The sequence below is a fragment of the Paenibacillus sp. EKM10P genome (assembly GCF_011800655.1).
GTDB classification, from domain to species: domain Bacteria; phylum Bacillota; class Bacilli; order Paenibacillales; family Paenibacillaceae; genus Paenibacillus; species Paenibacillus polymyxa.
On the sequence record NZ_JAALET010000012.1, the window covers coordinates 115,344 to 167,633 of the forward strand.

The window sequence follows — 52,290 nt, forward strand, 5'->3', positions numbered from 1 at the left end:
ACGGCGGAGGGTCAATGGACGCGGCTTCGTTGCCGAAAAGGCTGCATCCGGACAACAACAGGGGCAGGGATAGCAGCCCGGCTACAGAGGTCATACGCCATGGGTGTTTTATGTTCATAAATGAAGTTCCTCCCTAACAATTTTGTACAGATTGTACTAATATGTATACGAGCCCCGCGTAAAAAATAACTACTTTTTTAGCAGACTGGACACACTGGTCATAATTGCAGTAGAAAATTAGGATCTACACGAGGAGGGTAACTTCAACTTTATGGACAAGAAAAAAGTACCTTACAGCCTGAATAGTAAAAAGGTAGCCGATGCCACCCGTGAGTGGCTGCACAAGCGTGGTGTAAGTATGACTGAAATCGCAGAACTGGTTATGCTTCTACAGAAAAAATATTACCCGAACCTAACGATGGAAGAATGTATGGACAATGTGGACAAGGTGTTAATGAAGCGCGAGGTTCAAAATGCCGTGCTTACGGGCATCCAGCTAGATATTCTCGCGGAACAGGGGGCTCTTCTTCCCCCATTGCAGGATATGATTGAGAATGATGAGGGATTATACGGAGTGGATGAAATTCTAGCCTTTTCCATCGTCAATGTGTACGGCAGTATTGGATTTACCAATTACGGTTATGTCGATAAGCTCAAACCGGGTGTGCTGGAACGCCTGAACGATAAAAGCCTTGGGCCGATTCATACGTTTCTGGACGACATTGTGGGTGCGATTGCAGCCTCGGCCAGCAGTCGTATCGCCCATCGCAAGCAGGCAGAGCGCGAGCAGGAGCTTGGAGAAGAAAGCGCACCGAATACAACACGGTAACAATGACATGCCAGTTGCAAACAATGCGTTGGATTACAATAGATATATACAGGGTAAGGGAGAACTAGACATGGCAGACGTAATTGCAGGATATACATTCCGTACGATGCAGGCTGATGATTACGATCAGGCCATTGAGCTGTGGAATGGCTTAGACGGATTGGGATTAAGTGAGGCCGATTCACCGGAGCGGATTGCACGCTTTTTGCAGCGGAATGAAGGACTTAGCTTTGTCTGTGAGTACGCTGGAAACATCATAGGCACGATTTTAGCAGGCCATGATAGTCGCAGAGGGTTTCTGTATCATCTGGGTGTAGCCACAGAACATCGTGGTCATGGGATTGCGCCCAGACTGGTGGATAAAGCGTTATCTGCTTTGCTTAAAGAAGGTATTGATAAATGCCATCTGTTTGTGATGGAGCATAACATAGGAGGTCAACGCTTCTGGTCAGCTAACGGCTGGGAGAAGCGAGATGGGATTTTATTATATTCGCGAGATCTGGGATAGCATCTGAACGCTTGATCTATGTAAATTAGGAACGCCGGGGCTGCTGATTCTATTGAATTAGAAGCAATCAGACCCGGCATATAAGAAATCTCAGCTTATTGAGCGGTAATCCTGATTAAAGTATAGGCTATCTTGATTCTTAAATTGCAATCAATTTTGAGGTCGTAGTGTACGTTCCACAATGTTAAGTGTGGATTGACGAGAGAAAAATCGGGATACTTGGGCTACCCAATAGTTTTGTCGACCCGATATCATATGACTGCGCCCTTTTTCAAATGCTTTCAAGGCATTATTGACGACAGTCTGGGGTGTTTCTCTGGAACCTACAGAGGCTTCACTGGAGCCTACCACATCAAAAAATGAGGTTTCGGTTGCACCTGGACAGAGGGCGAGCACTTTGAGTCCTCGTTTTCGATTTTCGGCCCACAGCGCCTCGCTAAACGAAAGTACGAATGCTTTGGTTGCTCCATATACGGCCATATAGGGATCAGGCTGAAATGCAGCGGTGGATGAAACATTGATGAGTCCCCCATCCCGGTTACGCAACAAATCAGGCATAAATGCATGTGTGATATCGACTAAAGCAGCCACATTGAGCATCACTTCCTCATGCTGTCTTTCTCCTGAAACCTGCTCAAAGTACCCGTAGGTGGCAAAACCGGCGTTGTTAATCAGAAGATCTACCTTGAGTTGTTGATTTTGAACCTCCTGATGCAATGTTTGGGGAGCTCCCGATGAGGATAGATCGAGCGCAATCACCGTAGCTTTTACGTTATATTTAGCGGAGAGTTCTTTCGCCAGTGCTTTTAGTTTTTTTTCATTGCGCGCTACCAAAATGAGATTACATTGCTTAGCCGCGAGCGAATAGGCAAATGCCTCACCAATCCCGGATGAAGCCCCTGTGATGAGTGCTGTTTTGTTTGCATACCTAAACATGATGATGACCTCCATAGTATCGTCGTTTTATTTAAGAAACACTGTTACCACTACTCTATAATGAACTGAAGCCATCACGATGACGACCTCAGTACACTTCATATTTACGCTGGAGATGAAGAGGGTTTACATCCATCGAGCGTATTCTTCAGTGTAAATGCATACACCTCTTGGGCCATGTCCACAGTCAAAAAATGACCTGCAAATTGTAGATGTATCACCCCGTGTAAAGCTGACCACAGCATTCGGACAACCAGCAGTGGGTCCTGTTCTTTCAGTGCTCCCTGCTCCATAGCATGTATGACGGTTTGTAAGATTCGCGATAATGCCGTTGTGGTACCCTCCAAGCTCTGTTCATCCGGCTTAAAATCAGATAATGCCCCGCCAAACATCATTTTGTAATAGGCTGAATGAAGCCGCGCAAATTCCCAATATGCCCAGCATAAAGCTTCCAGATCAGCGAGTACGTTTTTCGTAACAGGTACTTGTTCAAAGGTTTCAGCCAATAGCCGGCATCCATCCAGATACATTTCATTGGCAAGACCGTCCTTACTGCCAAAAATACTGTAAATGATCTTGGTGGAACAGCTTAATTTCTGTGCAACTCGCCGTACAGTCACAGCCTCAGGCCCTTCTTCTACAAGAAGGATGCATGCGGCATCAATCACATTTTTACGGAGCAATTGCTGCTGCTGTAGCTTCACCTCAGAATAGGTTTTATAAGGTTGCGATGACTCAGACATCGTTCAATGCACTTCCTTTGCTCATCTCAGAAACACTGTTTCCTTATAGAATCATAGTATTCCATCCCTAAATGTTTGTCAAATAAAAAAGAGCGCAACATAAGTAGATACACTTACTGCGCTCTGGTTGGATGTTAAAAATGAAGCTATGTTTTGCGTTCCACGATCAATAGGCAATGCCCACCCTTGTGCGGATAAAATCGCAACTTGTCCATTGACGATAGGTAAAATCAGCTGTATCCGCAGTGGAAATTTGTGAGCCGTCTTCAGGCAGAAAATCTTTTTCCACGCGATATACACCTGTACGTCCGCCATCTGGCAAATAGGTTGGACATACGACTGTCCAATCTAGTGCCGATTCACGCAGCAATTCGTACACTCGCCGATGCTCCTCGGCCGCGCGGGTGCTGCGTCGCCGGGTATCGGAGGACTCGTACCGATACAGGCTCGGTTCGGTCCGGCTTTGCAAAATCCCTGCCGTTCCTACCGTTATGAGCCGGTGAATGGACTGCTCCTGCATCAGCCGGATCAGCAGACCTGCACTAACGGATAAGGTGGTGGTTCCATCTGTATTCAGCGCACTGATCACAACTGTTGGCCCGCCTTTCAGCGCTTGTGCTACGTCCTCCGCGTTGGTGGCATTACCTTGTACAATTTGCAGCTGTGTCCCGTATTGGGATGCGAAATTCTCCAACTTGTCCGGTGAACGAACTAGGACGGTTACGGTATGACCATCCGCTAACGCATATTCTAATATAAAACGGCCCACACGTCCGGTAGCTCCCAGCAGCACCAAATTCATAAAAGCCTCTTCCCCGGCATGCATGCCGTTCATGTTGTTCTGTCATGTTGCATTGTCATATCACTGTACTCGCTCGTTAACTCCACGCCATTATTGATAGCAAAGAGGATAAAAGCGAGTGATAGGACTCTCCTCACTCATAGAGGCTCGTTCACGGCGCACCAGCTCCACCAGGTGGGCCAGCGTCTCAGACATGGCAAACCTTAGCTGGTGAATCCCCAGCTTGTCGCCAAACACGGCAATGCACAGCTCATAAGCTGTGCTGCCTTCCGGTTGGACGAGCTGCAAGAATTTGTCCAGCCGTTCTTCATGATGCGCCAGCAATGCTTGCGTCCGTTCGCGAAAATATCCAAACGGATTGCGATGCCCGGGATATGCCCATGCCACCTCTAGCTCACCTAGGCACTGCAAGCCATCTATATAAGACTTCAGCGGCTGGGCGTCACTGCCCGGCAGCAGGCTGATATTAGGGGAAATCTGCGGCAGCACTGCGTCACCGCACAGAATAACGCCGCTATTCGGCTCATATAAGGACACGTGTCCAGGCGCATGCCCTCCAGTCTCTACGGGCATCCAGCTGCGTCCGTCTAATTCCAGACGAGCGTCTATTCCGGTAGGAATGAAGGTAATCTCAGGCTGCGGATTCACTTGCAAATAAGCCTGCCGCATATGTAATTCCAAGGCTGATACCTGTTCCAAAGGAAAGCCATGCTGGACAAAAAAGCTGGGCAGCATCTTCTCCATAGCGGTCGTCAATTCTGGAGCGTCCCACATCATCATCGCTTCCTGATGGCTGCGAGCTGACATATGTACGCGAGCCTGACCTTGCTGCTGCATCCACCCCGCCAGTCCATAATGATCGGGGTGATGATGAGTCACCACAATGTCTGAAATATCCTCAAAGGACATTCCCAGCTGTTGGAACACATATGCCCATTCCGCCTCTGTATCCAGATTGCGCGGACCTGGGTCTACAATTGTAAAACCGTGCTGTCCCTTGAGCACATAGCTATTCACCCAGCGCAACGGAAAGGACATGGATATTTTGACCTGAATGCCTCCATCTATTCGCTCACACGGCGTAAGCTCTGGCAATTTCATGGCTTCCCCTCCGGCCTTCTGTTTCAAGCCCGCACACCGACAAAAATCATTCGGGGCGAAGCATCTTCTATATATTGATCTTCATCATAACTTCCGTGCACCTGCTCTACGGATAGCCCGGCTTGTTCTAGCAATCCACGGAACTTTTCATACGGATATAGCTTTACTCGCTCATAGTACACACGCGCAGGTTGTGCGTCAGCACGAGTGGCATCCAGCTCAGAGGCTGCTTCTGTGGTCGTCACAGATGCGGCTGACCGGATGGCAATTTGCTTTTTCACAAATCCATCTTCAATGACCCGATGCTCCTCAATCCAATTTCCCTCATCCTCCCGGGACGAATGCGGTACCAAATGTGCAGCTACGTAGGAAGGGTTCAAATAATCTATAATAAAACGACCTCCCGGTTTCAACAGCCGATAAATTTCCTTTAATACCTTAAGCTGCTCCTCATCCTTCTCAAAATAACCAAAGGAGGTAAACAAATTGACCACCGCATCAAAGCTTTCATCCAGCGGCACCGCTCTCATATCCCCTTGATGCCAGCTTACCCGCCCTTCGGAATCCGCCGCATGCGCCTCTCTCAGCAGTACATTGGACAGGTCCACACCCGTCACCTTATACCCTGCATCGGCGAGCGCAAGCGAATGACGTCCCATCCCGCAGCATAAATCCAATACGCTGGAACCTTGCGGTAATTTGAGCCAGGAGATCATTTTTTGCACTTCCTGATAGGCTCCCTGAAAGTCGCGATGCTTGTATACCAATAAATAATCTTCCCCAAAGCTTTGCTCGTACCATTCTGCCATATCGTTTCTCCTCCATGAACTCATTTCGCTCTATTACATATTATATTAGCTTTTTCAAACTGGAAACTCAAAAACATTACGAATAAGCATTTTGCAAAAGCACCAAGCTTCCTGACATGAGAGCATGTTACAATAACCGTATTTGAGCTTAAATAATCATAGGAACTTCATACCCACTTCATGTGATTTATTCCATTTTATCATTAAAATGAATCATGGGAATGCCTTTAGAGAGGTTTCATGCAGGAAAGGAGCGGCAAAGTATGATTCAAATTGGACTGACGGGTTGGGGCGATCACGATGACTTGTATCCAACGGGCACTAAAGCTAACCAAAAACTAAGTGTCTATGGAAGCCATTTTCCCGTAGTAGAGATGGATAGTTCTTTTTATGCGGTACAACCTACGGATCGTATGGCACGCTGAGCGGCGGAAACTCCGGACTCCTTTTCATTTCTCGTCAAGGCCTATCAAGGCATGACCGGCCATACCCGCGGCAAACAGCCTTACTTCAAAACCATTGATGCGATGTATGAAGCGTTGCATGCATCCATACTGCCTCTTCGCGAAGCGGGCAAGCTCAAAGCTGTGCTGTTTCAGTACCCACCCTGGTTCGACTGTACACGTGAGAATGTCGCCATATTGCGAGACACGAAAAATAGGATGGGAGAGGTCCCATCCGTACTTGAATTCAGACATCAAAGCTGGTTCACACCAGAATTTCGGAAGCAAACGCTGGCATTTATGCGTGAAGAAGGCTGGATACATAGCGTATGCGACGAGCCGCAGGCAGGCCCCGGGTCAGTTCCCATTGTACCGCTGGCTACAGACAGCAACCTGACCATCGTACGTCTCCACGGACGGAACATATCAGGCTGGAATCAAAGCTCGGCACCTAATTGGCGGGAGGTTCGTTATCTGTATCGGTACAATGAACAAGAATTGACCGAATGGAAAGACAGATTGCTGGAACTGGAGCAGCAAAGCCGTGAGGTATGCGTTATATTCAACAACAACTCAGGTGGAGACGCCGCTGCCAACGCCAAGCAACTCATGACCATGCTGGGCATGGAGCCTAGACCTTTTCCACCTCGCAAGCCACCTGAAGTGGATCAAGGGCCGGAACAGCTTGAGCTATTTTGACGGCCGGGCTGTGAGTGAAAGTTTGGGCATAGCCTCTCTGAGCTTGCGTTCGTTATCCAGCAAATGCGGGTCATCTGGCAAATAACGTAAAGCGACTTGGTTGTGCTCATATGAAGCTTCCAGCTTACCTACATGGGCGTAGCAATGACTGAGTCGTACATGAGGTAACCAAGAGTAGCATGGCAGTGGGACAGGTCTCATACCAGGAAGGTGATGCTGTTGCTCCAATGCTCTTTCATACCAGTATGCGGCAGTACTCCATTCATTTCTTGTGAAAAACCAGTCCCCGATCATGCAGCACAAGTCTGCTTGCGGCACCCCGTATCGAAAAGAGCGTAACAGACGATCCAGCTGTTGCTCTGGCTTTCCGAGGTGGAGATAGCATTCAGCCGCTCGCGCACAAGCAGTAATGCGATCCTCCTGGTAGCCGCTCGGCTCCTCCAGCAGATGGTCGAAGTCCTCTGCGGCCTCGGCATATTCCTTACGGTCAAAGCATTCATTGGCGTGAAAATACAGCAGACGCCCTTCCAGCTTGCCGCTTTCGCTAATCCACCGGGCGAGAATACGCTGGTTACGGAGCGTATGGTCTTGCATTCGGCGATGTGTCACTGCCACATCCGCATGCACGATTTGCCCCTGAGGTATCACCAGATCCTCATGCAGACGCCCTTCCCAGCGGTATTGTCGCTCCCGCTTCACAAGGCGAATACGGCGTGAGCTGAACAACGGTTCACCCCGCTCACCCTCTGCCAAGTGAAGTGGCATCACCACCGCGTCGATATTTTCGGACAAACGCTGTTTTAAGGAACGAAGACGTTCACGATCGGGTTCCAGCAGCACATCATCCGCATCCAGCCACATGATATAGGAACACGTTGCCTTGTCAAACGATTCATTACGAGCGGCGGCAAAATCGTCCTTCCATTCAAACGTATATATCCGATCCGTATAGCGGGCTGCTATCGTCTTCGTCTCATCCGTTGATCCTGTGTCCACAATGATGATTTCATTCATCAGGTCTGCGACCGAATCCAGACACCGGGACAGTGTTAACGCCTCATTTTTTACGATCATGCACAAGCTGAGGGTCATTGGATGCTCATTCATGACTTCACGTCATCCCCTTTACCGTTGGCTGACTCTTCCGTTGTTTTTCCGGTAGACTTGCCATCAGTATATGCACCTCTCCTCTCAGCCTGCGTCTTGTCTATCTGTTCGACATGCGTAACCCTTTCCAACGGCAAAAGTTGTTCCTCCAGTTGTCGGATTCGCTGTACCGCCTTGTCGAGTGCAGCCTTTCGCTGATTCATTTTGCGAACATGCTGCTGCTCTACCCGTTGAAACTGCTCCTCATCCATTTTCACCCACTCATTCAGTTGCTCTGCCCCTGGCTTGGCCTCACGCAGCTCTTTCGGCTTCTTGCGACCTGCAAAGCACAAATATTTATGATGCACCTCCAGCGTTTGTTCTATAAAGTAAGGGTACAGCACACGAGAGAGGCTTCCGGCATAGTAAGTCCGTTTGTGATCGTGAAACGGATGATATCCATAAGGTACAGACAGGACGAGCATCCCCTTTTTATTCAACAGGCGGTAAGCATGAGCCAGCAGAGTGTCGGGATGCGCAAAATGTTCCAAAATCTCTCCTAAAATAATAGTGTCAAATCCGCCGGGAGGACGTTCAAATTGTGAAATGTCCTTTAACTGAAAGTGGACTCGTCCCCTGACGGGTGCAGATTCCTGTCGAAGCTCTTTTTTTGCATACGAAATGCTGCCCTCTTCCAAATCAATAGCCGTTACCTCAAAGCCTTCCCGCGCGAGCAAAATGGACGTTATCCCCTGACTGCACCCGACATCCAGCACGGTACGTCCCTGTACATGGCGGCAAATCCAATGAATTCGATTGCGGGTGGCTTCATGGGATTCCTCTGAATTGATCTGCCCGTAATAACGTTCGTTTACCTGATCACGGTTAGCCAATAGCGGCGCCCCCTCCGTCACCGGGTTGCCCCAAGATCACGACATGTCCACCAGTGCAGTGTGCAGTCGCATTACGTGTGTCGAAGACCAGCGGAGCATGGTCAACCAACTGTTGATAGTTCACCATAGAATGGTCTGTCGTGATGACTACGATATCTGCACTTTCCCACAGCTGGGCATTTGCCGTCCGCGATGGAATTTCTTCACCGTTCAGCTTAAAACCCGATACATACGGGTCGGTGAAGCTAACCGAAGCGCCCATTTTAGTTAGATGCTCGAACAAGACAAGCGCTGGGGATTCGCGAACATCATCAATGTCCTTTTTGTAGGCCACGCCTGCCAGAATAATATTGGCCTTGTTTATGGCTTTCCCTTCCTGAGCGAGCATGGATTCGATTCGCTCCGCGATATACAGCGGCATACGCCGATTCATGCGGTCTGCCAGATCTACGAATTCCAGCGGAAAACCGTGCTGTTCCGATTTCCACGACAGATATAGCGGATCAACCGGGATACAGTGTCCCCCAATGCCTGGTCCTGGATAGAAAGGCATGTAGCCGAACGGCTTGGTTGCCGCTGCATCCAGTACCTCCCATATATTGATGCCAATTTTCTCACACGCCGCTGTCAGCTCATTGACCATTCCAATGTTGACACTGCGAAACGTATTCTCAAACAGCTTGGCGGCTTCAGCCACAGTTGTCGAGCTAACCGGAACAATCTGATCCAAAAAGGATCCGTAAAAACCTGCTCCTGCTGCCAGACAATCTGGTGTGCAACCGCCGATCACCTTAGGGGTGTTGCGAATGTTAAAATGGACGCTGCCCGGATCGACACGTTCCGGTGAAAAGCACACATAAAAATCCTTACCCACTGTCCATCCCCTGCGCTGCTCTATCACGGGCCGAATCAGTTCTTCGGTCGTTCCCGGATAGGTGGTACTTTCCAGAATCAACAGCGTTTGTCTACGCAAATGAGGTATGGCCTGATCAATGGCTGTCTCAATATAGGACGTATCTGGTTGATGTTCGTCCGTTAGCGGCGTAGGCACACAAATCACGACGATATCCGCATGCTCCAGCACCTTGATATCCGTAACTGGATGCAATTGCTGCCCGATCAGACCTTTCAATGCATCATCGCCAATGTCTATGATGTACGACTTTCCTTGAAGTAGCTTGGCTACTTTGACGGGATCGGAATCCACGCCATATACATCATAACCGGCCTTTGCCATTTCCACTGCCATGGGCAGCCCTACATAACCGAGGCCGATCACTGCCACCTTTACAGTTCCTTTTGTGATTCTTTCCATAAGCTGCAAAATACCCACCTCTTTCATCGTTACTCCATACCTTGCAGTAACTCAGCAATTCCAGCGCGATCCATTAACTCATCGTCCGAGCGATATTGTTCGAAGTTCACCCGCTCCAATCCACCATATTGACTCAACAAACGCTTGTCTGCTTGCTGGGGAAGAATAACAAAATAACGATCATCATAGCGATACGTGTGCGGCACCTCATAGGGCGAAATCAGCACCTCATGTAGCTTTTCCCCACCACGTATACCAATTTCCTTCACTTTTAACTTAGGCTGCCCCGCCTGTTCTTTCATCACTTCTGCCAAATCCGCAATATTGCAACCCTTCATTTTCATGACTAGTGTCTCTCCACCAATCGCCGTAACAGAAGCCTTCAGCAGCAAGCCAATCGCCTCTCCGAGCGTGAGGAAGAAACGTGTCATGTCTGGGCTCGTCAGCGTTAAATCCTGACTTTCCGCGATCTGGCGTTTGAACAGGGGCACGACACTTCCACTCGTCCCTAGCACATTGCCGCCGCGAATACACACAAAGCGAGTACGCTCATTTAAGGCGTTGGCGCGGATCATCAATCTTTCGCCAATCGCCTTCGTCATCCCATATACATTCACCGGGTCTACCGCCTTGTCTGTAGAGACATCAATGACCTTGGCGACTCCCTGCTCTATGCTGGCCCGAATCACATTTTCCGTACCATGTACATTCGTCTTGAAAGCCTCTTCCGGCTGCTTCTCACACACAGGAACATGCTTTAGTGCCGCCAAATGGAACACATAATCTATCCCGCGACAAGCCTCCTGCAATGCCTGAAGGTCCCGAATATCTCCAATCATGAAATTCAGCCGGGGATCAGACTGGAATTGCCGCTGCATGGCAATCTGTGCAAATTCACCGCGTGAAAAAATACGAATTTCCGCTGGTCCCTCCTTCAGCAATTCAGCCGTCAGGCGTTGCCCCCAAGATCCCGTTCCTCCGGTCACCAGCAGTTTTTTTCCTTTGAACAATATAATCTCCTCCTGACCGTTACGAATTGGCAATGCCTGTGCCCAAAAATTCAGCCAGCACCGCGTTCATTTCATTTTCTGAGAGTCGATCCTTTGCCGGTACCTTTTTCACCGAAGTATTGGCGGCATGAATGACATTCACATAGTTGCGAAGCGGAATCACCTCATGCGGCAGCTCCGTTACATATCCGTGTGTGCCTTTCCCAGGAATAACGACACGGTAATCATTCAGAAATTCCTCTACTTGATAGCGGAACACATAAAAGGAAGGCGAGTGGTGAAACACAGGTGCCATCTGCCCCTCAACCGCATCCCACAAGTAACCCATTTGATTTACCAGCGCAACCGTATCCGGTTGAAACTTGTAATCATGTAATTGTTGTACAAAGGATTGGTGGTACAAATCATCGGAATCAATTCTAGCAATGAGCAGTTCGTCCGCTCCTTCGATGTACGCATTGATACGACGTTTACTTTCGATGCTCGTACCAAAACGGATGTGCTCAGGAATGGGCTCCCGTTGGGCCAGTTCCTCTTCCACAATGTCGCTGCATCCACCCGCCAGCTTGACGACAGATAAAAAATCCGTATTTGTCTGATTGAGCAGACTACGCAGCGTAAAGGTTCTGAATATATCCAGTCGCTCGCTGATCCACTCACGTGTCAGGCGGTTGGGATTCATCCCATAGTTATTAAAATTAATTTCAATCACAATCTTGCGATTCATTGATCTTCCTCCCTTTCATCCGTCTTCTCTCAAGTTATGAAGACGCTTCTGAAACGGCACGTACAGATGCAACAACTCTCGCAAAAATAGGTAGAATCGAAAAAGAATAGCCGTTCATACAAAAACCTTTTAACTTTCGACATATGATAGAATACGAAGTTTTTTGCTTTATTTGAAAAGTTGAACAAGCAGGACTGACAGGGAGGAAACGAGATATGACGGATTCAAAGTATCTGGAGATTGACGAGGTATTGAAACGTTTGAAGCTGGCACTCGATCAGCACCAGCCCTTCTCGCTCATACGTATTGGAGATGGCGAAAATTTGGTATTGGCTCAAGACACCGTCTGGCCGATGGAAAAGGTGTTACAGGAACGCTGGGCGGTCAAAGCCAATCTCGGCCAAAAGGGGCTGTTTCTGCCTAATACGGACCTACGAGACGCAGTGGCACTGGCAGTGAGCAAAGCCAGCGTCGCAGGCATTTTGCCATATGATGACGAATCTATTAAAGCACCCTCTTATATGAAGCGGGAGTTGACCGATCAGGTCTTTGCTCACTACGCTCTTTCCCCTGCGCTGACTTGCCATGCCTGCCTGAATCGATATTTAGCGGAGACACCCGCATTCTGGGACATCCTAAAAAATCGACGCATTCTGCTGGTGACCCGGACGGCCGCTGAAGTAAAGCCTGTTCTTGAAGCCAAGCCGTACGGGCTGCATATCGCGCACACGCTCGCATTTCATCAATATGAACAGATGCCGGAAACACTCGGGTGGATCACAGCACATAAAGATGACTTTGATATTGCGCTGTTCTCTTGTGGTGTCAATGCAGTAGTATTGGCGCAAAAAACGGCAGAATTAACTGGCAAAGTAGGTATAGACTTCGGCAAGGCGATTAATATCGTCATGTTCGGCAAAGCGAATTAAAGAATAAAAGTAATAGTCTGAAAAAAATCAACTTCGTTATTGGGGCTCCTCATATCAAAAAAAGCATCAGCAAAATGAAACCTGCTGGTGCTTTTTACTATCCATTGCTGCTCTAAACTTACTTAAAAATAGAATTGAGATTCTCTGTCACTTCTTTTACAATATTACAGAAACTGGCATTCATTCGAGATCATGAGGAGGATGTTGAATATGTCACATAACAAGAGATTGAAGACATATCCAATTGCAAAAACAAAGCATGTAAAGGTTCATGGTCGAACTACGCCAACACTCACCCCTCTCACTCTATTTTGGACAGGCAGCGGCATTGAATTAAATATGAAAGGCTCAGAGCTATGGATTGAAATAGAAGCCGATTATCAGGTATATGAGCCCTGGATCAGTATTGTCATCAATGGTGTCCCGATGAGTCGCCTGATGGTGACCGCTGGGCGACATTGGATCTGTCTTTTGAGAGGGTTGAACTCTGACACGGTCAAAAATGTCCGTATCGTCAAGGATGTCCAGCCTATGAGCTCGGACCCGCGCTGCTTGTTGCAAATTCATGCGCTGAAGGTTGACGGAGAATTGCTGCCGGTCCCTGATAAGCCCCTCAAAGTAGAGTTTATCGGGGACAGCATTACTTCGGGAGAAGGAACGATTGGAGCGAAGGAGGAGACAGACTGGGTTCCTATGCTATTCACAGCCCTACGCAATTATACAGCTATAACAGCCGAGGCACTGAATGCGGATTACCGAGTGTTCTCACAAAGCGGATGGGGTGTGCTAACCAGCTGGGATAACAATCCACATGGGAACATACCGGCATATTATGAGCAGGTATGCGGTGTGCTCACCGGAGAGAGAAATGAAGCATTAGGAGCATTTGCCGATCATGATTTTACCTCTTGGCAACCAGACGTGGTCGTAGTGAACTTAGGGACTAATGACGGTGGGGCCTTCTATTCTCCAGCATGGACAGACCCGGTAAGTGGGAAAGTGTATAAGCAACGTTTGAATGAGGATGGCACATTTAATGAAGAAGATGTACATGCTTTTGAAAACGCTACCGAACGCTTTCTTGTCAAGCTTCGGAATTGCAATCCTACTGCCCATATTGTGTGGGCCTATGGGATGCTTGGTACTCCGATGATGTCAGCGATCTATCGGGCGGTCGATGCGTACAAGAATAAAACGAGGGATCGCAGTGTGTCCGTATTCCAACTGCCGAACACGACAGAAGAAACGATAGGATCTCGCAGCCATCCCGGACTCCTCGCCCATACCAAAGCGGCAGACGAGTTGACTCAGTATTTGCAAGAAATTTTAAAGAATTAGCAGCCCGTAAAAGCAAATCAACTCTGTTGTACACACCATGAAGTAATCACAACAACCATATCATTTATGTTCTCGGTGTTGTAAGGAGTACAGACAGCCACAAGCCTGCGGCAAATGTCTACCCCAGGCTGTGGCTGCTAGGCTTAAAGCGCAGCTGCCTAATCATAGGAAAACCATGAACAGGCAGCGAGCTCTGAACCGGAGAATACTTGTCTGATATATTTTACAAAAACGGAGTTGAAGCGATACCCGTGAATACTTCCGGACCATTGCGGACAGTAGTCGAAACACCGGAAATATAAGAAGAATATACCGTTTGTATGGCCCAGGGAGCGGACAGATCCTGTGCATTAAAAGCTTGCGTTTCATTAGATCCTGTCACGCCTAATACCCCCTCGGCGCGGTAGACTACCTCGTTCGGATCATAGTCGGCTCCACGTACGATTTCCACCGTATACGTATCACCAAGCTCACCGATCAAGCCAATCGAACCACTAAAAGTCACAATCGGACTCGGCACAAGAAAGGTTCGCAGCGTAATCATACCGAATCGCTCTGGTACTGGACCCAATTGAATATCGGGACCCTCCCCTGTTTTTGATGAACTGGTGGAGCTTCTCATATCCAGAAAAAAACCCATACCTTATCCCTCCAAGTTGCATGATACTCCATGCTATGCAAGCAATTCTTTGGCGTATTGGACAAATTAGTAATAAATCTATCAATTCAGCTCGAAAAAACCGATAGTAAATACATATGGTATAAGCTTTAGAATGAATATATAGATAGAAAGCAGGGGTTTGATGAAACAACTGAAACGACTGAAAACATTAACACTACGCAAGAAATTGACAGCGGCATTCCTGCTGGTCATGCTTGTTCCTAGTATCATTGTGGGCTCTTTCTCTTATCAGGCAGCATATAACCAGACAGATCGCCAATTACAGGACAGTGCGACATCTAGCGTTACTGCATCTGATCGCGCAGTTACTCAAACGATTCAAGCCAAACTCGCCGATCTCGAATATTACTCCACAACATTGACAGCTAGTGATAACAGTGCTGAAGCAGATGATGCCATTCTAAAAAGATTACAAGTGTATTTGAAAATGCATGCGGAAGTTGTTGATATGTTTGTAGGCACTCCCGAAGGTAAACTCATTATCGGCAAAGCCGTAGGCTCCACAAACGATCCACGGGAGCGTCCGTGGTATAAACAGGCCATGGAGAAACCCGGTCAAACCGTAATCAGCCCTGTCGGGCTCAATACGGCCAAGGTCCCCGTTGTGTATATTTCACGTACACTTCCCGACAACAGCGGTGTTCTCGGTCTTTCTCTGAATTTGAATAATTTAAAAGAAATCACAAAGCTAAGAATCGGACAAAATGGCTATATTGTGATATTTGATAGTACCAAACGTATCGTTACTCACCCGACAGAAGTCAGCGGGAGTACCGAAATGGGAGAAAAAACGCCTCAATTGTTTGACTCCAAGGAGGGTAGCTTCGATTACAATGCCGCTGGTGTAGCTAAACATCTGATTTTCAAAACCAATGAGTTGACAGGCTGGAAAATTGCCGGAACGATGGACAAATCAGAAACCCGTGCCTCCGCCCAACCTATTCTTCTCACGACAATCGTAGTGTTGGTTATTGCAGCCATCATCATTGGTGTGCTCGCAATGTGGCTGATCAACAGTATCCTTAAACCCATCCATAGATTGCGTAATTCTATGGATGCTATCAGCCAAGGTAATCTATCGATTAACGTGGCTACGAACAGCACAGATGAAATTGGCGAGTTATCAAGATATTTCCAACAAATGGTGGATAACCTACGTAACATGATTAGAGAAATTCAAGCAATGACAGGTAATTTGTCAGCATCCTCGCAAGAGCTTGCCGCAGGTGCAGAACAAACGACCCGTGCCATCGAGCATGTGACCATAGCCATTCAAGATGTGGCTGCCGGCAGCGAACGTCAGGTAGACAGTGCTAAAGATAATCAGAAACGAGTTAGCGGCATGTCTGCTGACATTACAGCTATGACCGACACCATGGCAGAAATGACCACTTATTCCGCACAAGCTATTCAGGCGTCGGATGCAGGCAGTGAGCATATCGGCAATAGTGTCATCTCCATCGATGGAATTCGCACTACCGTGGAAGAGCTCGATACGATTGTCAGCGCTTTGAGTGACCGTTCCGGACGAATCGGGACGATTGTCACCGTCATTACGGAAATTGCTAGCCAGACTAATCTGCTCGCACTGAACGCTTCTATTGAAGCAGCGCGAGCTGGGGAGCATGGCAAAGGTTTTGCTGTCGTAGCAACAGAGGTCCGCAAGCTGGCTGAAAACTCAGCTTATTCCGCACAGCAAATTCGTGAACAGATTCAAGGGATACAGAGCGGTGTATCTGAAGCCCTGGTCGCTATGGAATCTGCCAAGGAACGCGTAACGGAAGGTATCAATTCCATTGATCTATCCGGTCGCTCCTTCTCGCGCATCCGTAGAGCAGTAGCCAAATCAGCGAAGCAGCTCGATAACGTGGCCGCTTCTACCGCGGGAGTTGCCAATGGAACGAATGCAGTCGTTAGCAGCATGGAGGAAATTACACGCATCGCTGAAGAAGCAGCATCTCATACAGAGACCGTGTCCGCAGCCGCAGAGGAACAGCTCGCCTCCATGGAAGAGATCGGTTCGTCTGCCGCAGATTTGACCCGTCTGGCAGAGCAGCTTCAAGATTTACTGACACAATTCCAATTGGATGAAACAAAATAACCATTCCTACCGATAAATACAGAGAAAGCGAATTTTCAAAATGAAGGAGGATGGAACATGGATATCGCAGCATTATCCACAGGTATGAGTCAGGCCAGCTTGGCTCAAGCCGTAAGTGTGAAGGTATTGGGTATGGCTAAGGATCAGGCCAGTGAACAAGGACAGGCTTTGGTACAGATGATGGAAAAAAGCGTACAACCGCATCTTGGGGGTCATCTGGACATCCGAGCATAAGTACATCCTATTCATGATGAAAGGCGATTCTACTCAGGTCTGTACAGACCCGGGCAGAATCGTTTTTTTTTCTCCCTATTTTTCGTTCAGCATAAAACGTAGTAAACTAGACATATCGTCCACAACCTCGGTTCGGAGGATAGCGCAATATAAACACGATTTACATTTAAAAGGAGGATACATAGTTTATGAGTTATACTGAATATTTTGAAAAAGCCAGAGAACAACAACTGGGCGAACTACAGGAATGGCTGTCCATTCCGAGTATCTCCGCATTATCGGAGCACAAAAAAGACATTAATCAAGCAGCCGAATGGCTGGCGGCCAAACTGACTGCTGCAGGCTTGGAAAACGTTGAAATTATTCCAACCAAAGGCCATCCGTTAGTGTACGCAGACCATTTGCATGCACCTGGCAAACCAACCATCCTTGTGTATGGACACTATGATGTGCAACCTGTGGACCCGCTTCACCTGTGGGAAACGCCACCGTTTGAGCCATCCATTCGCGATGGAAAATTGTATGCGCGCGGAGCGACAGACGATAAGGGGCAAGTTTTCTTGCACATTAAGGCGGTTGAGGCCATTTTGAAGCAGGAAGGCAAATTGCCGCTGAACATCAAGTTTTGCATTGAAGGCGAGGAAGAAGTGTCCAGTCCGAACCTGCTTGAGTTTTTGCACACCGGCGCTGAACGCCTAGCAGCTGATGCTGTACTGGTGTCTGACACCTCTCTGATCGAAAAAGGGAAGCCTGCGATTTGCACAGGTTTGCGCGGACTGTGCTCACTGGAAGTCGCCATTCACACGGCGAACACGGATCTTCATTCCGGCTCCTTCGGTGGCGGCGTGCCGAATGCCCTGCATGCTTTGGTGTCCCTGTTGGCAACCCTGCATGATGACAAAGGCCGCGTTAGCGTCGAAGGATTTTACAACGATGTTGCTCCATTATCGGCAGAGATGAGAGAAGAATTTGCGAAGCAAGGCTTCAATGAGAGCAAGCTGCAACAAGATCTTGCACTTGATTCGCTCTATGGCGAAGAAGGGTTTAGCTTCGTCGAGCGTGTTGGGGCTCGTCCTACACTGGAGCTGAACGGCGTATATGGCGGCTTCCAGGGTGAAGGTACGAAAACGGTCATTCCGAAGGAAGCTCACGCTAAGATCACTTGCCGCTTGGTAGCTAATCAGAATCCGCAAGATATTCTGGACAAAATCGAGCGCCATTTACGCGCACACGTTCAAGCAGGAGCTACCCTGGATATTCAACAAGGTGAGAAAGCGAACGCCTTTAACATCGACCCGTCACATGCGTTCTTACAAGCAGCAGCGGATGCCTTTGAGAAGGTATACGGTGTACGTGCCCTCTTTACCAAGGATGGAGGCTCCATTCCGATCGTGGAAACCTTCTCCCGTGTGCTGAGTGCTCCAGTTGTATTGATGGGCTTCGGCTTGCCAGATGAAAACCTGCATGCACCAAACGAACATTTTAATTTGGAGAATTTCGACAAGGGTCTGCTGACGATTGTGGAGTTTTTGAAATCTGTGTAAGCATATGACAACTTCTAATGGCTAAGTTACAATAGAGAGGGCGAAAGCCCTTTCTATTTTTTTAGAGGAGTGCTGCACAACATGATTATTCAGTTCATTCGTTTACGGTAATGTGAGGTACAGTTCATGAAAACTCAATCATTTTTTCAAAAAATGGGTTGGGTTTATTTGGCTGTGCCTTTTTTCATTCACCCAATACGAATGAACGAGGTGCTTTTCTATGTCCAAATGGAATAAACACGAGATGAAGGCTAGCCTTATCAGGAAGCATCAACATCTTTTTAGTTGTCCTGTATGTTCTCAACCCATGCGTATAGTGGAAGGTAAAAGCTTCCTATGTACGAATCAGCATTGCTATGATCTTTCAAAACACGGGTATTTACATTTATCCGCCCGATCCCATAAAACCAAATATGATAAACAACTATTTAACTCCAGAAGAATGATGTGCAATAGCGGATTTTTTGATCCTTTAAATGAAGCCATAAGCTGCACGATGATGAAGTTTATGAAACCCCTGTACGATCAAAAATCACATATGTACTTGCTGGATGCAGGTTGCGGGGAAGGTTCCCCTTCGAGCCACATTCAGGATAAGCTTACCTGGAAGGGAATCACCGAGCTTACAAGCGTAGGTATGGACCTGTCTAAAGAAGGTATTGTGGCCGCAGCCAAAGCATATCCTCATGCCCTCTGGTGTGTTGCTGATCTCGCTCATTGCCCATTTGCAAATCAACAATTTGACGGTATACTCAATATTTTATCCCCTTCCAATTATGCTGAATTTAAAAGGATTCTTTCGGAGGATGGCTGCATTCTAAAGGTCATTCCCGAACCATATTATCTTCAGGAATTGAGATGCTTGTATGAACAGAAAAAGCCAACTTATTCAAATGACAATATATTAAGCCGGTTTAAAGATAGCTTTAATCTTCTATCCGCCGAACGAGTAACCTATCGCTTTATGCTAAATGCCGACCTTGTGGAGCCTTTGCTCCATATGACTCCCTTATCGTGGGGAGCTACGGAAGCAGACTGGCAGCGAATGCAGGAAATAGATTTACCGTATGTCACCGTAGATTTACTCATCTTATGCGGTAAAAAATAACATACCAAAAAGCATTCACAGCATGTGATTACGCATGCTCGTGAATGCTTTTTTTCGTTAATGCCGTCGCTTAAGGAAAACGAGTGTAGCGCAACAGGTGAACCAGCCGATTTAGTCGTTCTATCTCCCGATCCAACTCATGCAGTGGCTGCCCCGCCAAAGCAGCGTTCGCTCTCCGATCACGTAGCGGATTTATTTTCCGGCCAATGAGTTTCAGCACGGTGGCCTTCCCCATGTTATTCACCACCACATATTGCGTTAGCGGATCAAGCTCAATCCACAATACATGGTGCTGTTGAAAAAACAACAGTAATTGCTTTTTTAACTCATCCAGCTCATAAGGCTCACCTGCAATTTGCGGCTGATGATGAAAGGCAACATAGCCCATCACACGCAGGTCACTTATGATTTGTTCCAAATGAAGCGTTTCGTTTATGTACACATTGTTCGTGCTGATGCGGTTTCTTGCACCATTCGTACGATTTTCCCGGATGACGTTCACCACCTGACTATCGTTTATTTTAAGGTTTATCTTTCCCCTTTTTCACTGTAGCGCAATCGGTTTTAAAAAATCAGAACGTATACAAACCTTATGAACAAAAAAACAACCGGCTTATACGCCAGTTGTTTCCCGTTCCACAAAATACTTATTGGTCATATAATGAGCCTTGCCTCTAGAAGTATCAACCATTCCCTTTTTGTTGTCGAGAAAAACAATCTCCCGGCATTTGGTGCAGTACCACTTGGTCCGCTTGAAGGGGGATTCTGTTACATACGATGTACCACATTTGCAATCTACTTTAATTAAGGTTTCTGTTGATTTGTAAGCTTGAGACAGCTCTCTTAAGCCAGTATCCGGCTGTTGAATCGGGATAATGACCTCCTGATAGCTTGAATACTGATTGTGCACTTTAAAGTCAGCCACCAGTTCCGCATGCAGTCCAAAGTACTCTTTGCCAATCTCGGTTACAAATTTCTTGCCGATTCTGTAACACTCAAGCCATTCCTGTATCTGTTGATTAGACAAAGGCACCGTGCCCTTGATACCACTATTTAATGTGTAAGTCATGATGTATAAAGTATCATCTTGTCTATGTCCGTACATGAGAAGCCTCCTTATAATACACTTGATAATGTACTACAAAGCGTACAAAACATCAATTTTATTATTTGGCAAAAGATATAGTAGCATTTCCAAGTATGGATTTAATATATGGTGAAAAGCATATAAAGACGCGTGCGAGTCTGTTAGAAAAGCAACTGACAATCTGTCAGTTGCTTTGTCTTTCTACATAGTATTTGTTGGTCATGTACCAGGCCTTGCCTGTATTCGTATCCACCATGCCCTTTTTACGATCCAGGAACACAATATTGTTGCATTCCTTGCATGACCACTTGGTTCTCTTATGAGGTGATTCTTCTATGTAGGAAGCACCACATTTACATTCTACCTGAATTAATGTTTTATACTGACTATACGCTTCTACCAGTGGGTCCAGATCTACAGCTTTACGTTCCATTACAGGCTGTATCATGGATATGTGTTCTCTCTGCTCCGAGTATTCATTATGTACCTTGAAATCTGCTACCAACTCAGGGTTTAAACCAAAATATTGTTTGCCCACAACTGTTACAAATTTGCTGCCGATTCGATATGCTTTAATCCATTCCTGCACCTGTTTACTGGATAGGTCGACTGTTCCCTTTATACCGCTGTTCAGCGTGTAAGTCATTGAGTGTTGGTTGGGTGTCATATGTCTTATCGTTCACCTCCGATCAAGAATATACCACAGGTAGTCCTAAGCAAAAACCCGATTCAACTTCCATCCTGTCGTCATGCTAATTTGTATTTCATTCTTAGACTATCACCAGATGCATTTCTATCTAAATACAACTTTGTGGTACAGCTTCCACCTCAATTATTCATATAACTTATTGGAAAACGCATGGTATTTTCTTCCTTATCTATATAGTACACCACTTATACACAAATTCCCACATATTTCAGCGGTTTAATCGTTTTTTTCGTCATATCCTCAGCATGATCAAAACAAAAGCCTTCCCGACCACCCTTCATTGTTGAAGGATCATCGAGAAGACTTTGTACCCCGCAAGGAACGAGAGGTCAGATTTTTAATTCGCCAAGCCTGATTAATTCTACGACCGCCTGTGAACGACCTTTTACGTTCAGTTTCTGCATTACGTTGGAAATATGGTTACGCACCGTCTTCTCACTAATAAATAGTTGTCCGGCGATGTCACGCGTTGTTTTGTCCTGCACGAGCAGTTCAAATACTTCACGTTCACGGTGAGTTAACAAAAACTTGTTTTTCTGGTCGTTACCCTTCGTCAATTTCACCCCTCCTTGCTCGGGTTTTGTGTGGTGTAACAAGGTTAAGGGATACAGTCAACACATTTTATGTCATGTGCTCAGGTATGGTTCAATGTGCGGATAAAAATGGGCATAGGCACCTTACTTGTAGCTTTAATGACGAGTTGAACTTTGTGTCTAAAATATGTATTGACAGGCATTTAGGCCAGCCTTATGATAAGAAAAAATGCGACTGATAATCATTATCAAAAATGATAATTCGTTATAGAGATCGCGCTACAGACTATGGTTCAGGGCCAGTTTGGCCAGAAAGGGTGTTCATTGATTATGAAACTACGTTATGCCGTACCGGCCGGAGTGCTGGTCTCTTCTATTCTGTTTGCAGGTTGCGGACAAGCCGGAACTGCGGATCAGCAGCCTGCTGCAACATCCAAAGATACAGGAGCAACAACACAGACCACGACTCCTGCGGCGACTGCTCCCAATTTTGATCAAGCGGTTGCGGCTTACCGTACCTATGCAACCGAGCAATGTGATACGTTTGTGAAAAAGACAGAAGAATTCACGAACGCAGTCAAAGCTGGCGAGCTGGATAAAGCCAAGGCTTTGTATGCTCCAGCGCGTATGTACTATGAACGAATTGAACCGATTGCGGAAGCACTAGGCGATCTGGACCCGAATATTGACGCTCGTGACGGTGACGTGGATGCAGCGGATTGGCGCGGATTTCACCGTATTGAGAAAACATTATGGGAAGAAAACACCACCAAAGGATTGGACGAGTTTTCCGACCGCCTGCTGAGTGATGCCAAGCTGCTGCGTGCCAAAGTAGAAACAGTTAACATTGATGCCAGCTTGATGGTAACAGGTGCAGTCGAGTTGCTGAACGAAGTATCTACCTCGAAGGTAACGGGTGAAGAGGAGCGTTATTCTCATACGGACTTGTACGACTTTGCGGCCAATGTAGAAGGTGCTCAAAAGATTTATGACATTTTGAAAACAGATCTGAACCAAAAAGACGCGGCGTTGGAAAAACAAATTGGTGAGCGCTTTACAGCCTTACAGCAGGAGCTGGCTCCTTTCAAAGACGGCGAAGGCTATGTATCGTATACCAAACTGAAACCGGAAGAAATTAAAAAGCTAAGCCAGAACCTTGATGCTTTGGCAGAACCGTTGTCCCAAATGGGGAAATTGTTAGGAGTGTAATGATATGAAAGGCTTTAAGCGGCAAAAAGGACAAGAAAAGTCGCAGTATGCGGAATCCCGTAATGAACAGTCTGATCTGACAGAAAAGGATGCTCAGCCAGCGGATGATGAGCGATCAGGAAAAGGCAAATCTGTATCACGCCGTGATCTATTGAAGCTGGCCGGGGTAGGCGGATTAGGTCTACTGCTTGGCGGCGGGGGCGTGGGCGCTGTGCTGTCAGCCAGTCAACGCCTCGAAAGCATGATGACGGAGGCAGATACCAAAGATGTAGTTCCTTTTTACGGCAAACATCAGGCGGGAATTGTAACTCCGGCACAAGATTTTATCTGTTTCGCCGCTTTCGATCTAACAACCCCCGACAAGGAACAGGTGCGGAATCTCTTCAAGGCCTGGACGGAAGCAAGTGCTACAATGACTTCTGGTGTGCTGCTTGGCACCGATAATGAAAATATCAACCTCCCTCCTTCCGATACGGGCGAGGCAGCGGGATTATCTCCGTCCCGGACGACGATCACTTTTGGGGTGGGCCCCTCCTTTTTTGATGGACGGTATGGCCTGGCAGGGCTCAAGCCTGCCGGGTTCCGTGAGTTGCCTCGTTTTCAGGGAGACGCCCTGGATGAGCAATGGTGCGGCGGTGATATCGGAGTGCAGGTATGTGCCAATGACTTGCAGGTAGCTTTCCATGCCCTGCGTAATTTGGCGCGTATCGCCAGAGGAACGGCGGTACTCCGTTGGACGCAGGAAGGTTTCCAGCGGACGGCACAAGCTGATCCTGCGGGCAGCACACCGCGCAATTTGCTCGGCTTCAAAGATGGCACGGGAAACCCGGACACGTCCAAGGCAGACGAGATGAATCGGCTGGTGTGGACACAGACCAATGACGGACCAGCATGGATGGGCGACGGCAGCTATATGGCTGTACGCCGTATTCGTATGCGAGTAGAGGTATGGGATCGTTCAACATTAGGTGACCAGGAGGATACCTTTGGACGCCATCGCAGCAGCGGTGCCCCACTGGGCAAAAGCAAAGAGTTTGACAAGCTGGATCTGGCGGCTACAAGCCCTGAAGGCAAGCCGCTTACGCCCCCTACCTCTCATGTGGCATTGGCTCATGGGAACGGGAGCATTAATATTTTGCGGAGATCTTATTCCTATTCAAGCGGATTAGACAAACAAACAGGACAGCTCGATGCCGGACTGCTGTTCATCAGCTACCAGCGTGATCTGTTCAAGCAGTTCGTTCACATTCAGGAGAAGCTTGCACGTAATGACAAGCTGAACGAATACATTGTACACAAAGGCAGCGCAGTGTTCGCCTGCTTCCCAGGTGTGTCGCAAGGCGGCTACATCGGGGATACGTTATTTTAGCAGCAGGCAAGGAAGGGGATTTATATGAATCGGCGCAATAAAAGCTTGGGGTGGGTGTTTGTGCTGGTGGCGGCTCTGCTGCTGACAGTAACTCCCTTCATATCCGGCTCCAGGTCCGCTGCTTTCGCACAATCAAATGCTAAAGCTGTCTCTAATGATCAGCTGATGCCTGTGGTCGGCGGAGCACTGGTGGAGGCGGGACAAGACCAATGGACGGAAGCCTCCAAGGACCTAAAGGAATTCCGTGGTTTATGGGAAGCCGCCAAAGCAAATGGCGGGGATTCAGCTCACATCGCGGCTGTAGATCAAGCTCTGACCGATGCAGAAGAGGCGCTTGCCCATGGCGGCGGGGATTCAGCGAAAGCTGCGTTATCCGTGCTGGCGCGCTCGGTCAATGAGTTTGTGACTGCTGCCGAAGGAGATCAACCGGCTCCCGCCGGAGCTAAAGCAGCGGAAAAACTGCTTCCTATGGCGAAGGGCAGTCTGGCTGCCATGCAAAAAGGCGATTGGGCTGCTGCGCGGGTGGATTACGACCGAATCGTTAAAGCCTGGTATCAGGTGGAGACCCCGATTCGTCTGGACCATTTTTCGGTATACAGTTCGCTTGAAACAAAAATCAGCCTTATTCGCATCTCTATGCAAGCAGAGCCCATACGTCAAGCACAGGCTCTCAAGGAAATGCAGGAGTTAACGACGCTGCTGTCTGATTATAGTCAGGGCAAACTTGTGAACACAGATCAAGGGGCAGATGCAGGCAATGCCGCTGCCGGAGCAGCGAATGGTTCAACAGCTTCCCTCGGCGATGCAGTCACCCTGCTCGAATCCGCACGCCAAGATGTTGTAGCTAATCAGCCAGAGCAGGCCGCAGACAAGGTAGGTCAGTTTATCGCTACATGGCCTTCTGTCGAAGGACATGTACAAATTTCCGATCCGGCGTCTTACACTGCGATTGAAAATCAAATGACCGAGACTTCTGGATATCTGCTGTCTTCCCCACCGAATATGGATAAAGCCTTGCAGACTCTTGATCAGATGCTGGACAGGCTCCGTCCGTTGACCGAGGAACGTTCTTATACTGCATGGGATGCCGCACTGATTTTGCTGCGCGAGGGCATGGAGGCCATTCTCGTGCTCGCAGCTCTGCTCGCGTATGCCAAAAAAAGCGGCGAAGCTGTGGCTGGACGATGGATATGGGCAGGAGCTGGTACAGGACTGGTGCTAAGCGGAATACTGGCGGTGCTGTTCACCTCGTTGGTGACAGCTGCTGCATCGGGCAGCATGCGTGAGCTGTTGGAAGGTGTCACCGGGCTGGTAGCAGTTGTACTGATGCTAACGGTCGGTAACTGGCTGCATAGCAAATCCAATGCTGCTGCGTGGAACCGCTTTGTGGAAAACAGCGTGGGCAATGCGCTGGCACGGGGCAGCCTATGGTCACTCTTTGCGGTTTCTGCGCTCGCGATTCTACGTGAAGGAGCCGAGACAGCTATTTTTTATATCGGTATGGCTCCGGCCATTAAAACCTCGCAATTGCTGATTGGTATTGGCTCAGCAACGGTTATACTGGTCGTCCTTGCTTTAGCGATCATCAAGTTCAGTGTAAGGTTGCCAATTCGCGCCTTTTTCCTGACCGCCACTATACTGATCTACTATCTCGTATTCCGATTTCTGGGCGAAAGTATTCATTCCCTTCAGGTGGCAGGCAAGCTGCCGGGACACACTGCGTCCTCGCTTCCTTCTATTAGCTGGTTGGGAATGTATCCAACTTGGGAAACATTTGTCCCACAAGCCCTTGTGCTGATCTTTATGGTATGGCAGCTTGTCCGTCAGGAAATACGCAGCTCCAAAGCACGTTAAGTCAATACTACAATGCTGAAAATGTAAAAAACGCCAAATCACAGGTCCGATGGATATCGGCTCCTATGATTTTGGCGTTTTTACATACTTACATCACATCCTCAGGCAACGCAATCATACGCTGATGGTGCAGCAGGTCCGTGCGATCACCGTGTTCACGAATGACATGCACTTCCCCGCGATAATCGAGCAGTTCCGCTGGAGTAGCATGTCCCAAAAAATATAATGGGCTGTAGCTTAATCCATAGGCTCCTGCGTTCGGAAAAGCAATATAATCGCCTTCGCGAATCGGGGGCAGCTCCGCTTTTTTCACAATACAATCCTCGGGTGTACAAAGCGGACCGACAATGCTTACCGTCTCCAGCGCCGTGGAAACCTCTTCTCCCACTTGTCTGCGCATAATTCGCACCGGGTAATTGTCCCTTAAGCGGCGTCCCCGAAAGGTAGCTGAGACGTAGTGATTCATGCCGCCATCAGCCACGACAAACTTCTCTCCCTTGGATTCCTTGGTATACAACGCCCGGCAGACATACATGCCTGATTGAGCGACCAAATACCTGCCGCTTTCAATGATCAGCCTAACCCCGGGCATACTGGATCGAGTCTGTTCCGCGAGTGCATTGAGTCCGTCAATGACGTGATCCATATCGAGCGGCTGTTCATGAGCAAAATAAGGTACACCAAACCCACCGCCCAAATTGACCGTATGCATCGCCACACCATACTGAGCCTGCACCCGTTCTGCCAACTGCAAGGTATTCGCAAATGAAGCTAAAATCTGATCCGCTTTCAGCATTTGCGTACCTGTATACACTTGAATGCCTTGAAAATATACGTGCGGGCAATCTTCCAGCACCTTAAAAAAGTGATCCAGCTGCCCTTCATCGACTCCAAAAGGGCGCGGAACACCGCCCATTTTAATCGTTGCTCCCGACAGGTCATTATCGGGATTGATTCGAACCGCAGCTCTGACAAACACGCCTGTTTGGGCAGCAATGTCCTCCAGTAGACGTAGCTCTCTCACCGATTCAACATGGATGCAGCCGATCCCACAGGCTATCGCCTCGCGCAGCTCGGCTACCGTTTTCCCCGGCCCAGCGTACAGCACATCCTCCGCAGCATACCCGGCCTCCATGGCGACGAACATTTCTCCAGCCGAGGCAATTTCCACACCGCAACCTAACGAGCGCAGCAACCCAGCCAAGGCTACGTTACCATTAGCCTTGAGCGCGTAATGTACACGCACGGCCGGATGTAACCGGGCCAGCAACGAGCTGACGTGAGCATGCAGCGCGTCCCCATCATAATAATAAAAGGGTGTCGGATGCTCGCCGAATCGCTCCAGTAAGACTTGATCCTTTTGATCCATCTGCCGAATCCCTCCTTTCTTTGCTTGGATACTCTGTATTTGGTATTACTCGAATTTCACCGATTGAAAACCACAATCATACTCATATGGCATAGATCGCCTCGCCTGAGCGTGCTGCTTGATGAATAGCTGCCAGCAGTCTGACGCGTTCAGCAGCCTCATGAAATGGAATGGGCTCCGTTTCACCCCGGATGATGCTGCAGAAGGCATCCAACTGATTGACATAATAGTTCATGGGCTCAAAAACCGTTTTGCTATGCGAGGATGTCTGTGATAACAAGGACTGTGCTGCCGTATCTGTTATATTCACCGCGATATCCTTCTTTATTTCCGTCTTGAGTGTCATTTTATAAAAGCCTAAATTCGCCCGAAAGCAATCCTTTAAGGTGACTACTGCCGAATCAAAGGTCAGTACATGAGCACAGCGATAAGGTCGCTCAAATGAGAAGAGGGCAGATGCCTCTAGTCCGCTTGGGTAACGGGCTTGTGCACGAAATGTCCAGTCACAGCCATGGGGGCCATCGAAATCCGATTGACTGTGGAATTCCGCCTGCTCCAATCCAACGACGGCCTGAAGCAATTGGAGCCAGTACACACCCAGATCCCAAAAGCAGCCCCCGCCTTGCTCCGGTCGGGATCGGTAATTGTCCGCATGCCCTTCTTTTGCCGGAATGCATAGACTCGTCTCTATGGAGCATAAGCGACCATAGCGACCCGATTCTACGATTCTGCGCAGCTCACGTTGCCAGGGATGATGCTGCACCATGACTCCCTCCAGCAGATAAGCGTTGCACTGGTCGACGATAGCTGCCAAAGGAGCCAGATCAGCCGTATTCAGGCATAACGGTTTTTCCACCAGCACGTGCTTATGAGCTTGTAAGGCTCTGCCAATCCACTCAGCATGTAAATCGTTGCTGAGCGCAATATATACAGCGTCGATGTCTGGGTCTTTTAACATATCCTCAGCATGTTGATAAACGACATTGACTCCATAACGCTCTGCCATTTCTTCCGCCTTGGCAACCGTACGGTTCGCAAGCGCGGTCACGCGTGCTCCTGCAACATGTCGGATCGGTTCCAGCAACGCACGAGGGGCAATGGCAGAACAGCCAATGATCCCAAAGCGAATATCTGGCATCGCAGGTTCTTGCGCAGCCGCGGCCGCGTTCATGATCCCTGCTCCATTCCTGATGGCACTTGAATGCTCTTCACATAGGACTCTATATAACGCGGCGTCCGACTGCGCAGCTCTACGATCCTCCGATGCATTTCCTCCAGAATCTGAGCACTGGCGCCATAGGTTCCAATCCACGTCTCGTAGCGCATGCCTAACCCCAGACGTTCCCATAGATCCGCATTATGCTTCTCATGCACACCAAACGGCTCCAGCATAATCAACGGAGTAGCTGTAGCGAACGAATCGGTCAGGCTGCCGCCACCGGGCTTGCTGACAATGGCCTGGGCATGACATGCTCGGTCCAGCATGCAATGGTAATCCGGTCCGACCTGATACACCGTTTCCTCACCCATTTTCACCTCTCCGAAAGGTGGAAATGTATGCTCCCCGGCTTCATTTCGTTGCCATGTTCTCCATTGCGGGTCCATCCGAAAATAGCGTATACTGTCCCGCTGTTCATCTGGCTGATCCTGATCATACAGCAGCAGATCCAGTTCCCAGCCCGCTTCTGCCAACCGTCCAACCTTCTCACGGTAGGTGCCCATCCCCCAACCGCCGCCATGTACGAATAAGCGGGATTGCCGTGCTTCAAAAGGGATATGCTCCACTGCTGGGATGTCAATATAGTGGCTGACTCTATTTTTATCATTTTCAAACAGGGTCGTTTCTCCACAGCCATCAGCAAAATGCGGATGATGCTTGGCTAGATTTTTCCAAGAAGGAGAAGGTGTCGAATCCATATACACGATGTCCACATACACCGACTCCGGCTCTCTGCGCCTGCGATACTCCTCCAGTACATACATCCAATGACCGGATAAGCATATAAAATACCGCCGATCCTCTTCTATCCATTGGTTCAGCAGTACTTCCATCGCTGCGGGGTCCAGTGAATGACGCATATCCTGCGGAACCTTTTGCGACATTAAGGCCACTGCAAAATTGTCATGGTAAGCTTTCCGACTTTTGTCGACCTTGAGACGGGCCGATTCTGGCAGTACATTTTCAAATACATGGATCGCCGTATCCATGCCCAGCTTGCGAAGACCTGCTTGCAGCAGCAAGCCAGGGGTATAAAAGCCCAATCCGAAACCGGAACACAAAATCGTTACCTTCATAAGCTTCTCCGTACTCTTACGCATGCTTATACGCCTCCCGTTTAATTCAGCACTGTAAAATGTCGCTCTGCCAAAAAACGCTCCAGCTTGGTAGTCAATCGCATTTTTTCCTCATCGCTCGCAGCAACCAGTTCCAAATAAAGCCGGCCTTTGCCTCGTGCCCGTTCATTTCCGTCAGCTTCTTGTTTACCATTCAAATCAGGCTGACTCATGCCGTTCCCTTCTGGTCCGCCATCGCTGGCTCCAATTCCACTTACGCGAACCTGCTTGGCAGATGATCTGCCTCCGCGCCCGGTTGTGTTTCTGCTTGGCGTGGTTGTATGACCTGCAGTCTTGTTCTCACCGTCTCGTCCACCTGTGTTTACATATAACGTATTGGCTCCCAGAGGCATGACACCTTCCTCACGCTCACCTGTGAATAGCAATCCCTCGCCTTTCAGCCCTTCCAGCAGTTCTTCATAGGATAGACTCCCATCATGGGACAGCGAATAATTCGTCAACGTGCCATGCATATTTTTCCCGGCCAGATAGGTATCGAGCTGATGCTTGATCAAACTCATCGACTTTCTGGCATTAATTTCGATAATGGGCTCCAGCTTCCCGCCGCGAAGTGTCATGGAGTCAATACAAACATCGCCATAATATCCATCCCGATACAATTGCTGCCCCACGTCCTGCATCAAGCTAAAATAGCCGTCGCGCTCCAAACGTTCCATAAAAGCCTTGTCTGGCGATAGGGATTCCCGATAGGCGAATTGAGTATTAGCCAGCCATTGCACAGATATAATGTCGACACGTCCATCATCGCTAATCGTGAATTGGCATGAAAAATCCTGCTCTTTCTCCAGAAAAGGCTCCAACAGGAACAGTACCCGTTTGCCTTTACGCTCCTGTCCACGCAAATACGATACGACCCGGTCCAGCATTTGTGTCGAGGTAATGTGTAGATTGCCTTTGCCCGATACGCCAAAATCATCCTTGATTAAAAAGCTTCCATCCCGCAGCAGTTTACGTCCTGCTTCAGCGACATCCGCAAACGAAGTCACAATATGGCCTGGATTGCGCAGACCTAGATTGCGTTTTAGCTCAGAGGAATAGGTTTTGGCATTTACCTTGCGAATCGTTTCCAGCGGTGGCTGATGCAATGTAATTCCCCAAGCACGTGCGGCCTCCTCCACATGCGGCAACCCCGCAAATGGACTAAGCACACAGCCCTCCAACTGAGGAAAACCTTCATCGGCATCCGTCTTGCGACTGCTCAGCAGCTCAAAAACGGATGCGGCCGACACATTGCCCGCCTGTTCCATTCCGTCAGTCAAATCCCGTTCGTTTACAGCCGGATGAAAGCCTAGCTGCGCGATATACTGACGGTGCACAGGTGAAATGGCATAACGTGTCAATAAGGCGTCTCCCGGCTGGCAAAAGCTAAAAAGCAATTCATCCATAGCTGCTACTATGGCCGAAGAAGCCCGGTCAGGCAGGGCGGGTAGGGAAGCTAGCTCGGTATCTCGCCAGTAAGCCTCCGCTTCGAACGTGCCCATATATAAATGACGCTGGTTCGGTATCGCATTCATATGATTCGCTTCCTTTCCTGCTTCATTATGAACCTACTACACGGTAGCGCTACTGGCTCGCGCTCGTATAATCACGTAGAGCAAACTGCCATATCAAGCGGATAATCGCCAGCAGCCAGAGAGGTGCGAGAAAGGCCCATAGCATCAAACCGGGTTGCATTTTACCGAGAATGAACATGGGCGGAAAATTACATATGACAAACACCGGAAGCACAAACAAGCCAATACGCTGAATCAGGTTACTGTATACGGCCATCGGCACGTAGTTTGTCTCGAAAATGCTGTTGGACAGCTCTGTAACACCGTTCGTGCGGATAATCCAGAAGGCCAGCAATTGGGGCAGCAAAAACACGGAGTATGCCGTAAGCACTCCACATCCGAGCAGCACAGCAAATCCTCCCACGGTTTCTACATCAAATGGCAACCCCAGATGATACCAGCCAATGCCTGTCATGATTCCACCGCCCACGACATTCGGCACAGTATAGCCCAGTTCAAATTGACGCAGTGTCACCATAAATTGCAGCGATACTGGTTTGGTCATGAGCACGTCCAGTGAGCCAGTGCGAATTTTGTCAGGCAGGCTTGTAAAATTACTGTAAAATAATCCACTATAAAATCCGCTCATCATCGTAAACACGCCGATATATAAGAGCATGGCATCGGGAGACCAGCCGTTAATGTCCGTCCCAGCGCGATATGGAAGCGATGCGTATAGCAACTTGATAAACAAATAAGCGGTTTCAACCAGGCATGCACTTATAAAATTAGTGCGGTATTCCATTTGCGACATGACGGAAAACTGGACAAATTTCCAGTACAGTCTGAGGTAACGTCCAACGTTTCGAAAAACATTTTTCATGTTAACCTCCCACCGAGACAAAGCGTTTGACTCCGGCTTGCCACACCCAGCGCGATACGGCCGCCAGCACTGCAATCCAGATCCATTGCACGCCAATGCCTTCAGCGGCTTCCAGCACAGTCAGCTTGCCCGTCAACGCATTCACCGGAAAAAATACGGTATAGCTGAACGGCAGCAGACTGAACAAACGGGCCAACGCATCTCCAAAAATCGTCAGCGGAAACACAGTACCGCTAGCTACATAAATGACAAGCGACACCGTATAAAAAAGTCCCGCCGATTCTGTCATCCAAAAAGCTATGCCACTCAGCGCATAATAGACCACAAAATTAAGCACAAGTGCTCCCGGCAACGCCAATATGTAAAGCAGGATGTACGATAGCTCGAAGCTAATTTGTCCTTCCAGGCTAAGGCATAACAGCAAAATAGCAGCCGCCAGCAGCACAACTGCGGACTGTATGACTTTGCCTCCAATAAACCGGCAAAAACGGTAGGCAAAATAATGTACAGGCTGTACCATGAATTTTGCCAGTCCACCTTCCTTGATATCTGTAGCAATTTCGTATTCAAAGCCTGTAGCAATCAGTTTTCCAGTTACTCCCGCCATAACCACATACACCAGCATTTCCGGCAGAGAATAGTCCACCACTCTTGCTTGTCCTGAAGAACCGAATACCGCAAGCCAGAGAAAAATTTGTGTCATGATCGGTAGCATAAATCCCGCCATTTGTAGCCAATAATTGGCTCGATACTCCATTTCGTTTTGCATACCAAGCTGGAGCACCTTCACATATTTGTTATTTCGCATCGGCCAGCCTGCCCCCATCATACAAATTGGCTATCCCCTCTTCCAGCGGGACGTCCTCAATCGTAAAATCAACGACAGGCAGTGCATCCAAAATCTTTTTGGACCAAGTCAACGTATCTTCTGCGTCCAGCTCAAATACCGCCTCCAGCTCCGAGTTGGAGCGAAGCTTGCCGAGCCCCGCCAACGTCAGGTTGGATACAGGGGTCTCCAGTCGAACCTTGAGCAGTTTACGAGCACCCATGACCTCATTCACCTTGTGCAAGTCTCCGTCATACACCAATCTGCCCCCACTGATAATGATGGACCTAGTGCATAAATCCTCAATGTCCTTCATGTAGTGGCTTGTCAGCAAAATGGTCGTCCGGTGTGTACGATTATAAGCTTTGAAAAACTCCCGAATCCGCCGCTGAGAAACAAGGTCCAATCCGATGGTCGGCTCATCCAGTAAAATGACTCGTGGGCGATGCAGCAGCGCGGCGATTAGTTCCATTTTCATACGCTCGCCGAGCGATAGTCGCCGCACCTGCACATGCAGCTGCTCCTCCACCCCAAGCAGAGTGACCAGCTCATCCAGCGCCTCTTTATAACGGTTATCATCGATTTCGTAGATAAGCTTGTTCAGCTCGAACGACTCGCTTGCAGGCAAATCCCACCAGAGCTGGTTTTTCTGTCCCATTACGATGGAAAACTGACGTTTAAACTCCTTTTGGCGCTTCCACGGGGTAAAGCCGAGTACCGATGCCTCCCCGTCTGTGGGATGGAGAATGCCGGACAGCATTTTGAGCGTCGTTGTTTTGCCCGCCCCGTTTGGGCCAAGAAATCCGACAATCTCACCTTCCTCAATGCTAAAGCTAACATCCTGCACAGCCTTTTTGGTCAGCTGTTCACGCTTAAACAAATTTTGTAACGATTTGCGCACGCCCGGCTCCTTTTTGTAGTACGTAAACGTTTTCGACAATTGGTTTAATGTAATGGACGGCAATGAATTCCCCTCCTCTTTCCTCTGTGCGTGATACCTGGATGAACATGCCTGATATAGCCGAATGCTTAGACTACTCGGCTGCTTGCTCAGCTAAAATCATCAATTCCTCCAGCATATGGCGCTGTCTTTCAATCAAATGCAGAGCCCGCTCTGTAATCTCAGGCATCCGATGCTTGCGCAGTTGGAGTCCTGTTTTGTAAATATGCAGATTAAGCTTGTGCCAATCCCTGTGAAGTGCCTGTGCCAATTCAATGACATGCTGGGTTTGCGGCCCAAGCGTATCTTGATGCAGCCGGCAATAATCAGCTGTATAATCTGTCAAATGAAGAGCGCTGCCTAATCGCAGATTGTAATAGATTTCATGACAGTACGTCCGAAACTCCTGATCCTCCATGTCTTCTAACAGATGGAAGTCATCGACAAATGACCGGTAACCTGCATCTCCCCGCTTGACCTGCTGGTCTGTTGCAACTTTCTCACCCGTCACATACTGACGAATATGGTAAGCACACGCAGCATGCAGCTCCCTTGGCGAAAGCGGGACAGGCTGCTCCACTAGCCATGCATACTCAATAATGCCCTGCATGAGGTCGTCGAGCCGGGCTGAGCCCACATAAGTCATCGCATGTCCCGAGGAATCGAGCAGGAAGCTATCATTCACCTGTGCCGTCCGTTCTTGCAAGTCCAATCCGCACAACTCAATCACATGGCCCCTTGGGTAATTTTTCACATATACGTCGTGATAGGTTAAAGCGGTGCTAGACGTATGCAGCATCGTACCATAGCCGGATGTGAGCACCTGCAACAGGTCGGTTTCATTGCTGACTCCTTCGATCCACGGTTCTACCCGAATAACCGGTCCGCCACTGGCGGCCATTTCTTGAAGCTGCTCCGGATATTTCTCCGGCCCGAAGCGCTTCAAATCTCCACCATACTCTGCGCACATACTCCCACACAGCATGAACAGCTCAGCTTCCGCCATGTTCACTCCATACCTCCGCAATGAAGTACGCAGGGAAGAATATACACAATGTTTCCCTGGGAGAGCGCTTGCGATTTCTTCTGCACTATGGTCAACTATGGAATCATGACGAGTTCCCATATCGGATTGCAGCCTAGGTCTTGTCTGTTCAGCGCCCTTATGCATATTTGCCCAGCAGACGCTCAATGCCTTGCAATGTAGACAGATGCTCCAGCACCAAATCGTCGTCCTCCATCGTAATATCAAGCTCATTTTCTAATTCAACAATTAATTCAACAGCAGATAAGGAATTCAGCCCCAAGGTTCGCAGATCCTGATCCGGAGTGAGCTGTTCCAGCTCGCCGGGAGCCAGCTTCAAAACCTTTTCCAGTAAAGGTACTACATGGTATACGTCTGTTTTCATTCTCGATTCCCTCCTAATTTATGAGCATCCTAATCCAGCAATGATACCTTCCAATTTGTGCGCATAAGCATCAGCTTCCTGCCAACTGTCTGCCAAAATAAGTGTAAAAATCCGGTTCACATAGCCCCGCTTCACAGGAATACCAGACAAAGTGCCCGCCGTATAAACAAACACCCCTTCAGGTCGCTCGGGTGTATATAGCAGGCCTTCCTCCGCCAGCAACCCGCACAAACGGCTGTAGGTGAGAGGTGTAGTGGTCACGTTGCGATAATAACGGGAAAAGGTCTTATGCTGTTCTCCCAAGACAGAGGACAGGAACGAGATGTAAGTAGACAGGGTAAATCTGCCGTTAATCTCGATCACTGGAACCAGCAAACCATCTTCGTCAACAAAACCGTCAATGGAGGCCATTCCCGTATACCCGATGGAATAGAGATACGTTCCCAACTGATAGGCGCATCGTCTCACTTCTTCCTCCAGCGTTTCGCCAATATCAGCGGGAACCTGGGACCCGATATAGACTGTGCCGTCTACGTTTTGCCTTTTTAGTGAAAACATCGTCACCCCACCGCCCTCGTCAATGCAGAGCTGGTAGTTCAGATCCATTTGCTTATTGTGCCAGCGCTCCACCAGCCAGCCGCCAGAAGACGATGACGAGCCGCCGAAGCGTCTCATCACACTCAGCAGTGTATCCAGCTTGGACAGCTCGTCCAGCATATACATGCCTTGTCCCGAGGCACCGTGCGGCTGCTTAATAATCAGCTTCACGGGCTCGTCCGATAAGCCAGCCAATCTCTCACATTCTCTGCGAATTGCCGCTTCATCTGCACACACAGCGCCTTCGCTGACAGCAAAACCAAGCTTTTGTGCGGTCAGACGGCTAAATATTTTATCATTCACCTGGGCGCACACCGCAGATGGAGCGCCGATCAGCTCCAGCCCGCAACGCTCCGCAATCGCTTCCTCCTGCGGTGTGACCGCATAGGGTACGAGCCATGCTTTGGTACCACCGCTGCTATGGCCTGCATCCGCAACCGCGCGTAATCGTGCCAAAAGCGCGTCATCGGCCAGTACCAGCTCTGAAATCGGCGTTAGCGGATCAGAGGGCTCTGGTACCTCAATACGCGGCAGGCTGAAGCCTAACCGCTGAAGCATGTCCAGAAATGCCTCATCCGGCTGTTCACGGAGTACAATGACATCCTGACTTCGGCATAGCAGGAGATTCATTTCCTCCATCCGGTTTACAACCTGCTGTTCATCCCGGTCTACCATGCCCCCCTTCCGGGGGGATGGATGCCACACTTGCTCTGCGCCGATATTAAACAGCCAAATCAGGACCCCATGATCCCGTTCATGAGCAAGTGCTTCCACAAGGTTAATCGTTTTAGTCGTCACGTCTTGTCATCATCCCTCTCTCTTCCATCTAGGAGCAAACAATATCCATAGGAGATCCATAGGAGATCCATAGGAAACTAAATGTATTTCAGAGAGCCTGCCCCGTGCAGATACAATACACTGCATTTGGAGCACACCGGCGTCAATCCTTCATGGTTAATCTTTTGACGGGTTTTTTCATACGCATCCGAATTCCATATTTCCTTCAGACTGTGCTCACGCAAACTTCCAATTGTGAACTCACTGAAAAATTTGCAAGGCATAACCTTTCCGTCTGGTAAAATATCTGTTCTGGAGGTGAGCGCCAAGCAATGATTGGAACAACGGCTGACCATTTCCTCGCCATGTATAAATTTATCAATTTCCTCATAATCCAAGCCGGGCTGATAGCGCACGCGAATGTTCCATACCCGCTCATTGATCCGCTGTAATTCCTGCATCAGAGGGTCAATGTTAGCCGGGTTGATTTTATATTTGAAAGCATGCCAGCTACTAATATTTTTTTCTTCAAGTTGTCGGAGCCAGGAGAAATTACGTGTAAAATATTCATCCATTTTAAAGGAGGTTTCTTTGGAAATGTACCAGGGGAACGTCAGCAGCACCAGATCCAGCCTCTTGTCCTCCAACATTTGCAGAAATTCGTACATCCGTCCGATCATGTTATCGTTAATGACCGCATGGACAGTTACCCGTCCCTTGTACAATCCCTGATCGCGAAGTTCAATCAGCTTATCCATCTGCCGCATTGTTTTTTGAAAGGTGCCTTTACCGCGTATTAAATCGTGTTCTCTTTCAAAACCTTCAATCGCTATTAACAATTCCAGATTTTCAGACAAGTCCAAAATCCGGTCCAAATATTTATCAATGAGTAGTCCATTTGTACAAAAGGTCATTTCACGCCGATCTTCCGCCAGCACGTCCAAAATTTCATCAAAGCGCCGGTGAAACATCGGTTCACCACCCCACATGTACAGTCGGGACTTAACCTCCTTCGTTTCGCTCAAAATCTGCCGGAGCATGTCCGGGGCAAGATCCATATTCTGTTCTTCTTTATCCATCTGGTGATGATAGCCTTCCTCGTTCCATTCAAAGCAGTGCGTGCATCTTAAGTTGCAACGGTTGGTCAGCTTAATACCGATCGTCTGGGGCATGTCCGTTTTGAAAGCAGGGTCCTGTGTTGCGTTACGATAAGACACGGAAGCGTTTTTCAGGTTACGCTTGATGAGCTTGAAAGCCTTCTCATCAATCAGCACATTGCTTTTGGGCTGCATGCTAACACCTCGTTTAATGGATTTTCAGGCAAAGTCTACCCTACGTTCAGACTGTCTCCATACCTTCCGGGTGCGGCACTTGCTCCGCATCGCTCATTTCTTGAATGTAACTGCAAAACGCATCTACTGAACGGAGATGTTCCAACTCAAAGGAATCAAAATCAATCTCCACATCAAATGCATCCTCCACTTGCAGCATGAAATGAACCAATTGCAACGAATCTAGTCCTGCATCATGAATAATGTCCGAATGTCCATCCAGCTTAGCGACCAATTCAGGATCTTCCTTGACCGCGCTGATCATTTCAATCACTTGGCTTTGCATAGCAAACTCCTCCTTGTGAATGAGATACTACTCTTCCGTCCAACGATGCCGTCTAAAAAGCTCCTAGAAAATTTCCTTGCTTGGAACTATATTCAATTATACTCCTCCATTGAAGAGACAAGTCAATAGGTTGTTTTGTAAGTAAAAGTCGCAAGATGTAAATTAATGTATGATTACTTCTACAAATTTTTCTGCATTCATTATTCATTTTATAGAAGCTACACTTGAAAGCGATCAGCCTCTCTCCTCTTGTATGAAAAGCGTAATTATTTTACAATATATACGAAAATATTTTTCTTTATTTTTTCTAATTAAACGATACTTTTTTTCATAAAAGCATTATATAGCTAAAGGAGCACAGCCCATGTCCCCCATTCTTCATACATTATCCCATCGACTGGATCAGTTGCCCGTACAAGAGCGTAAGCTGGCGGAATCTATCCTGCAAGCCCCAGAAAATGTGCTGCACCTGGGTATTCGGGAACTGTCAGAGCGTTGTGGTGTGAGTGCCGCAACCGTTACACGGTTTTGTAAATCACTCCATTTTAAAGGGTATCCCGATTTCAAAATGAAGCTGGCCGCCGAGTTGTCCCATTCCAACCTTACAGGTGAAGAATCCTATCAGGACATTGTGGCTGGAAATTCACTTTCCCGCATCGTGAAAGCTATTCAGGCAAACCATACGGCCTCCATCGCGGACACGACCCGGCTGCTGGATTTCGACAAGCTGGAGCATGCCATTGCATGGCTGTCAGCCACAAGCCGTATTGATCTCTATGGGATGGCGACATCCTCAATTGTGGCGCAGGATTTTTACCAGAAGCTGATCCGTATTGGCAAGAATAGCACTGCCTTCGCGGATTCTCACATGCAGATCACCTCTGCCTCCTCGCTCGGAGCGGAGGATGTAGCCTTTGCCGTCTCTTATTCAGGAGAAACCCAGGAGACGATTGCGGCTCTACGGTGTGCAAAGGAACAGGGTGCCAAAACATTATCCCTGACCTCCTTCGGAAACAATACGCTGGCAAGCCTTGCGGATATTGCGCTATTTTCCTCTTCATTGGAGGAAGGAATGCGACGTGGAGACATGGCCTCCCGCATCGCCCAGCTTCATATTATAGATATCCTGTTTACAGGTATGGTGAGCGCTAATTTTGACAAATATATTCCGAGATTGGAAGGTTCATATCAACAAGTGAGTAAGCTCAAAAAACAACCAGGGGGTCACTAAAGATGAACATTCGCATTTTGAACAGCCGTGAAGACCTGAACGCTACTGCTGCCACTGTGATCGCCAGCTTGCTGCTGTCCAAACCACAAGCTATGCTGGGCTTGGCCACCGGTAGTACGCCGATAGGCATTTACCGACATCTTGCAGATATGTACCGCAAGGGACAGGTGAGCTTTGCACACGCCTATTCCGTCAATCTTGATGAATACGTTGGCCTTGCCCCAGAACATCCGCAGAGCTATCGCAGCTTTATGAATGAGCACTTGTTTCAGCATATCGACATTCCCATATCTCATACACGCGTCCCTAACGGGGATGCACTAGATCTCACAGCAGAATGTGCAGCACACGAGCAGGCCATTTTGGATCATGGACCTGTGGATCTCCAATTGCTTGGCATTGGTCATAACGGTCATATCGGCTTTAACGAACCCGGTCACAGCTTGACCGGAGCCACACATGTTGTAGATTTGAAAGAAAGAACGCGCTCAGCGAACGCCCGATTTTTTGGTGATATAGATGCAGTCCCCAGACAAGCAGTGACGATGGGAGTTGGCACCATTCTGAAGGCGAAGCAAATTATGCTGGTGGCCTTTGGCGCAGAGAAGGCCGACATTATAAGGCAGGCTTTAACTGGCCCCGTCACAACGGAGTGTCCGGCTTCCCTGCTGCAATGTCACCCCGATGTGCTTATTTTATTGGATCAGGAAGCAGGAGGATGGTTCAAATGAAGTCAGATGAACTGAACGGTAACATACCGCAGCTATTGTATGGTCAAGTCGTCGTTGGGAATGACATCATCGACAACGGAGTTGTCATCATTGAGGGGCAATCCATCGTATACGTTGGATCAGAGGAGGATTTGCCCGTGGATTGGACCTCAGTGGTCTTGGGCAATCCAGAAGAAGGTGCCACACAAGCGGCGAATATTGTTCGTCTGGAAGGGGGTTACCTGCTACCAGGCTTTATCGATATTCATGTTCACGGCGGCAACGGTGAGGACTTTATGGACTCAGATTCGAGGGTGCTGGATGCCATCACCTCCTTTCATAGTTCACAAGGAACGACGGCTATGCTGGCTACCACGATGACCGCGCCCAAGGAACGAATTGACCGGGTATTAAAAGAAGTTCACACATACATGGCACTTCCCATGCCCCATGCTCAGTTGGAGGGGGTGCATCTGGAAGGACCGTTCATTAGTCCGAACTGGGCAGGAGCACAAAATCCGGAACATATCGTGCCTCCGAACCTCGCTTGGGTGGCAGAATGGGAGCAGTGCTATCCGGGCCTTGTTCGCCAGGTCACACTTGCGCCTGAACGAAAAGGCGCCCTTGAGCTCATCACATGGCTGCGGAGCCACGGCATCACCGCGGCGCTCGGTCATACGAATGCTACGTATGAGGAGATTGAACAGGCAGCATCGGCGGGCCTGAACCATGCAGTCCACACCTTTAATGCCATGACTCCGCTGCACCACCGCAAGCCGGGAGCTGCGGGAGCTGTACTTGTTGATCCGCGCATTGAAGCAGAAATCATCGCAGATGGCATTCATGTGCATCCTGCCGCCATTTCCCTGCTTGCCAAGTTAAAGCAGGACCATAACCTCATCCTCATCACCGATGCCATGTCTGCTACTGGACTGGAAGACGGTCATTATACACTCGGCGATTTGCCAGTGATTGTACAGGACGGTGTCGCACGATTGGAGGATGGCGTCACTTTGGCAGGAAGCACCCTAACGATGATTGAGGGCTTCCGCTATCTGGTTCAACAGGTAGGCTTGAGTATTCCCGAGGCATCACAAATGGCCAGCCTGAATCCAGCTCGATCCCTGAACATAGCTGATCGAACAGGTTCACTTGAAGCAGGTAAACAAGCAGACATCTTGTTGCTGGATGCTGACTTAAATTTGCAAGGGATATGGATTAAAGGAGTTCGCAAATCGTTATAGTTATATAATCCCCGCAAAAGAAAGAGCTATTCCATCAGCGTAATTGCCGAGATGGGATAGCTCTTTTTTGGATATTCACATTTAAGGGTTTGAATTAGCGATGATTCATTGGTGCGGGCGTATTATTTTGTGGACGTATTGGTGTATTCTGCATTGGACGGTTTGTATCTGCCGCCGAAGTCGGGAATACACGTTCAATCACATCCACCATTTCATTGCTCAAGCCTCTGATCGGATGACCATTTTGTACACTGCGTGTAAAGTCAGAGGTTTGTTTAACAAAGTCCGGGTTAGCCGATACATGCACCTGTTCAATGGAAGGAGCAAATTGCTTAATCTTGTTAGCAATACGACTCTTGACTGCATCACTTGGTTCATATGCAGTTCTTGCTCCCTCGATGGTGTTGTTGCCGTTATCTGTGCGATTGTTGTTGTTCGTCAAGCCACGCAACATACCATACGAGCCTGTACCCATTGTTCCGTACAAACCGTCGTCACGACGTGCAGGTGTTCCAATCCCGGTAACTCCATTATCTGTCATTCCAGGCGTTGTAGTACCTGTAGTACGGTTCCCTCTAGTGCCATTCACGCCATTCACACTCGGTACATTTCCGTTACCCCCAATACTATTAGCACTTGGAGTACCGTCAATGCTTGGAGCATTGACACCCGTTCCGTTGGCTTGGTCTTTCAAGGAAACGGCTACATAGGCATGTCGTTCACCGACCAGCACTGTCGCAGACTTTACATCCGGCATCTCGGATATACGTTTGGACAAATTGCGATCGACTTGCAGATTACGGATTGGGTGTCCGGTTCTGTTGCCATTTTCATTCAATGACATCCCGTCCATACCGTTGGATTTAACCCCATAACGATTCACACCATCCATACGGTTTACACCATCTAAACCATAACGGTTCACACCATCCATATGCTGTGTGCTTTGCGCGTTATAGCGTGTACTGTTCGTACGAACGTTATGATCAGCATTTCCACACCCGGTTAAAGCAGCCATGCTGGCGAGTAAAGCAGCTGAAATCGTAAAACTGATGACTTTTTTAGTTCCTGGCATGAACTCATCCTCCATACATATAAAATGTGTGACGAGATTAGCATGCGCCATCAATCTTAGGGATATCCTGACTAAAAAATGACTAAAAAAATAAAATTTTAATGTAAATATGAAATACAATTGATGATTTACCACAAGATGGCATGTATAATAAGTTTGAAATACTTAATTTTACAAAAAGGAGGATTTACAGTTTGAAGAAGCTCACCGTTTTGATGCTCATTTTTTTGTTATCCGTCACTCTTATCCCCGCCGGTGCTTTTGCAGGCTCCACTACACCTGAAGCACCGAAAGCTCCCGCCGGAAGCTGGACAGAAGGCCCAGCACCTAATCGCGTTGATCCTGCCAAGCCTGCATTATTGTTTGTACATGGTTTGAACAGTAGCGCCGAAGTGTGGACCAAGAATAATAACGATATGCTTCAGCAAGCACGTGACGCTGGGTACCAAACGGCCACCATTAATTTGTACGATGCGAATGGCACATCCCAGGATATGTGGGACAATGGCAAGCTTCTAGCCGACAAAATCAAAGTCATTAGTAATCATTTTGGAAAAAAACTCATCATCATCGCCCACAGCAAAGGTGGAGTGGATACTCAAACCGCTCTCGTGTATAACGGAGCAGCTCCTTATGTACAACGTGTCATCACCCTCAGCAGTCCCCATCATGGCTCACAACTTGCAGATCTCGCCTACAGCAGCTGGGCCGGATGGCTGGCAGATATCGTCGGCTCACAAAATCCCGGCACCTCTACTTTACAAACATCTTATATGAAGTATTTCCGAACTAAAACCGATGCACTCAGCAACGCAACTACAATTCCGTTCTTCACGTTTGCTGGTGATAACTGGTCTGGTGGCACTGCTTCCTACATACTGGGTGGACTTTATCTCTCATCCTTCGGCAAAAATGATGGGGTGGTCACAGTCGACAATGCTAAACTTCCCGGTGGACGTGTAGTTAAAGTCGGTTCCTGGGATCATGCCAAGGTTCGTACCGGTTCTTACGTCTTCTCCCTGATCCTACCTTACCTCCAAGCGAACACTCCAGCATTGAATCAGGAAACTGAGGCATTTTCAGCAGCATCTTCCCTGACCGCTTCTGCTGTACAATCCACCTATAACGAGATCGATAATTCATATTTTATTCGAGGCGGCGATTATAATGGAAAAGCCTCCGAAACCCTTACGGTTGAAAATGGTGTCCAATCCATTGATCTGGACTGGATCAGTGATAAACGTGTAAGCCAGCTTGAGCTGACCAAACCTGACGGTACTAGCGAATTGCTTCATGTGAAAGCAGGTCGTGATGAAGAAATCTTTGCTGGTGCCTGGCATCATAGTGCAGTAGTTACCAATCCCCAACCAGGCATCTATAAGTTGAATGCCGTTATTCCTGATCATGGTGCGTATCTCCTGATTGCACGCTATCATGCCGTTCAAGTCCCTGAGCTCAAATACAATCTAAATGCAGTGGGTCCAAGGCTAAACCTGAAGTCCCAGGATTCCCCGGCCAGCGTCACACAAGTCACTTACCAAGTTCAATACTATGGTGATCCGCAACAAGAAATCACTACAGCGTCCAAAGGTCTGACGTTGCAGCAAAAAACCGTTAACCCTACTGGGCAAATTGAGCTTTCTAAAGCGGACAAGCCGGGCATCTATTCCGTAACGTATGAAATTAACGGTACCACAGCAGCAGGATATCCTTACCGCCGCACAGCAGTTCAATCCATTTATATTGATGCTGACGGTAACAAGTATGTTGACTAAATAAAACTACAATTTAATAAGCCTGCAAACACCTATTATAGTATGGGCGTTCGCAGGCTTATTTATCATTCCAAACATCTTTAATAGAGATAATACGATGTAATCTATGCATTGTGTTCTGTTCAATCCGTTGTCTGATTCTTCAGTTTATTCAGCCAATAGTAGCGATGTAGCTCCATAATAAAATGAAAAAGAACAAATGCAAGCATGGAATAAACACACATCAATACTGTAGCAACGAATTGTTGTGTAGCAAAACCAATGGAAAGATTGGCTATCAAATAACCAGCCCCGGTAAATGTGGTCATTGTTACTACAGCTTCTCGCTTGTGTTTTTTCTTCACTTTTGGTTCTTTCTTATAAGTTGAAGGATCTTTGAATTTCGTCAGATGATATTTTATATAGCAGTATAAAGCGATTCCATAAGCGGCAAAAGAACTTATAAAATACCATGGGGTATCCAGACCCAACATACCATAAGCAAACTTTTGTGTCATGATCATGAAGCCAATAGAGCATACCAAACCAAATACACCACGGAATAAAACATAATTCAATTGCAATTTGCTTGGCATGATGACCAGTACAAGAGCCCAAATATTAATCACAACAATCGGTGGCATCAGCACATAAACATAGACTGCAATGTAGGGGTTTCCCATTAAGGGAATAGTTAAAAACAGATCTAACAGCAATAAAACAAGAATGATAACATTGGAACGAATACGGTTAACTGGATACAACTTCATATTTTTTTCAAATAAAGCCCTGCTATCACTCATAAACATACAAGCCCTCCGTCACATAAGTTAAACCTACCGATAAGGATAGACAAGACTATATCCAATGTCCACTTTTCTAAATCTCTGTCTTCAGCTCTTGCCGCAATTCTTCAATAAAATCAACCATGATACTTTGAACAGCATCTTCACGGGACATACGTATATACCGACTCGTCCTCTGAATGTCTTCCTCGAACAAATAAAGTATCCTGCTCATGGCCTCCTGATCCCCACGTTGTGCTAATTTGAGCCATTGGACGAACTCAGCATCCGAAATAACTCTTTGAGCATTTTCTTTTTCCATTTATTCACCGCCTGTTGGGATAGCTTTAACTCTTTTGCAATCTGCGCTTCGGTTTTATCTAGTATGTAAAGGTCAAAGATGATCATTTTTCCGATCTCAGAAGATAGAGAGTTGATAAGCTGTAGTGTGTACATATTAGAGTTTACAGATTCTGCAAAAGATGGGGCGCTGACAGTTTCGTTCTTTTCCATTACAAATTCATGATTGGTTTGTACCCGAGCACGATACTGGATTCTCCAAGCAATGCGGTACAACTTCTTACGGTATTGTTCGACCAATGTTAGCTGAGATTTCTCCAATATAAATCACCCTTTCTCTTTGGATTTGACTTTTTCTAAATCCTCATATTATAGGGTAATTTGCAATCCTGTTTTACAACCAAAACAGAACACTTGTTCTTATTTATTATACTATTTTTACAATCAGTTGTATATGGTTCTTTTAATTTACCTTCCTTTATATATGGCTAAAAAGGAGGGAAATACATTGCAGATGGATGATGCTCTTTCTCTGGTTACCAACGTAGGCTTTCCGGCTGGACTTTGTTTTATTTTATTGCGGCACATCCTGCACACGATGGAGGAAAAGTTGGATAAGCTGGATCTCTCACTTCATGAGCTGATTCAGGTCATCCAAGATTTAAACGTCAATAACAGCCCTTCTTCCAAAAGCAGCAAGCCTGATGAATAACGCACACAAAAAAGCTCCACGCGGCGATTATTCGCCGTTGGAGCCTCTTTGTTCAGCTATTATAAATGTAATGATTATTGGCTAGCCTTAGCCTGGTCATGACCATTCTGTTCAGCATGGTTCACGTCAGATGCTGACAGGCCATAAGCCCAGTTGCTTTGTGGCGGCACAACCCATACGGTTTCTGGATCATCGTTAAGTGTCCAGCCCTGATAGACCACCTGGGAATCCTGCTTACCCAACGATATGCTCAGCGTAAAGCGGTGAACAGGCTTGTTCAGCTCGGAGGCTTTGCGCAAAGCCTGATTGCTGGTCAGGTTTTTGATTTGCTGAGAGAGAGAAGTCGCCGTGTCACCCGCTACCGACTTTCCGTTTAGCGTCCAAGATGCGGAAGCACTATCTCCAGTTCCACTGTTACCGGAGGATCGGAGCATCCATGAGGCATTCTGGCCTTCCCACTCTATCCCGCTCAGCTTGGTATCATCCCAATCAAACGGCGTTGTATCTGTAAAATCATCAACACCCAGCAGCAAACCCGAAAGTGTATCTATAGGTACGGAAGCTATCTCTTTTTGGTCTGATAGTACATAAACAGCGTCTCCGGAAGGCAGCGTATCACCGAAGGCAAAGGTGCGAACGTCACCATTCTTGGTCTTAATCTCAACCTGGTCATGGGTAGCGCTGATTCCATATTTGGCTACGTCTTTGGGAGATGATTCCACGACATCACCCAACTTTATATTTTGAATCGCGGCTAGCCAATTGTCTAATGTATATTGATTTAACGGGTAAGATCGCGGCTTACTCATGCTCCATTTGCCATCATGTTGATCAAGTTCCACCGACTTGCCGTCCTTTCCAGTGATCGCAAAAGACGTAATATCTCCTTGCGTAAGCTGAACAAGCTGGCGAGCGGCCGGAGCTTGTTCACGAAAGAAATTTTGGCTCTTGGCATAGATTATACCCGCTCCCAATACGACTAGCAGCAGCACTGTGGGTATCCATTTTCTCATGCACTTCTTCGCCTCCACCATAATAAGATTCCGACAACCGCAAACAGCAGCGGCAATCCGACGACAGATATGGCTAATACCGTTTTCGCTTGTGCAGCAGTCAAATAAGCTACCTTAAAATCCTGCTCCTGACGAGGACGAATAGTAAGTCCATCAGAGTGTTCCTGTACATAATTCAGACTATTCAGCACAAAGTCTCGATTCCCTCCTGTGCTAATCTCCGTGTCGCTTAGGAGGGCTGACGTTCCGAGAATAACCGCTTTGGGCTTGCCGTCTTTTCCTTCTACCGCGTAACCGAGATCAAGCGGCCCCTGTGGGTCCTTGTCATCCTTCTGCGTTTCGTTGTTCAGCAGTCCCTGAATATTCGTTTCACCATAGCTAGCTGCAGAAGATTTTAGCAATAGCGTCGTCTTCCAATCCTTCTGTTCTCCTGCCTGCAAAGCAATAGATAGCGAAAGAACAGGATACAGATTAGAGGCCGCCAATTTATCGGTGATCGCATGACTGCCAAAGGTGGGAACCGTCCACAGAGGACCAAGCGTATTCGTCTGTTCCTGATCCACCACGATAGCATGAGTATCTTTCACACCATAATCAGCCGCTAATGCGTCAAGGTTTTTCCAGCTAGACCCCATGTTCGGGTGAAATCCTAACGCCATAAAAAGCTTTCCACCGTCATTCAGATACGTACGAATACTCTTCAGTTCCGTCACGCTAATATCCCGTTCGGGTCCGACAATAGCCAATACAGACGCATCTTTGGGCACACTACCCGCTTGATTGAGCTGAACTTCCTCTGCTTTCACATTATCTTGCGCCAGCGAGCTGCTTAATTCGGTCATTTGGGACAAAGGAATTTCCTCATGCCCTGTCAAAAAAACCACTTTCCCTTGGCGGGTAGACGATAATGCCAGCAGTCCACTGGTCAGCTTTTCCTCCCCGGTAAATTGGTATGCTCCTTCACTACTCCCCTGGGCCTGCGTAAATAGACTCCCAATATCTATAACCCGCTTCTTCTCTCCTTGCACCAACACGATGGATGCTGCTGTAATCCCATATTGCTTGGCCAGTATCGGTTCCTGATTCAAATCATATTGCTCGACCTTGAGCTTGTTGTTACGCTTGGCATACTCATTCAGCATATCCGTAACATCCCGGTTCAGCTTCTGATTCTGCGAAGTGGAGACAGTAAAGGCAATCAATCGTACGTTTTCCTTCACACCCTGAATGGTCGTTAACGTCTGATCAGACAGCGTATACTGCTTGCCTGCCGTCAGATCCAGTTGAAAGCCTCCCAGCGAACGCAGAAATAACGTCAATAAAATAAAAATCCCTACAGCAGCAATCGATAGTACCATACTATTGGTATGACCCAGCCATTTTTTCATATTCATTACCTCCACCGTTTCCGTTCAACCACTTGGATACTAAATAGCAAAAAGAGCGCCGCCACCGTCACGTAGTACATCACATCGGCTCCATTCAGCAATCCTTTGGTGAAACTGTCAAACCGTGCGGTTAGTGAAAAAGGTTCCAGCCACTGCTGCAGCGCCGCAGATGCGCCCGTTTGTCCACCAAACGAATCCAGCATCCAGAACACGAGCAAGAGAATAAAACTGACGACCGCGGACATCATCTGATGCTGTGAAAGCGTCGATGCGAATAAGCCGATCGCCATCATGGCTGCGCCAAGCATAAACAGGCCGATCACGGATGTAAATACGAGCGTCCAATCCAGCGACCCATAAAAGGACATCACGACCGGATACGCCAGACTGCACAGCACCAGTATGAGCAACATGCCTAGCGCTGCCAAAAATTTACCTATCATGATTTCCGTTACACTCACAGGTGAGGTAAGCAGGAGCTCATCTGTACCCTGCCTGAATTCCTCTGCAACCAGCCGCATCGTGAGTAGTGGCACAACAAACACCAGCATGGACAATGTGTCACCGAGTACCAGCCGATAGTCCAAAATACTAGGCTGATACATCACAAAGTTCGTGTAAAATAGTAACCCCGTCAGCAACATGTACACCGCAAGCGCAAAATACGTCGTTGGGGTCCATAGATAGGCTTGCAGCTCCTTTTGACAAACTGCGAACAAACGCCTCATGACTGTTTACCTCCTGTATCCTTGTCTTCATCGACCTTGTTATCGCTGGCCAAGGCTTCTCCATGATCCACCGTGTTGACCGTTGCTTCATTCTTAGAGGTATGTAGAACATGAACCGCTGGATCGCTGCCCCCACCTTCTTCCGTCTCGCGGGTCGTTAACTGCTGGAAGATGTTTTCCAAGCTTATGTTTTCTTTTTTCATTTCCATAATCGGAAGCTTCGCATCCGACAGCACAAAAAACAGTTCTTCGCGAAAATCCTCATCAGAAGCTCCTGTAAGCAACAATCCAGTCAAATCCTGCTCTGTGACAGTCAGCTTCGTATTCGCTGAAGGCAGAGTAGGCGCCAAAGATTCAACTTGTACTTTTCCCCAAGCTCGTAGGACATCCATTACCTGCTCACGCTTGCCTTTGACCTCCACCTTCACCTTGAATCCGTCTTCCATCGAACCACCGAGCGCGTCAGGACGCCCGTCCATAACCAGTTTCCCTTCGTGGATGATCAGAACCCGATTGCACAAAGCATCCACCTCAGGCAAAATATGCGTGCTGAGCAATACCGTATGATTTTCACCAATCTCCTGAATGAGCTGACGAATCTCCAAAATCTGATTGGGGTCCAAACCCGAAGTCGGTTCATCCAGCACTAGTAAGTCCGGGTTGTGAATAATCGCACCTGCCAATCCCAGACGCTGTTTATACCCTTTGGACAAGCTGCGGACCAATTGTTTTTCACGTCCATTCAGTCCCAGTCGGGAAATCATCTCCGAAATACGCAGCTTCTGCTCTCTCGCAGGCACGTCCCGAATACTAGCTACAAACTTTAAGTAGGAACTTACAGACATATCCCCATACAAAGGAGGCGTCTCCGGCAGATAACCAATTTTGGAACGAGCCTGTCTGCCTTTATCCTGAATCGGGATACCGTCGATCGTAATTACACCCTCGTTTGGCTGAAGATACCCTGTAATCATACGCATTGTCGTCGTTTTACCCGCACCATTTGGCCCCAGGAAACCAACAATTTCACCGCGCTGCATTTCAAAATCCAATTTATGTACGCCCCGGTTGCCCTCATACCACTTGCTCACCTGTTGTACTTTGAGCACATGTTTCACCCTTTCATTGTTCGTGATTTTCCCTATGCTGCTCTCCCACCTAAAATGTTGCATGAGTAGCGGATAGCAGCAAAGTGGAGGATTTGAAGCTGGAGAAGCGATAGCGTTCGCCTTTGGTGTAGGATTCTTACCTTTAATTATCTTATCTAATCCAAGAAGAATCCTACAGCAACAGCGATCGGAAGCTCAAAGCCTTCGCGAAGCGGCCTCCTCGCACTTCATGCTACACTTTTAAATTCTAATGATAATCCCCCACATATAGCTTCAGCTTAACGTCACTTAAATAGAAGCTTAAAATAATGTGTCTAAAATGTGAACATGGAAATACACACCTGCCCTCGTCAACTTGTACGGTTCGCCACGGCGTGGATTCGCATCTACTATCATTACAACGTGTGAAGGGAGTGTATAAAAAGCGATGAGTGTATTATTTACCAATCTAGTTTCTAACGGCGACTTCGAGACCGGATCAACCCTTTTTTGGAACGCTGTCAATGTCACCGTCACTAACTTATCCGTAAAAAAGACAAACTTTTATAGTGCGATTATGGCAGGAGGCGCGGCAGATGCATCTCTTTCCCAGGTCGTTTTTGCCACACCAGGCGAAAGCTATACGTTAAGCCTTTCAGCTGCGAAAATAGGAAACTTGGTCAATCCTCAAATCAACATTTTTCTGTACTACTATGACACAAACTTTAACTATCTGGGCACGGGGCTGACTACCTATTTGAGCGCAGGCACATTACCGGATGCTGTGAATGGAACATGGCAAAGCCTGTATGAAGTAACAGCTCCTGTTCCAGCGAATGCTACCTATGCATTTTTGGTTATTACCAAAAATGCCACAGCTAACACTGCTGATATAGCCATTGATTCCGTTGCCCTTGTTAAAGCAAGTGCAGCTGGAGCTGTGGGACCAACCGGACCTGCTGGGCCAACTGGTGCTACAGGCGCTAGCGGCGATGCAGGTGCTACGGGGCCTGCGGGTGCTACAGGCGCTACTGGACCTGCCGGACCTACAGGTGCTACGGGCGACGTTGGCGCTACCGGGCCTGCCGGACCTACAGGTGCCACAGGCGACACAGGCGCTACGGGGCCTGCCGGACCTACAGGTGCTACGGGCGACATTGGCGCTACCGGACCTACGGGTGCCACGGGCGACACGGGCGCTACGGGGCCTGCCGGACCTACGGGTGCCACAGGCGACGTTGGCGCTACCGGACCTGCCGGACCCACAGGTGCCACAGGCGACACGGGCGCTACTGGGCCTGCCGGACCTACGGGTGCCACAGGCGACATTGGCGCTACCGGACCTACGGGTGCCACGGGCGACACGGGCGCTACGGGGCCTGCCGGACCTACGGGTGC

53 protein-coding genes and 2 pseudogenes (1 of these 55 cut by a window edge) are annotated in these 52,290 nt (G+C 48.1%); 19 read left to right on the forward strand and 36 right to left on the reverse strand.

Annotation, left to right across the window (positions count from 1 at the left end; translation table 11 throughout):
- Positions 1–118, reverse strand: the beginning of a protein-coding gene (locus HFE01_RS21755; RefSeq protein WP_102998248.1) for a GerMN domain-containing protein. The gene continues 941 nt to the left of window position 1, outside the view; the window shows 118 of its 1,059 coding nt (coding positions 1–118); the start codon lies at positions 116–118; its stop codon lies beyond the left edge, outside the window.
- A gap of 153 nt (positions 119–271) precedes the next feature.
- Here HFE01_RS21755 and HFE01_RS21760 point away from each other — a divergent pair, with 153 nt between their 5' ends.
- Together HFE01_RS21760 and HFE01_RS21765 are read left to right on the forward strand one after the other, a co-directional pair.
- Positions 272–829, forward strand: coding sequence for a phosphatidylglycerophosphatase A family protein (locus tag HFE01_RS21760; RefSeq protein ID WP_016818531.1), 558 nt, complete (start codon positions 272–274; stop codon positions 827–829).
- Positions 830–899: 70 nt separating this feature from the next.
- Positions 900–1,337, forward strand: coding sequence for a GNAT family N-acetyltransferase (locus HFE01_RS21765; RefSeq protein ID WP_031462109.1), 438 nt, complete (start codon positions 900–902; stop codon positions 1,335–1,337).
- 150 nt (positions 1,338–1,487) lie between these two features.
- Here the strand turns inward: HFE01_RS21765 and HFE01_RS21770 are convergent, their stop codons facing one another.
- The 5 genes from HFE01_RS21770 to HFE01_RS21790 form a co-directional block, all read right to left on the reverse strand.
- Positions 1,488–2,273, reverse strand: coding sequence for an SDR family NAD(P)-dependent oxidoreductase (locus tag HFE01_RS21770; protein ID WP_025365685.1), 786 nt, complete (start codon positions 2,271–2,273; stop codon positions 1,488–1,490).
- 104 nt (positions 2,274–2,377) lie between these two features.
- Entirely contained in the window at positions 2,378–3,016 is a 639-nt protein-coding gene (locus tag HFE01_RS21775; protein ID WP_102998246.1) for a TetR/AcrR family transcriptional regulator, read from the reverse strand.
- Positions 3,017–3,182: 166 nt separating this feature from the next.
- Entirely contained in the window at positions 3,183–3,818 is a 636-nt protein-coding gene (locus tag HFE01_RS21780) for an NAD(P)-dependent oxidoreductase (protein WP_090890324.1), read from the reverse strand.
- 90 nt (positions 3,819–3,908) lie between these two features.
- A complete protein-coding gene (locus tag HFE01_RS21785) occupies positions 3,909–4,919 on the reverse strand; it encodes an MBL fold metallo-hydrolase (protein ID WP_102998244.1) in 1,011 nt (336 codons plus the stop codon).
- 23 nt (positions 4,920–4,942) lie between these two features.
- Positions 4,943–5,728, reverse strand: a complete 786-nt coding sequence (locus HFE01_RS21790; RefSeq protein WP_019688453.1) for a class I SAM-dependent methyltransferase — start codon at positions 5,726–5,728, stop codon at positions 4,943–4,945.
- Between the two features lie 263 nt (positions 5,729–5,991).
- Between HFE01_RS21790 and HFE01_RS21795 the strand changes: the two are divergent.
- Positions 5,992–6,870 (forward strand): annotated as a pseudogene (locus HFE01_RS21795) (DUF72 domain-containing protein).
- On the opposite strand, the gene HFE01_RS21800 reads toward HFE01_RS21795, so the two are convergent.
- Genes HFE01_RS21800 through HFE01_RS21820 form a run of 5 tightly spaced genes read right to left on the reverse strand, consistent with a single transcriptional unit; the run spans position 6,862 to position 11,901 of the window.
- Positions 6,862–7,977, reverse strand: a complete 1,116-nt coding sequence (locus HFE01_RS21800) for a glycosyltransferase family 2 protein (protein WP_164965639.1) — start codon at positions 7,975–7,977, stop codon at positions 6,862–6,864. The pseudogene HFE01_RS21795 and the gene HFE01_RS21800 sit on opposite strands and share 9 nt — an antisense overlap.
- Positions 7,974–8,849 carry a class I SAM-dependent methyltransferase gene (locus HFE01_RS21805; RefSeq protein ID WP_164965638.1) on the reverse strand — a complete coding sequence of 292 codons (876 nt, stop codon included), beginning with the start codon at positions 8,847–8,849 and terminating at the stop codon, positions 7,974–7,976. Before HFE01_RS21805 ends, HFE01_RS21800 begins: the two co-directional genes overlap by 4 nt.
- Positions 8,842–10,191 carry a nucleotide sugar dehydrogenase gene (locus HFE01_RS21810; RefSeq protein ID WP_164965637.1) on the reverse strand — a complete coding sequence of 450 codons (1,350 nt, stop codon included), beginning with the start codon at positions 10,189–10,191 and terminating at the stop codon, positions 8,842–8,844. Before HFE01_RS21810 ends, HFE01_RS21805 begins: the two co-directional genes overlap by 8 nt.
- A 2-nt stretch (positions 10,192–10,193) precedes the next feature.
- A complete protein-coding gene (locus tag HFE01_RS21815; protein ID WP_017427368.1) occupies positions 10,194–11,174 on the reverse strand; it encodes a polysaccharide biosynthesis protein in 981 nt (326 codons plus the stop codon).
- Positions 11,175–11,193: 19 nt separating this feature from the next.
- On the reverse strand, positions 11,194–11,901 hold the full coding sequence (locus tag HFE01_RS21820) for a glycosyltransferase family A protein (protein ID WP_107734882.1): 708 nt from the start codon (positions 11,899–11,901) through the stop codon (positions 11,194–11,196).
- A 215-nt stretch (positions 11,902–12,116) separates the two neighbouring features.
- On the opposite strand from HFE01_RS21820, the gene HFE01_RS21825 reads away from it, so the two are divergent.
- Positions 12,117–12,830 carry a GT-D fold domain-containing glycosyltransferase gene (locus HFE01_RS21825; protein ID WP_164965636.1) on the forward strand — a complete coding sequence of 238 codons (714 nt, stop codon included), beginning with the start codon at positions 12,117–12,119 and terminating at the stop codon, positions 12,828–12,830.
- 210 nt (positions 12,831–13,040) lie between these two features.
- A complete protein-coding gene (locus tag HFE01_RS21830) occupies positions 13,041–14,168 on the forward strand; it encodes an SGNH/GDSL hydrolase family protein (protein ID WP_167438368.1) in 1,128 nt (375 codons plus the stop codon).
- 223 nt (positions 14,169–14,391) lie between these two features.
- On the opposite strand, the gene HFE01_RS21835 is transcribed toward HFE01_RS21830, so the two are convergent.
- Positions 14,392–14,808, reverse strand: a complete 417-nt coding sequence (locus HFE01_RS21835; RefSeq protein WP_019688458.1) for a hypothetical protein — start codon at positions 14,806–14,808, stop codon at positions 14,392–14,394.
- Between the two features lie 163 nt (positions 14,809–14,971).
- On the opposite strand from HFE01_RS21835, the gene HFE01_RS21840 reads away from it, so the two are divergent.
- From HFE01_RS21840 to HFE01_RS21855, 5 genes and pseudogenes are all read left to right on the forward strand, one after another.
- Positions 14,972–16,951 carry a methyl-accepting chemotaxis protein gene (locus HFE01_RS21840; protein ID WP_019688459.1) on the forward strand — a complete coding sequence of 660 codons (1,980 nt, stop codon included), beginning with the start codon at positions 14,972–14,974 and terminating at the stop codon, positions 16,949–16,951.
- Between the two features lie 57 nt (positions 16,952–17,008).
- On the forward strand, positions 17,009–17,185 hold the full coding sequence (locus HFE01_RS21845) for a YjfB family protein (RefSeq protein WP_016818514.1): 177 nt from the start codon (positions 17,009–17,011) through the stop codon (positions 17,183–17,185).
- Positions 17,186–17,373: 188 nt separating this feature from the next.
- On the forward strand, positions 17,374–18,729 hold the full coding sequence (locus tag HFE01_RS21850; RefSeq protein WP_017427362.1) for a dipeptidase: 1,356 nt from the start codon (positions 17,374–17,376) through the stop codon (positions 18,727–18,729).
- Positions 18,730–18,973: 244 nt separating this feature from the next.
- Positions 18,974–19,105 (forward strand): annotated as a pseudogene (locus HFE01_RS27705) (putative RNA methyltransferase); the annotation flags it as partial.
- A 132-nt stretch (positions 19,106–19,237) separates the two neighbouring features.
- Positions 19,238–19,837: a methyltransferase domain-containing protein gene (locus HFE01_RS21855; protein WP_230877302.1), complete on the forward strand. Its 600-nt coding sequence runs from the start codon at positions 19,238–19,240 to the stop codon at positions 19,835–19,837.
- Positions 19,838–19,907: 70 nt separating this feature from the next.
- On the opposite strand, the gene HFE01_RS21860 is transcribed toward HFE01_RS21855, so the two are convergent.
- The 4 genes from HFE01_RS21860 to HFE01_RS21875 all read right to left on the reverse strand — a co-directional run bounded on the left by HFE01_RS21860 (position 19,908) and on the right by HFE01_RS21875 (position 22,190).
- Positions 19,908–20,342, reverse strand: coding sequence for a hypothetical protein (locus HFE01_RS21860; protein WP_016818511.1), 435 nt, complete (start codon positions 20,340–20,342; stop codon positions 19,908–19,910).
- A 108-nt stretch (positions 20,343–20,450) separates the two neighbouring features.
- On the reverse strand, positions 20,451–20,942 hold the full coding sequence (locus tag HFE01_RS21865; RefSeq protein ID WP_013372771.1) for a hypothetical protein: 492 nt from the start codon (positions 20,940–20,942) through the stop codon (positions 20,451–20,453).
- Positions 20,943–21,108: 166 nt separating this feature from the next.
- Positions 21,109–21,591 carry a hypothetical protein gene (locus HFE01_RS21870; RefSeq protein WP_016818510.1) on the reverse strand — a complete coding sequence of 161 codons (483 nt, stop codon included), beginning with the start codon at positions 21,589–21,591 and terminating at the stop codon, positions 21,109–21,111.
- A gap of 371 nt (positions 21,592–21,962) precedes the next feature.
- Entirely contained in the window at positions 21,963–22,190 is a 228-nt protein-coding gene (locus HFE01_RS21875) for a helix-turn-helix domain-containing protein (RefSeq protein ID WP_013372773.1), read from the reverse strand.
- Positions 22,191–22,496: 306 nt separating this feature from the next.
- On the opposite strand from HFE01_RS21875, the gene efeO reads away from it, so the two are divergent.
- From efeO to HFE01_RS21890, 3 genes are read left to right on the forward strand one after another with little or no spacing between them, the layout of a single operon-like run.
- Entirely contained in the window at positions 22,497–23,375 is an 879-nt protein-coding gene (efeO, locus tag HFE01_RS21880) for an iron uptake system protein EfeO (RefSeq protein WP_016818509.1), read from the forward strand.
- Positions 23,376–23,379: 4 nt separating this feature from the next.
- Complete coding sequence (gene efeB / locus HFE01_RS21885) at positions 23,380–24,744, forward strand: iron uptake transporter deferrochelatase/peroxidase subunit (protein WP_016818508.1); 1,365 nt, start codon at positions 23,380–23,382, stop codon at positions 24,742–24,744.
- 24 nt (positions 24,745–24,768) lie between these two features.
- A complete protein-coding gene (locus tag HFE01_RS21890) occupies positions 24,769–26,598 on the forward strand; it encodes an FTR1 family iron permease (protein WP_045244858.1) in 1,830 nt (609 codons plus the stop codon).
- An 88-nt stretch (positions 26,599–26,686) separates the two neighbouring features.
- Here the strand turns inward: HFE01_RS21890 and HFE01_RS21895 are convergent, their stop codons facing one another.
- From HFE01_RS21895 to HFE01_RS21950, 12 genes are all read right to left on the reverse strand, one after another.
- Positions 26,687–27,967: a type III PLP-dependent enzyme gene (locus HFE01_RS21895; RefSeq protein WP_016818506.1), complete on the reverse strand. Its 1,281-nt coding sequence runs from the start codon at positions 27,965–27,967 to the stop codon at positions 26,687–26,689.
- 82 nt (positions 27,968–28,049) lie between these two features.
- Entirely contained in the window at positions 28,050–29,138 is a 1,089-nt protein-coding gene (locus HFE01_RS21900; RefSeq protein WP_016818505.1) for a Gfo/Idh/MocA family protein, read from the reverse strand.
- Positions 29,135–30,286, reverse strand: a complete 1,152-nt coding sequence (locus HFE01_RS21905) for a hypothetical protein (protein WP_016818504.1) — start codon at positions 30,284–30,286, stop codon at positions 29,135–29,137. The genes HFE01_RS21900 and HFE01_RS21905 overlap by 4 nt, the downstream gene beginning before the upstream one ends.
- Positions 30,287–30,303: 17 nt before the next feature.
- On the reverse strand, positions 30,304–31,836 hold the full coding sequence (locus HFE01_RS21910) for an ATP-grasp domain-containing protein (RefSeq protein WP_016818503.1): 1,533 nt from the start codon (positions 31,834–31,836) through the stop codon (positions 30,304–30,306).
- A gap of 49 nt (positions 31,837–31,885) precedes the next feature.
- A complete protein-coding gene (locus HFE01_RS21915; protein ID WP_016818502.1) occupies positions 31,886–32,698 on the reverse strand; it encodes an ABC transporter permease in 813 nt (270 codons plus the stop codon).
- A gap of 1 nt (position 32,699) precedes the next feature.
- On the reverse strand, positions 32,700–33,506 hold the full coding sequence (locus tag HFE01_RS21920) for an ABC transporter permease (protein ID WP_016818501.1): 807 nt from the start codon (positions 33,504–33,506) through the stop codon (positions 32,700–32,702).
- On the reverse strand, positions 33,496–34,488 hold the full coding sequence (locus HFE01_RS21925) for an ABC transporter ATP-binding protein (RefSeq protein WP_016818500.1): 993 nt from the start codon (positions 34,486–34,488) through the stop codon (positions 33,496–33,498). Before HFE01_RS21925 ends, HFE01_RS21920 begins: the two co-directional genes overlap by 11 nt.
- Before the next feature lie 70 nt (positions 34,489–34,558).
- A complete protein-coding gene (locus HFE01_RS21930) occupies positions 34,559–35,635 on the reverse strand; it encodes a hypothetical protein (RefSeq protein ID WP_019688469.1) in 1,077 nt (358 codons plus the stop codon).
- Positions 35,628–35,873 (reverse strand): acyl carrier protein, encoded by a 246-nt coding sequence (locus tag HFE01_RS21935; RefSeq protein WP_016818498.1) that lies wholly within the window; start codon positions 35,871–35,873, stop codon positions 35,628–35,630. Before HFE01_RS21935 ends, HFE01_RS21930 begins: the two co-directional genes overlap by 8 nt.
- Positions 35,874–35,891: 18 nt before the next feature.
- Positions 35,892–37,268: a preATP grasp domain-containing protein gene (locus HFE01_RS21940; protein WP_019688470.1), complete on the reverse strand. Its 1,377-nt coding sequence runs from the start codon at positions 37,266–37,268 to the stop codon at positions 35,892–35,894.
- Positions 37,269–37,345: 77 nt separating this feature from the next.
- Positions 37,346–38,539 carry a radical SAM/SPASM domain-containing protein gene (locus HFE01_RS21945; protein WP_016818496.1) on the reverse strand — a complete coding sequence of 398 codons (1,194 nt, stop codon included), beginning with the start codon at positions 38,537–38,539 and terminating at the stop codon, positions 37,346–37,348.
- Positions 38,540–38,585: 46 nt separating this feature from the next.
- Entirely contained in the window at positions 38,586–38,864 is a 279-nt protein-coding gene (locus HFE01_RS21950) for an acyl carrier protein (RefSeq protein ID WP_016818495.1), read from the reverse strand.
- A gap of 364 nt (positions 38,865–39,228) precedes the next feature.
- On the opposite strand from HFE01_RS21950, the gene HFE01_RS21955 reads away from it, so the two are divergent.
- The 3 genes from HFE01_RS21955 to nagA are packed head-to-tail and all read left to right on the forward strand — an operon-like array spanning position 39,229 to position 42,049.
- Positions 39,229–40,095 carry a MurR/RpiR family transcriptional regulator gene (locus HFE01_RS21955; protein ID WP_016818494.1) on the forward strand — a complete coding sequence of 289 codons (867 nt, stop codon included), beginning with the start codon at positions 39,229–39,231 and terminating at the stop codon, positions 40,093–40,095.
- 2 nt (positions 40,096–40,097) lie between these two features.
- Complete coding sequence (nagB, locus tag HFE01_RS21960; protein WP_016818493.1) at positions 40,098–40,826, forward strand: glucosamine-6-phosphate deaminase; 729 nt, start codon at positions 40,098–40,100, stop codon at positions 40,824–40,826.
- Complete coding sequence (nagA, locus tag HFE01_RS21965) at positions 40,823–42,049, forward strand: N-acetylglucosamine-6-phosphate deacetylase (RefSeq protein WP_019688471.1); 1,227 nt, start codon at positions 40,823–40,825, stop codon at positions 42,047–42,049. The genes nagB and nagA overlap by 4 nt, the downstream gene beginning before the upstream one ends.
- 94 nt (positions 42,050–42,143) lie before the next feature.
- On the opposite strand, the gene HFE01_RS21970 is transcribed toward nagA, so the two are convergent.
- Entirely contained in the window at positions 42,144–43,124 is a 981-nt protein-coding gene (locus tag HFE01_RS21970) for a YhcN/YlaJ family sporulation lipoprotein (RefSeq protein ID WP_019688472.1), read from the reverse strand.
- Between the two features lie 194 nt (positions 43,125–43,318).
- Here HFE01_RS21970 and HFE01_RS21975 point away from each other — a divergent pair, with 194 nt between their 5' ends.
- Positions 43,319–44,899, forward strand: a complete 1,581-nt coding sequence (locus tag HFE01_RS21975) for an esterase/lipase family protein (protein ID WP_167438367.1) — start codon at positions 43,319–43,321, stop codon at positions 44,897–44,899.
- 122 nt (positions 44,900–45,021) lie between these two features.
- On the opposite strand, the gene HFE01_RS21980 is transcribed toward HFE01_RS21975, so the two are convergent.
- The 3 genes from HFE01_RS21980 to HFE01_RS27100 all read right to left on the reverse strand — a co-directional run bounded on the left by HFE01_RS21980 (position 45,022) and on the right by HFE01_RS27100 (position 46,284).
- The gene (locus tag HFE01_RS21980; protein WP_167438366.1) at positions 45,022–45,687 is read right to left on the reverse strand and encodes a hypothetical protein; all 666 of its coding nucleotides are present in this window, start codon (positions 45,685–45,687) and stop codon (positions 45,022–45,024) included.
- 70 nt (positions 45,688–45,757) lie between these two features.
- Positions 45,758–45,898: a hypothetical protein gene (locus HFE01_RS27405; RefSeq protein WP_016818488.1), complete on the reverse strand. Its 141-nt coding sequence runs from the start codon at positions 45,896–45,898 to the stop codon at positions 45,758–45,760.
- A gap of 23 nt (positions 45,899–45,921) precedes the next feature.
- Complete coding sequence (locus HFE01_RS27100) at positions 45,922–46,284, reverse strand: hypothetical protein (protein ID WP_016818487.1); 363 nt, start codon at positions 46,282–46,284, stop codon at positions 45,922–45,924.
- Between the two features lie 187 nt (positions 46,285–46,471).
- Here HFE01_RS27100 and HFE01_RS21995 point away from each other — a divergent pair, with 187 nt between their 5' ends.
- Positions 46,472–46,675: a hypothetical protein gene (locus HFE01_RS21995; RefSeq protein WP_016818486.1), complete on the forward strand. Its 204-nt coding sequence runs from the start codon at positions 46,472–46,474 to the stop codon at positions 46,673–46,675.
- 74 nt (positions 46,676–46,749) lie between these two features.
- Here HFE01_RS21995 and HFE01_RS22000 read toward each other — a convergent pair whose 3' ends face one another.
- Genes HFE01_RS22000 through HFE01_RS22015 form a run of 4 tightly spaced genes read right to left on the reverse strand, consistent with a single transcriptional unit; the run spans position 46,750 to position 50,913 of the window.
- Positions 46,750–47,688, reverse strand: a complete 939-nt coding sequence (locus HFE01_RS22000; protein WP_117289158.1) for a DUF4340 domain-containing protein — start codon at positions 47,686–47,688, stop codon at positions 46,750–46,752.
- Positions 47,685–49,076 carry a GldG family protein gene (locus HFE01_RS22005; RefSeq protein ID WP_017427344.1) on the reverse strand — a complete coding sequence of 464 codons (1,392 nt, stop codon included), beginning with the start codon at positions 49,074–49,076 and terminating at the stop codon, positions 47,685–47,687. Before HFE01_RS22005 ends, HFE01_RS22000 begins: the two co-directional genes overlap by 4 nt.
- A 5-nt stretch (positions 49,077–49,081) precedes the next feature.
- Complete coding sequence (locus tag HFE01_RS22010) at positions 49,082–49,804, reverse strand: ABC transporter permease (RefSeq protein ID WP_117289160.1); 723 nt, start codon at positions 49,802–49,804, stop codon at positions 49,082–49,084.
- Entirely contained in the window at positions 49,801–50,913 is a 1,113-nt protein-coding gene (locus tag HFE01_RS22015; RefSeq protein ID WP_026065446.1) for an ABC transporter ATP-binding protein, read from the reverse strand. Before HFE01_RS22015 ends, HFE01_RS22010 begins: the two co-directional genes overlap by 4 nt.
- 427 nt (positions 50,914–51,340) lie before the next feature.
- Between HFE01_RS22015 and HFE01_RS22020 the strand changes: the two genes are divergently transcribed.
- Positions 51,341–52,290 (forward strand): NTTRR-F1 domain (locus HFE01_RS22020; protein ID WP_167442868.1); only part of this gene is annotated, 950 nt, incomplete at its 3' end.

Coding starts and splice junctions, on each gene's coding strand:
- HFE01_RS21760 (WP_016818531.1), top strand. CDS start 272: ATGGACAAGAAAAAAGTACCTTACAGCCTGAATAGTAAAAAGGTAGCC.
- HFE01_RS21765 (WP_031462109.1), top strand. CDS start 900: ATGGCAGACGTAATTGCAGGATATACATTCCGTACGATGCAGGCTGAT.
- HFE01_RS21770 (WP_025365685.1), bottom strand. CDS start 2,273: ATGTTTAGGTATGCAAACAAAACAGCACTCATCACAGGGGCTTCATCC.
- HFE01_RS21775 (WP_102998246.1), bottom strand. CDS start 3,016: ATGTCTGAGTCATCGCAACCTTATAAAACCTATTCTGAGGTGAAGCTA.
- HFE01_RS21780 (WP_090890324.1), bottom strand. CDS start 3,818: ATGAATTTGGTGCTGCTGGGAGCTACCGGACGTGTGGGCCGTTTTATA.
- HFE01_RS21785 (WP_102998244.1), bottom strand. CDS start 4,919: ATGAAATTGCCAGAGCTTACGCCGTGTGAGCGAATAGATGGAGGCATT.
- HFE01_RS21790 (WP_019688453.1), bottom strand. CDS start 5,728: ATGGCAGAATGGTACGAGCAAAGCTTTGGGGAAGATTATTTATTGGTA.
- HFE01_RS21800 (WP_164965639.1), bottom strand. CDS start 7,977: ATGAATGAGCATCCAATGACCCTCAGCTTGTGCATGATCGTAAAAAAT.
- HFE01_RS21810 (WP_164965637.1), bottom strand. CDS start 10,191: ATGAAAGAGGTGGGTATTTTGCAGCTTATGGAAAGAATCACAAAAGGA.
- HFE01_RS21820 (WP_107734882.1), bottom strand. CDS start 11,901: ATGAATCGCAAGATTGTGATTGAAATTAATTTTAATAACTATGGGATG.
- HFE01_RS21825 (WP_164965636.1), top strand. CDS start 12,117: ATGACGGATTCAAAGTATCTGGAGATTGACGAGGTATTGAAACGTTTG.
- HFE01_RS21830 (WP_167438368.1), top strand. CDS start 13,041: ATGTCACATAACAAGAGATTGAAGACATATCCAATTGCAAAAACAAAG.
- HFE01_RS21835 (WP_019688458.1), bottom strand. CDS start 14,808: ATGGGTTTTTTTCTGGATATGAGAAGCTCCACCAGTTCATCAAAAACA.
- HFE01_RS21840 (WP_019688459.1), top strand. CDS start 14,972: ATGAAACAACTGAAACGACTGAAAACATTAACACTACGCAAGAAATTG.
- HFE01_RS21845 (WP_016818514.1), top strand. CDS start 17,009: ATGGATATCGCAGCATTATCCACAGGTATGAGTCAGGCCAGCTTGGCT.
- HFE01_RS21850 (WP_017427362.1), top strand. CDS start 17,374: ATGAGTTATACTGAATATTTTGAAAAAGCCAGAGAACAACAACTGGGC.
- HFE01_RS21855 (WP_230877302.1), top strand. CDS start 19,238: ATGAAACCCCTGTACGATCAAAAATCACATATGTACTTGCTGGATGCA.
- HFE01_RS21865 (WP_013372771.1), bottom strand. CDS start 20,942: ATGTACGGACATAGACAAGATGATACTTTATACATCATGACTTACACA.
- HFE01_RS21870 (WP_016818510.1), bottom strand. CDS start 21,591: ATGACACCCAACCAACACTCAATGACTTACACGCTGAACAGCGGTATA.
- efeO (WP_016818509.1), top strand. CDS start 22,497: ATGAAACTACGTTATGCCGTACCGGCCGGAGTGCTGGTCTCTTCTATT.
- efeB (WP_016818508.1), top strand. CDS start 23,380: ATGAAAGGCTTTAAGCGGCAAAAAGGACAAGAAAAGTCGCAGTATGCG.
- HFE01_RS21890 (WP_045244858.1), top strand. CDS start 24,769: ATGAATCGGCGCAATAAAAGCTTGGGGTGGGTGTTTGTGCTGGTGGCG.
- HFE01_RS21895 (WP_016818506.1), bottom strand. CDS start 27,967: ATGGATCAAAAGGATCAAGTCTTACTGGAGCGATTCGGCGAGCATCCG.
- HFE01_RS21900 (WP_016818505.1), bottom strand. CDS start 29,138: ATGAACGCGGCCGCGGCTGCGCAAGAACCTGCGATGCCAGATATTCGC.
- HFE01_RS21905 (WP_016818504.1), bottom strand. CDS start 30,286: ATGCGTAAGAGTACGGAGAAGCTTATGAAGGTAACGATTTTGTGTTCC.
- HFE01_RS21910 (WP_016818503.1), bottom strand. CDS start 31,836: ATGAATGCGATACCGAACCAGCGTCATTTATATATGGGCACGTTCGAA.
- HFE01_RS21915 (WP_016818502.1), bottom strand. CDS start 32,698: ATGAAAAATGTTTTTCGAAACGTTGGACGTTACCTCAGACTGTACTGG.
- HFE01_RS21920 (WP_016818501.1), bottom strand. CDS start 33,506: ATGCGAAATAACAAATATGTGAAGGTGCTCCAGCTTGGTATGCAAAAC.
- HFE01_RS21930 (WP_019688469.1), bottom strand. CDS start 35,635: ATGCATAAGGGCGCTGAACAGACAAGACCTAGGCTGCAATCCGATATG.
- HFE01_RS21935 (WP_016818498.1), bottom strand. CDS start 35,873: ATGAAAACAGACGTATACCATGTAGTACCTTTACTGGAAAAGGTTTTG.
- HFE01_RS21945 (WP_016818496.1), bottom strand. CDS start 38,539: ATGCAGCCCAAAAGCAATGTGCTGATTGATGAGAAGGCTTTCAAGCTC.
- HFE01_RS21950 (WP_016818495.1), bottom strand. CDS start 38,864: ATGCAAAGCCAAGTGATTGAAATGATCAGCGCGGTCAAGGAAGATCCT.
- HFE01_RS21955 (WP_016818494.1), top strand. CDS start 39,229: ATGTCCCCCATTCTTCATACATTATCCCATCGACTGGATCAGTTGCCC.
- nagB (WP_016818493.1), top strand. CDS start 40,098: ATGAACATTCGCATTTTGAACAGCCGTGAAGACCTGAACGCTACTGCT.
- nagA (WP_019688471.1), top strand. CDS start 40,823: ATGAAGTCAGATGAACTGAACGGTAACATACCGCAGCTATTGTATGGT.
- HFE01_RS21970 (WP_019688472.1), bottom strand. CDS start 43,124: ATGCCAGGAACTAAAAAAGTCATCAGTTTTACGATTTCAGCTGCTTTA.
- HFE01_RS21980 (WP_167438366.1), bottom strand. CDS start 45,687: ATGTTTATGAGTGATAGCAGGGCTTTATTTGAAAAAAATATGAAGTTG.
- HFE01_RS27405 (WP_016818488.1), bottom strand. CDS start 45,898: ATGAGCAGGATACTTTATTTGTTCGAGGAAGACATTCAGAGGACGAGT.
- HFE01_RS22000 (WP_117289158.1), bottom strand. CDS start 47,688: ATGAGAAAATGGATACCCACAGTGCTGCTGCTAGTCGTATTGGGAGCG.
- HFE01_RS22005 (WP_017427344.1), bottom strand. CDS start 49,076: ATGAAAAAATGGCTGGGTCATACCAATAGTATGGTACTATCGATTGCT.
- HFE01_RS22010 (WP_117289160.1), bottom strand. CDS start 49,804: ATGAGGCGTTTGTTCGCAGTTTGTCAAAAGGAGCTGCAAGCCTATCTA.